Annotated in this window: 35 protein-coding genes, 1 pseudogene and 1 riboswitch; of the genes and pseudogenes, 16 read left to right on the top strand and 20 right to left on the bottom strand. The window is 68.4% G+C overall.

Annotated features, from left to right (window positions below):
- Positions 1–8 precede the first annotated feature (8 nt).
- The 4 genes from A5702_RS14625 to ag85C all read left to right on the top strand — a co-directional run bounded on the left by A5702_RS14625 (position 9) and on the right by ag85C (position 3,297).
- The gene (locus A5702_RS14625) at positions 9–443 is read left to right on the top strand and encodes a MarR family winged helix-turn-helix transcriptional regulator (protein ID WP_068221563.1); all 435 of its coding nucleotides are present in this window, start codon (positions 9–11) and stop codon (positions 441–443) included.
- On the top strand, positions 440–1,270 hold the full coding sequence (locus tag A5702_RS14620; protein ID WP_067822516.1) for an ATP-binding cassette domain-containing protein: 831 nt from the start codon (positions 440–442) through the stop codon (positions 1,268–1,270). The genes A5702_RS14625 and A5702_RS14620 overlap by 4 nt, the downstream gene beginning before the upstream one ends.
- Before the next feature lie 7 nt (positions 1,271–1,277).
- Positions 1,278–2,078: an ABC transporter permease gene (locus A5702_RS14615; protein WP_055405884.1), complete on the top strand. Its 801-nt coding sequence runs from the start codon at positions 1,278–1,280 to the stop codon at positions 2,076–2,078.
- 187 nt (positions 2,079–2,265) lie between these two features.
- Positions 2,266–3,297, top strand: coding sequence for a diacylglycerol acyltransferase/mycolyltransferase Ag85C (gene ag85C, locus A5702_RS14610; RefSeq protein WP_055405650.1), 1,032 nt, complete (start codon positions 2,266–2,268; stop codon positions 3,295–3,297).
- Positions 3,298–3,334: 37 nt separating this feature from the next.
- On the opposite strand, the gene A5702_RS14605 is transcribed toward ag85C, so the two are convergent.
- From A5702_RS14605 to A5702_RS14590, 4 genes are all read right to left on the bottom strand, one after another.
- Positions 3,335–4,045 (bottom strand): YoaK family protein, encoded by a 711-nt coding sequence (locus A5702_RS14605; protein WP_068221562.1) that lies wholly within the window; start codon positions 4,043–4,045, stop codon positions 3,335–3,337.
- A gap of 64 nt (positions 4,046–4,109) precedes the next feature.
- A complete protein-coding gene (locus tag A5702_RS14600; protein WP_068221560.1) occupies positions 4,110–5,459 on the bottom strand; it encodes a maltokinase in 1,350 nt (449 codons plus the stop codon).
- Positions 5,452–7,230, bottom strand: coding sequence for a maltose alpha-D-glucosyltransferase (treS, locus tag A5702_RS14595; RefSeq protein ID WP_055403894.1), 1,779 nt, complete (start codon positions 7,228–7,230; stop codon positions 5,452–5,454). The genes A5702_RS14600 and treS overlap by 8 nt, the downstream gene beginning before the upstream one ends.
- A 121-nt stretch (positions 7,231–7,351) precedes the next feature.
- Positions 7,352–8,401, bottom strand: a complete 1,050-nt coding sequence (locus tag A5702_RS14590) for a S1C family serine protease (RefSeq protein WP_067822510.1) — start codon at positions 8,399–8,401, stop codon at positions 7,352–7,354.
- A gap of 142 nt (positions 8,402–8,543) precedes the next feature.
- Between A5702_RS14590 and A5702_RS14585 the strand changes: the two genes are divergently transcribed.
- Together A5702_RS14585 and A5702_RS14580 are read left to right on the top strand one after the other, a co-directional pair.
- Positions 8,544–8,960 carry a TIGR03668 family PPOX class F420-dependent oxidoreductase gene (locus A5702_RS14585; RefSeq protein ID WP_055403878.1) on the top strand — a complete coding sequence of 139 codons (417 nt, stop codon included), beginning with the start codon at positions 8,544–8,546 and terminating at the stop codon, positions 8,958–8,960.
- A gap of 131 nt (positions 8,961–9,091) precedes the next feature.
- Complete coding sequence (locus A5702_RS14580) at positions 9,092–11,251, top strand: elongation factor G-like protein EF-G2 (RefSeq protein ID WP_067822507.1); 2,160 nt, start codon at positions 9,092–9,094, stop codon at positions 11,249–11,251.
- Positions 11,252–11,255: 4 nt separating this feature from the next.
- On the opposite strand, the gene A5702_RS14575 is transcribed toward A5702_RS14580, so the two are convergent.
- Positions 11,256–12,821, bottom strand: coding sequence for a FadD7 family fatty acid--CoA ligase (locus A5702_RS14575; protein WP_067822504.1), 1,566 nt, complete (start codon positions 12,819–12,821; stop codon positions 11,256–11,258).
- Positions 12,822–13,073: 252 nt separating this feature from the next.
- Between A5702_RS14575 and oxc the strand changes: the two genes are divergently transcribed.
- A complete protein-coding gene (gene oxc, locus A5702_RS14570) occupies positions 13,074–14,798 on the top strand; it encodes an oxalyl-CoA decarboxylase (protein WP_067822501.1) in 1,725 nt (574 codons plus the stop codon).
- Positions 14,799–14,801: 3 nt separating this feature from the next.
- Here the strand turns inward: oxc and A5702_RS14565 are convergent, their stop codons facing one another.
- Positions 14,802–15,734, bottom strand: a complete 933-nt coding sequence (locus A5702_RS14565) for a LysR family transcriptional regulator (protein ID WP_067822660.1) — start codon at positions 15,732–15,734, stop codon at positions 14,802–14,804.
- A gap of 236 nt (positions 15,735–15,970) precedes the next feature.
- Between A5702_RS14565 and A5702_RS14560 the strand changes: the two genes are divergently transcribed.
- The 3 genes from A5702_RS14560 to A5702_RS14550 are packed head-to-tail and all read left to right on the top strand — an operon-like array spanning position 15,971 to position 18,556.
- Positions 15,971–16,726, top strand: coding sequence for a L,D-transpeptidase family protein (locus A5702_RS14560; protein WP_055403882.1), 756 nt, complete (start codon positions 15,971–15,973; stop codon positions 16,724–16,726).
- Between the two features lie 31 nt (positions 16,727–16,757).
- The gene (macS, locus tag A5702_RS14555; protein ID WP_067822499.1) at positions 16,758–17,897 is read left to right on the top strand and encodes a MacS family sensor histidine kinase; all 1,140 of its coding nucleotides are present in this window, start codon (positions 16,758–16,760) and stop codon (positions 17,895–17,897) included.
- Positions 17,894–18,556: a response regulator transcription factor gene (locus A5702_RS14550; RefSeq protein WP_067822496.1), complete on the top strand. Its 663-nt coding sequence runs from the start codon at positions 17,894–17,896 to the stop codon at positions 18,554–18,556. The genes macS and A5702_RS14550 overlap by 4 nt, the downstream gene beginning before the upstream one ends.
- A 48-nt stretch (positions 18,557–18,604) precedes the next feature.
- On the opposite strand, the gene A5702_RS14545 is transcribed toward A5702_RS14550, so the two are convergent.
- The 4 genes from A5702_RS14545 to A5702_RS26375 form a co-directional block, all read right to left on the bottom strand.
- On the bottom strand, positions 18,605–19,921 hold the full coding sequence (locus A5702_RS14545; RefSeq protein ID WP_067822494.1) for an acyltransferase: 1,317 nt from the start codon (positions 19,919–19,921) through the stop codon (positions 18,605–18,607).
- Positions 19,922–20,058: 137 nt separating this feature from the next.
- Positions 20,059–20,349, bottom strand: coding sequence for a YiaA/YiaB family inner membrane protein (locus tag A5702_RS14540; protein WP_055403896.1), 291 nt, complete (start codon positions 20,347–20,349; stop codon positions 20,059–20,061).
- Positions 20,350–20,419: 70 nt separating this feature from the next.
- On the bottom strand, positions 20,420–21,031 hold the full coding sequence (locus A5702_RS14535; RefSeq protein WP_055403886.1) for a hypothetical protein: 612 nt from the start codon (positions 21,029–21,031) through the stop codon (positions 20,420–20,422).
- A 94-nt stretch (positions 21,032–21,125) separates the two neighbouring features.
- Positions 21,126–21,347 carry a hypothetical protein gene (locus A5702_RS26375; RefSeq protein WP_156349594.1) on the bottom strand — a complete coding sequence of 74 codons (222 nt, stop codon included), beginning with the start codon at positions 21,345–21,347 and terminating at the stop codon, positions 21,126–21,128.
- A 268-nt stretch (positions 21,348–21,615) separates the two neighbouring features.
- Positions 21,616–21,793, bottom strand: a riboswitch (M-box (ykoK) riboswitch).
- Between the two features lie 112 nt (positions 21,794–21,905).
- Between A5702_RS26375 and A5702_RS14530 the strand changes: the two genes are divergently transcribed.
- Entirely contained in the window at positions 21,906–22,565 is a 660-nt protein-coding gene (locus A5702_RS14530; RefSeq protein ID WP_067822491.1) for an O-methyltransferase, read from the top strand.
- Here A5702_RS14530 and A5702_RS14525 read toward each other — a convergent pair.
- The 8 genes from A5702_RS14525 to A5702_RS14490 form a co-directional block, all read right to left on the bottom strand.
- A complete protein-coding gene (locus A5702_RS14525; protein ID WP_067822489.1) occupies positions 22,562–24,565 on the bottom strand; it encodes an acyltransferase family protein in 2,004 nt (667 codons plus the stop codon). The genes A5702_RS14530 and A5702_RS14525 overlap by 4 nt on opposite strands.
- A gap of 200 nt (positions 24,566–24,765) precedes the next feature.
- Positions 24,766–26,202: an aldehyde dehydrogenase family protein gene (locus A5702_RS14520; RefSeq protein WP_067822487.1), complete on the bottom strand. Its 1,437-nt coding sequence runs from the start codon at positions 26,200–26,202 to the stop codon at positions 24,766–24,768.
- Positions 26,203–26,216: 14 nt separating this feature from the next.
- Positions 26,217–27,923, bottom strand: coding sequence for a thiamine pyrophosphate-binding protein (locus A5702_RS14515; protein ID WP_067822484.1), 1,707 nt, complete (start codon positions 27,921–27,923; stop codon positions 26,217–26,219).
- A 2-nt stretch (positions 27,924–27,925) separates the two neighbouring features.
- Positions 27,926–29,110, bottom strand: a complete 1,185-nt coding sequence (locus A5702_RS14510; RefSeq protein ID WP_055403897.1) for a CaiB/BaiF CoA-transferase family protein — start codon at positions 29,108–29,110, stop codon at positions 27,926–27,928.
- 13 nt (positions 29,111–29,123) lie between these two features.
- Positions 29,124–30,059, bottom strand: a complete 936-nt coding sequence (locus tag A5702_RS14505) for an SDR family NAD(P)-dependent oxidoreductase (RefSeq protein WP_068221557.1) — start codon at positions 30,057–30,059, stop codon at positions 29,124–29,126.
- Positions 30,056–31,915, bottom strand: coding sequence for an NAD(P)/FAD-dependent oxidoreductase (locus A5702_RS14500; protein ID WP_068221556.1), 1,860 nt, complete (start codon positions 31,913–31,915; stop codon positions 30,056–30,058). The genes A5702_RS14505 and A5702_RS14500 overlap by 4 nt, the downstream gene beginning before the upstream one ends.
- A gap of 5 nt (positions 31,916–31,920) precedes the next feature.
- Positions 31,921–33,297: an SRPBCC family protein gene (locus A5702_RS14495; RefSeq protein WP_068221554.1), complete on the bottom strand. Its 1,377-nt coding sequence runs from the start codon at positions 33,295–33,297 to the stop codon at positions 31,921–31,923.
- On the bottom strand, positions 33,297–34,151 hold the full coding sequence (locus A5702_RS14490) for an SDR family NAD(P)-dependent oxidoreductase (protein WP_068221552.1): 855 nt from the start codon (positions 34,149–34,151) through the stop codon (positions 33,297–33,299). Before A5702_RS14490 ends, A5702_RS14495 begins: the two co-directional genes overlap by 1 nt.
- A gap of 214 nt (positions 34,152–34,365) precedes the next feature.
- On the opposite strand from A5702_RS14490, the gene A5702_RS14485 reads away from it, so the two are divergent.
- From A5702_RS14485 to A5702_RS14470, 4 genes are read left to right on the top strand one after another with little or no spacing between them, the layout of a single operon-like run.
- Positions 34,366–35,985: an SMP-30/gluconolactonase/LRE family protein gene (locus A5702_RS14485; RefSeq protein ID WP_068221550.1), complete on the top strand. Its 1,620-nt coding sequence runs from the start codon at positions 34,366–34,368 to the stop codon at positions 35,983–35,985.
- Positions 35,985–36,734 (top strand): GntR family transcriptional regulator, encoded by a 750-nt coding sequence (locus A5702_RS14480; protein WP_055404703.1) that lies wholly within the window; start codon positions 35,985–35,987, stop codon positions 36,732–36,734. The genes A5702_RS14485 and A5702_RS14480 overlap by 1 nt, the downstream gene beginning before the upstream one ends.
- Position 36,735: 1 nt before the next feature.
- A complete protein-coding gene (locus A5702_RS14475; RefSeq protein WP_068221548.1) occupies positions 36,736–38,352 on the top strand; it encodes an AMP-binding protein in 1,617 nt (538 codons plus the stop codon).
- Complete coding sequence (locus A5702_RS14470) at positions 38,345–39,127, top strand: SDR family NAD(P)-dependent oxidoreductase (protein ID WP_082956071.1); 783 nt, start codon at positions 38,345–38,347, stop codon at positions 39,125–39,127. Before A5702_RS14475 ends, A5702_RS14470 begins: the two co-directional genes overlap by 8 nt.
- A 6-nt stretch (positions 39,128–39,133) precedes the next feature.
- Here A5702_RS14470 and A5702_RS14465 read toward each other — a convergent pair whose 3' ends face one another.
- Both A5702_RS14465 and A5702_RS14460 read right to left on the bottom strand, forming a co-directional pair.
- A complete protein-coding gene (locus A5702_RS14465; protein ID WP_255378673.1) occupies positions 39,134–40,294 on the bottom strand; it encodes an NDMA-dependent alcohol dehydrogenase in 1,161 nt (386 codons plus the stop codon).
- Positions 40,291–40,770, bottom strand: a complete 480-nt coding sequence (locus tag A5702_RS14460; protein WP_068221544.1) for an SRPBCC family protein — start codon at positions 40,768–40,770, stop codon at positions 40,291–40,293. The genes A5702_RS14465 and A5702_RS14460 overlap by 4 nt, the downstream gene beginning before the upstream one ends.
- Before the next feature lie 98 nt (positions 40,771–40,868).
- On the opposite strand from A5702_RS14460, the pseudogene A5702_RS14455 reads away from it, so the two are divergent.
- Positions 40,869–41,042: pseudogene (locus tag A5702_RS14455) on the top strand (rhomboid family intramembrane serine protease); the annotation flags it as partial.

Here is a 41,042-nt window from a genome sequence, read left to right as displayed (position 1 = left end):
GTACTGATGTGGTCACCGACGTGTTTCGCGTCGTCGGCCGATTCCGCCGGCAACTGCGTCGGTCGGCCGGCCGCGGCTTCGACTCGTCACGGCTCACCGAGTCCCAGTCCGAGCTGTTGTGGCTAGTGGGCCGGCAACCGGGGATCTCGGTCAACGCCGCGGCCGCCGAGCTCGGGCTGGCGCCCAACACCGCCTCCACCCTGGTCTCCAAGTTGGTCGCGGGCGGGTTGCTGCTGCGCACAGTCGGCGACCCGGACCGCCGGGTCGGGCGGTTACACCTCGCCGAGCCCGCCCAGCAGATCGTCGACGCGTCGCGAGCCGCGCGCCGCGCCGTGCTGGCGGAGGTGCTCGCCGAGCTCGACGACGAGCAAATCGAGTCTTTGACAAGGGGATTGGAGGTCATCGACACGATGACCAGGACACTGCAGGAGCGGCAATCATGAGCGCACAACTGCCGATGGCGATCGACGCCAGGCACCTGAGCTACCGGTATGGCCAGTTCACCGCCGTCAACGACGTGACGTTGCAGGTGCGGCCCGGCGAGACCATGGGCCTGCTCGGCCCGAACGGAGCCGGGAAAACGACGATGGTCCGCATGCTCACCACGCTGGCACCGGTGCAACAGGGCGAACTGCGCGTCTTCGGGCTGGACGCCCGTCACCAGACCACGGACATTCGCAGCAACATCGGCTATGTGCCGCAACAACTCTCGATCGAGCCCGCGCTGACGGGCCGGCAGAACGTCGAGTGGTTCGCGCGGCTCTACGGCGTGCCGCGGGCCGCGCGGTCCGATCGCGTCGAGCAGGCGCTGGCGGCCATGGACCTGCTCGACGTGGCCGACCGGGTGGCCGCCGCCTACTCCGGTGGCATGGTCCGCCGCCTCGAGGTGGCGCAGGCGCTGGTGAACCGCCCGTCGCTGCTCGTCCTGGACGAACCCACCGTTGGACTCGACCCGATCGCGCGTGACGGCGTCTGGACGCAGGTGCAAAAGATGCAGGCGCAGTTCGGCATGACCGTGCTGCTGACCACCCACTACATGGAAGAGGCCGACGCGTTGTGCGATCGCGTGGCTCTGATGCACCGGGGCGAGTTGCGGGCGGTGGGCACACCGGCCAAGTTGAAGTCGACGGTGTCGCCGCGCGCGACCCTCGAGGACGTCTTCCGCCACTACGCGGCCTCCGGCTTGGCGGATGAGCAGGCGTCGTCGGACTCGGCGGGTTCGTTCGGCGAAATCCGTTCCGCGAGAAAGGTTGCGCGTCGTGTCGGTTGATAGCGTGATGCCCACACCGCTGGTCCGCGCACCCCATGGGTGGCAACGGGTCGGCGCCTTGTTCAGCCGGATCGGTGCGTTCGCCATCGTCGAGATGCAGAAGCTGCAGCACGACCGGACCGAACTGGTCACCCGGATGGTGCAGCCGGCGCTGTGGCTGCTGATCTTCGGGACCACGTTCAGCCACCTGCACGTCATCCAGACCGGATCGGTGTCGTACCTGGCCTTCCTGGCGCCGGGCATCATCGCCCAGTCGGCGCTGTTCATCTCCATTTTCTATGGCATACAGATCATTTGGGACCGCGACGCCGGGGTCCTGGCCAAGCTGATGGTGACGCCGGCGCCCGCGTCGGCGCTGATCACCGGCAAGGCGTTCGCGGCCGGCGTGCGCTCGGTCGCCCAGGTGGTCGGTGTGATGGCGCTGGCGTACCTGATGAACGTCGGCCTGACCGTCAACCCGCTGCGGATCGTGGCGGCGATGGCCGTGGTCATGCTTGGCGCCGCGTTCTTCGCCTGCCTGTCGATGACCCTGGCGGGCCTGGTGCGCAACCGCGACCGCCTGATGGGAATCGGGCAGGCGATCACGATGCCGTTGTTCTTCGCCTCCAACGCGCTGTATCCCGTGGACGTGATGCCGGCCTGGCTGCACGTGCTGAGCAGGGTGAACCCGCTCAGCTACGAGGTCAACGCGCTGCGGGGACTGCTCATCGGCACGCCCTTCGATCCGGTGGACATCGTGGTGCTGCTGGTCGCCGCCGTGCTCGGAATCGCCTCGGCCTCAACGCTATTGCGCCGGCTCGTCGCCTAGTTATCGCCTCGATAGCCGATCGTGACCGATCGGCAACGATTTCCGGCCGACGCCCAATCGTTAGCCAACCGCGATGTGAAGCTGCGGCCCTGACAAGCGATTTGCGCCCTCTCCCCGTGTTTGACTGCCCTGCGAACGGATTCGACCGCGGCACGCGGCAGATGAAAGTTGGGATGGGTAGAGAGCTATGAAGTTCTTCGGAAAGTTGCGTGGCGCCGCGGCATCCATGCCGCGCCAACTGGCGGTCGCGGCTATGGGGGCTGCCCTGATGTCCGGCCTCGTCACCGCCGCCGGCGTATCGGCCACCGCGGGGGCGTTCTCGAAGCCGGGTCTGCCGGTGGAGTACCTGGACGTGCCGTCGCCGTCGATGGGCCGCAACATCAAGGTCCAGTTCGAAGGCGGCGGACCGCACGCGGTGTACCTGCTCGACGGGCTGCGGGCCCAGGACGACTACAACGGCTGGGACATCAACACCCCCGCCTTCGAGGAGTTCTACCAGTCCGGCCTGTCGGTGGTGATGCCGGTCGGCGGCCAGTCCAGCTTCTACAGCAACTGGTACCAGCCGTCGTCGGGTAACGGGCAGAACTACACCTACAAGTGGGAGACGTTCCTGACCCAGGAGATGCCGCTGTGGCTGCAGGCCAACAAGCAGATCTCACCGACCGGCAACGCCGCGGTGGGCCTGTCGATGTCCGGCGGCTCCGCCCTGATCCTGGCCGCCTACTACCCGCAGCAATTCCCTTACGCCGCTTCGCTTTCGGGCTTCCTCAACCCGTCCGAGGGCTGGTGGCCGACGCTGATCGGGCTGGCGATGAACGACTCGGGTGGCTACAACGCCAACAGCATGTGGGGACCGTCCACCGACCCGGCGTGGAAGCGCAACGACCCGATGCTGCAGATTCCGCGGCTGGTCGCCAACAACACCCGGATCTGGGTGTACTGCGGCAACGGGACACCCAGTGACCTGGGCGGCGACAACATGCCGGCCAAGTTCCTGGAAGGTCTCACGCTGCGCACCAACCAGCAGTTCCAGAACAGCTACGCGGCCGCCGGCGGGCGCAACGGGACGTTCAACTTCCCGGCCAACGGCACGCACTCGTGGCCGTACTGGAACCAGCAGTTGGTCGCGATGAAGCCCGACATCCAGCAGGTGCTGCTGGCCAGCAACACCACGGCGCAACCGGCGCAACCGGCGCAACCGGCTCAGCCGGCCGCCTGACCCCCGAGCAGCATCGGCAGTAGCGCACCGGTCAGCGCTACTGCCGATGCTTTTTCTCGGACCGTTCCATCAACAGAGCGCGCCGGTCCTGGTGGAAGTACGTGTACCCGGTCGTCACCGCGCATAGGGACGTGGCCATCACCAGCATCCAGGTCCCGTTGACGACGACGCTGATTAAGCCGCCGACGGTCGCGCCCACGACGAAGCTGGCGAACAGCAGAAAGTAACCGAGCCAGTCCGAGACGCTTCCACCACCAGCGATGTGGCGCTCGATGCCCTGGCCCATCTTGACGGTCGTGCCGGTCACATAGCTCAACGGCACCGAAACCTCGCCATCTTTGACAAAAGAGGTGTTCAACGCCCCGGTACCAAACGCCAGCAGCATCATCGGCAAGAAATCGACGAGATTCTCCTCCCATCCCTCGTCGAGCACGTCGACCACGGTGGCGGCCGCCAAACTGAAGGTGGTCAGCACCGTCGGGCCGTGCGGATGGTCCACCCAGAAAAATCGCCGGCACAGCGACGCAACGACCACGCCGGCGACGAACACCGCGATGAGGAGCCCGGCACTTACGGCCAGCCACCCATCACCGGTGAAATAACCGAGGACGGCCCGTTGGGCGTTGCCGGTGATGAAAACCACGAAGTAGCCCGCGGAGTGGGTGAACGAGATCGCGCCCACCACACCGGCCAGGCCCGCCAGCACCCACGACAGTCGCGCCTCGCTATTGAAGGTTTCGCTTGCCACGCTGACATGCTTTCAGACGCTCGCCGACCGCGCAGGGGACGCATAGGGAATTCCTATGCTGCGCCTATGTGCTGGTGAGCCGGGCGATGGAGCGCAGCGGAATCGGCAACCAGCCGGGCCGGTGGCGCGCCTCGTAACCGGCTTCGTACACCGCCTTGTCGAGTTCGTAGGCGGCCAGCAGCTCCGCCGAATCCCGCGGGTCCGTCCCGGAGGCGGCGGCGTAGCCCTCGCAGAACGCGGTCCGGTTGCGCTCGACCCACTCCCGGGCGCGGGCGGCCAGTTGCTTGTCGGCCGCCTGGTCCACCAGCGGCCCGTACGCGGCGTACTCGAAGGACCGCAGCACGCCGGCCACGTCGCGCAGCGGCGAATCCGGCGCCCGGCGCTCGTCGAGCGGCGACCCCGGTTCGCCCTCGAAGTCGATCAGCAGCCAGCTCTCGGGGGTGCGCAGCACCTGACCGAGGTGCAAGTCGCCGTGCACCCGCTGGACGGTGATCGCCTCGCCCGCGAGCTTGGCGAACCGCTCCTCGATGGTGGTCGCGTACTCCTGCAGCTCGGGAACCTTCGCCACCGTCGCCGACAGCCGCGCCAGCACGGTGTCGACCGGGAAGGCCGACTGCGCCGTTCCCAGGGATTCGGCCAGGGTGGCGTGCACCGACGCCACGGCCTCGCCCAGCCGGTAGGACTCGCCCGCGAAGTCACCCCCGACTTCGTACGCGTAGAGGTCGGCCTCGGCGAACAGGTCGCGGACGCTGGCGGTGGCCATCGCCCAGCCCTCCGCGGCGTTGGCCGCGAACTCGGTCACCATGCCCAGCGGCCACGCCGCGTCGGGGGTCCCCGCCGAGCCGGGCATCTCGTAGGTGCCCAGCAGCCGGGCCACATGCGGGTTGCCGGCCCGGCCCAACACCCGATTCAGTTCGATGTCGGGGTTGATGCCGCTGCTGACCCGGCGAAACGCCTTGAAGATCGCGTCCCGGTCGAAGATGACGCTGGTGTTGCTCTGCTCGGCGTCGGAGACGTGCGGCATGGCCTCCAGTGGCAGGCCGACGTCGGGTTCCTTGACGAACCGCACCTCGGCGCCCGACGAACCGCGGACGGCCGATTCGTCGATCAACGACAGCAGGAATTTCGGCGCATCGGTGTCGTACAGGGCGTCGAAGCCGGTGCGGTCGCCGGCTGCGCCGATGGTGGCCACGGTGCTGTACTCGGATACCGGCGCGGCATCCCAACGCACGATCACCTGGTAGCGCTCGGACGAACCGTCGGCGTACTGGACGTCGACCAGAACCAGGTCGAGGTCGTCCCGGAGCGGGACGATCACGGCGGCTTCGGCTGAGGTCAGCTCCCGGTTGCGTCCGGCGTACCACCGTTGCTGTGGGAGCCAGTCCGACCACGGCAGTTTGGCTGGGTCAGTCACGCGAGTCCTCCTCACATGCGGTCAGCTGGAACCAATAGAACCCGTGCCCCGGCAAGGTCAGCAGGTAGGGCAGGTGCCCGATCCGCGGAAACTCGACGTGGCCGGTCAGTTCCACCGGCGTGCAACCGCTCCAGTGCTGCAGATTGAGTTCGATCGGCTGCGGGAAGCGCGACAGGTTGTTGACGCACAGCACCGTGTCGCCGCCGTCGCGCACCTGCCGCACGAACGCCAGCACCGACGGGTTGGAGCCGCCCAACTCCTCGAATGAGCCGATCGCGAAGGCCTCGTGGCGGCGCCGCACGGCCAGCATCATGCGGGTGAAGTTCAGCAGCGACGTGGAGGTGTCCCGCTGGGCCTCCACGTTGACCGCCTGGTAGCCGTAGACCGAGTCCTGGCTGGCGGGCAGGTAGAGCCGGCCCGGGTTGGCCTTCGAGAACCCGGCGTTACGGTCCGGCGTCCACTGCATCGGGGTGCGCACACCGTCGCGATCCCCCAGCCAGATCACGTCGCCCATGCCGATCTCGTCGCCGTAGTACAGCACCGGCGAGCCGGGCAGCGACAGCAGCAGCGCGGTGAACAGCTCGATCTGGTTGCGGTCGTTGTCCAGCAGCGGCGCCAGCCGGCGCCGGATTCCGACGTTCGCCTTCATCCGCGGATCCTTGGCGTACTCGGAGTACATGTAGTCGCGCTCTTCGTCGGTGACCATCTCGAGCGTCAGCTCGTCGTGGTTGCGCAGGAAGATTCCCCATTGCGCCATGTCGGGGATCTCCGGCGTCTGCGCCAGGATCTCCGAGATCGGAATGCGCGATTCCCGGCGAACCGCCATGAAGATGCGCGGCATCAGCGGGAAGTGAAACGCCATGTGGCATTCGTCGCCGCCGGTGCTGGTGTCGCCGAAGTACTCGACGACGTCGGCCGGCCACTGATTGGCCTCGGCAAGCAGCACCCGGCCCGGGAATTCGTCGTCGATCACCTTGCGGACGCGCTTGAGGAAGGCGTGCGTCTCGGGCAGGTTCTCGCAGTTGGTGCCTTCGCGCTCGAACAGGTAGGGCACGGCGTCCAGCCGGAACCCGTCGATGCCCAGGCCCAGCCAGAAGCGAAGCACGTCGATCATGGCTTCCTGCACGGCCGGGTTGTCGTAGTTCAGATCCGGCTGATGCGAGAAGAACCGGTGCCAGTAGAACTGGCGGCGCACCGGATCGAAGGTCCAGTTGGACTCCTCGGTGTCGACGAAGATGATCCGGGCGTCGGTGTAGCGCTCGCTGGTGTCGCTCCAGACGTAGAAGTCGCCGTACGGGCCGTCCGGGTCGTGCCGCGACTCCTGAAACCAGGGGTGCGACTCCGACGTGTGATTCATCACCAAATCGGTGATGACGCGGATGCCCCGCTCGTGCGCGGCGTTGAGCAGCGCGACGAAATCCTCGACCGTGCCGAACTCGGGCAGCACCTTGTAGAAGTCCCGGATGTCGTAACCGCCGTCGCGCAGCGGCGAGTCATAGAACGGCGGCAGCCAGATGCAGTCGATGCCCAGCCACTGCAGGTAGTCCAGGCGCGAGAGCAACCCCCGCAGGTCACCCGAGCCGTCGGCGTTGGCGTCGAAGAACGCCCGGACCAACACCTCGTAGAACACGGCGTGCTTGAACCACGTCGGGTCGGTGGGCAGGGCGGCGGCGTTGTCGAAGTCATCGGAGTCGGGGTGCTCGACCACGCCGTCCTGAACGTGACTGCCCCCCGCGGGATGGTGCTCGACAGCTTCTCTTGCGTCGTTCATCAAATCCACGATGCCACGGGTACCCGAGGCGCGACATTCGAAATCACGCCAACGAACATGTCGCGAAAAACGCCCGCTGGCAAGCCATTTGGCCGCCAGCCGGGGGTTATCGGCGCGGGTGTCAGGCCGGAGGTCCGTCCGCCAGCGTCACATTCGTGGTGCGGTCGCCGCCACCGGCGGAGCGGTAGTGGACCGCGATGTTGTCCCCGGGGTGGTGCGGGACCAGCACGTCCGTCATCGACGTGGCCCCGGTGATCGCGACGTTGTCGACGCCGGTGATGACGTCACCGGGTGAGATCCCGGCCGACGCGGCGGGGCCGCCGGTGACCACCCGCTCGACGCGCGCGCCGCTGCCGTTGCTGTCGGTCACGCCCAGGCCGAGGAAGGCGGTGGGGCCGATGTGCACGGTGTTCGAGCCGGCGCCCGACCGGATCTGGCCGGCCACGCCCATCGCCCGGCCGATCGGGATGGCGAAGCCCTGCCCGCCGCCCGACATCTTGTAGTTGTCGGTGGCGGCGGTGTTCACGCCGACGACCTGGCCGGCGTTGTTCACCAGCGGGCCGCCCGAGTCCCCGGGCCGGATCGGCGTGTCGGCCTGGATCAGCCCGCCCAACGACTCGTTCGCGCCGGTCAGGGTGTCGGTCGCCGAGACGGACTGGTTGAGCGCGATGACCTTGCCGGACACGGCGCTGGGCGTTCCGCCCTGGCCGCCGGCGTTGCCCATCGCGACCACCGGCTCGCCCACCGAGACCCCGCCACCGATCGCGGCGGTAGGCAGCCCGGCGGCCCCGCGAAGCTGCAGCACCGCGATGTCCTGACTGCGGTCGTAGCCGACCACGTCGACGGCGTACGTCTGCCCGTTGCCGACGTCGAACGCGCTGATGTCCGTCGCCCCGGAGATGACGTGGTTGTTGGTCAGCACGACGCCGTTGGGGTCGATGACGATGCCGGTGCCGGCGCCCACCGCGTTGTTGTAGCCGAACTTGGTGTTGATGTTGACCACCTGCGGCCCCACCTGGCCGGCCAATGCCGCCGGGTCGAGGGGCGCCTGCGGCGCGGTGAACGGCGACGCGGCCGCCGGTACGGTGGCCAAACCGAGGCCCAGTCCGACCGCCGCCAACACGCTGACCAACCATGACCACCGGACCGAGCGGTGGTGCGATTTGCTCATCCCGTCACCCTTCCTGCGTCGCGGTAACACCAAGCTGCCCCGGCCGTGCGATTCTGGGCGGCACAATTGTCTGTATATAACCGTAATGCAGGTAGCTATTCATGGCAGTGGGTAGGTTGCGTTCTGCGCCTAGGCTGACACGGTGGGCGAATTCGACCCCCAGGCCAGGTTCAGCCAATCCCCGGTGGCCCGGCTGGGCACGATCACGCCCGACGGTCTCCCCCACCTGGTGCCGGTGGTATTCGCGGTAGCCGGGGATCACCCCGAGGTGGTGTACACCGCCGTCGACGCCAAACCCAAGACGACGCGGCGGCTGCGCCGGCTGGCCAACATCGAAGAGAACCCGCACGTGAGCCTCCTGGTCGACCACTACGCCGATGACTGGACGCGGTTGTGGTGGGTTCGGGCCGACGGTGCGGCCACCATCCACACCGGCGGGGCGGCGGTGGCGGCCGCATATCGGCTGCTGCGCGCCAAATACCCGCAGTACCAAACTGTTCCGCTGGACGGGCCGGTGATCGCGATCGCGGTGCGCCGCTGGTCGAGCTGGCACGCCTGACAGCCGGCGCAATTGTGGCCGTCCCGTGGCCTTGTGTTGGGCCGCGGTTGGGGGAAAAGTTGCTTGTGGCCATGTGAGCTAGCGCACACCGCGCCGGCGCACGGGCGATGGCGGAGAACTGGAGGAACGGCATGGCGGACAAGGCGAATGCTTCCCAGGGCGCAGCGGCCGCTCCCACCGCGAACGGTCCCGGCGATGTGCGCAACATCGTCCTGGTCGGGCCCTCGGGCGGCGGCAAGACCACCCTGGTCGAGGCGCTGTTGGTCGCCGGCGGGGTGCTCACCAGGGCGGGCTCCGTCACCGACGGCAGCACGGTGTGCGACTACGACGACGCCGAGATCCGCCAACAGCGATCCGTCGGGCTGGCCGTCGCCTCGCTGGCGCACGACGGCATCAAGATCAACCTGGTGGACACCCCCGGGTACGCGGATTTCGTCGGCGAGCTGCGGGCCGGCCTGCGCGCCGCGGATTGCGCGCTGTTCGTGATCGCCGCCAACGAGGGCGTCGACGAGCCCACCAAATCGCTGTGGCAGGAATGCGATCAGGTCGGCATGCCGCGCGCCGTGGTGATCACCAAGCTCGACCACACCCGCGCCAACTATTCCGAGGCGCTGGCCGCCGCGCAGAATGCGTTCGGCGACAAGGTGTTACCGCTGTACCTGCCGACTCACCTACCGTCCTGTGAAGGCCTGATCGGGTTGCTGTCGCAGACCCGCTACCAATACGCCGGCGGCAAGCGGACCATGCAACCGCCCGAGGTGTCCGACGCCGATCGGATCGAGGAGGCCCGCGGCACCCTGATCGAGGGCATCATCGAGGAATCGGAGGACGAGTCGCTGATGGATCGCTACCTCGGCGGTGAATCCATCGACGAGGCGGTGCTCATCGAGGACCTGGAGCGGGCTGTCGCCCGCGGGTCGTTCTTCCCGGTGATCCCGGTCTGCAGCAGCACCGGCGTCGGCACCCTGGAATTGCTGGAGGTCGCCACCCGCGGATTCCCGTCGCCGATGGAACACCCGCTGCCGGAGGTGTTTACGCCGCAGGGCGCCACCCACGCGACCCTGACCTGTGACCCCGACGCGCCGCTGCTGGCCGAGGTGGTGAAGACGACGTCGGACCCCTACGTCGGACGGCTCAGCCTGGTCCGGATCTTCTCCGGGACCATCAGGCCCGACACGACGGTTCATGTGTCGGGCCATTTCGCGTCGTTCTTCGGCGCGGTCAACGGGAACGGCCACACGCATCCCGACCACGACGAAGACGAACGCGTCGGAGTGCTGTCCTTCCCGCTCGGCAAGCAGCAACGCCCCGCCCAGGCCGTGGTCGCGGGCGACATCTGCGCGATCGGCAAGCTCAGCCGGGCCGAGACCGGGGACACCCTTTCCGACAAGGCCGAGCCGCTCGTGCTGAGACCGTGGACGATGCCCGAGCCCCTGCTCCCGGTGGCCATCCAGGCGCACGCCAAGACCGACGAGGACAAGCTGTCGGTGGGGCTGGGCCGGCTGGCCGCCGAGGACCCGACGCTGCGGATCGAGCAGAATCAGGAAACCCACCAGATCGTGTTGTGGTGCATGGGCGAGGCCCACGCCGGCGTGGTCCTCGACGCGCTGGCCAACCGGTACGGCGTCACCGTCGACACCGTGGAACTTCGGGTGCCGCTGCGAGAGACGTTCGGCGGCAAGGCAAAGGGGCACGGCCGCCATGTCAAGCAATCCGGCGGGCATGGTCAATACGCGGTGTGCGACATCGAAGTTGAGCCGCTGCCGGAGGGCTCGGGATTCGAGTTCCTCGACAAGGTGGTCGGCGGCGCGGTGCCCCGGCAATTCATCCCAAGCGTGGAGAAGGGTGTGCGCGCGCAGATGGAAAAGGGCGTGCACGCCGGCTATCCCGTCGTCGACATCCGGGTGACCCTGCTCGACGGCAAGGCGCACAGCGTGGATTCGTCGGACTTCGCGTTCCAGGCGGCGGGCGCGCTGGCGCTGCGGGAGGCCGCCGCGGCGACGAAGGTGAGCCTGCTCGAGCCCATCGACGAGATCTCGGTGCTGGTGCCCGACGACTTCGTCGGCGCGGTTATGGGCGACCTGTCGGGTCGCCGCGGTCGCGTGCTGGGCACCGAGACCGCGGGCAACGAACGCACGCTGGTCAAAGCCGAGGTGCCCCAGGTGGAGTTGACGCGCTACGCGATCGACTTGCGGTCACTGGCCCACGGGGCCGCGTCGTTCACTCGTGGCTTCGCCCGCTACGAACCCATGCCGGAGGCCGCGGCCACCCGCGTGAAGGCCGGTGTCTGAGGCGTTACGCCCCGCCGCCGAATCGCTGCGCGACGGCGCGACGGTCCAGCGAGCCCTTCGCGGTGTGCGGTAGCTCCGTAGCCTGCTGGAAGCTGGCCGGCACCTCGAAGGGGGCCAGCCGGTCGCCGGCGAACGCCGCGAGTTCCTCCGCGGTCGGCGCGGCGGAACCCCGCGGCACGATCACCGCCGCCACCGCCTCGCCGTACAGCTTGTCCGGCACGCCGAAGACGGCCACCTCCAGCACGTCGGGGTGGCTGCCCAGCGCGCCCTCCACGCGTTCCGGGGAAATCTTCTCCCCGCCCCGGTTGATGAGTTCCTTGATCCGGCCGCGGATGACGAGTTCGCCCGCCGCCGAGAGCGTTCCGAGGTCGCCGGTGCGCAGCCAGCCGTCGGTGAAGTTGGCCGCGGTGATCGCCGGGTCGCCGAGGTAGCCGCGGACCACGCTCGGTCCGTGCAGCCAGACCTCCCCGACCTCGCCCGCCGGCACCGGGCGGCCGTCGGGACCGACGATCCGAATCTCCGGTCCGGTCGAGCGGCCGACGAGACCCGGTGTGGCAGCCGGGTTTTCGGTGTGGCCGACCTCGGTCGTCGCGACCTGGTGGGTGGCTTCGGTCATGCCGAAGGCGCACACCACCGGGGCCGAGAAGGTGCCCTGCAGCGCCTGCGCCGTCTCGGCCGTCAGGGGCGCGCTGCAACTGCGGATGAACCGCAATGCCGCGTTGCCGGGTCGGTCGGTTTCGGCCCGCTCCAACAAGATCTGGTGGATGGTCGGGACGGCCGTGTACCAGGTGGCGCCGACCGCGCCGATGTCGTCCCAGAAGGTGTGCGCGGAGAACCGTCCGCGCACCGGCAGCAGCACCGCGCCCCCGGAGGCCAGGGTCGCGAGCAGCGCGGCCAGCAGCCCGTGGCCGTGGTAGAGCGGCATCACGGCAACGGTGGCGTCCGCGGGCCCGAGCCCGTATCCGGCGATGATGGCCCGCACCGAGGCCGCGAGGTTGCCGCGGGTCCAGGGCACCATCTTCGGCACCCCGGTGGTGCCGCCGGTGAACATGATCATCGCGTCGTCGTCACGCAGGCCCTCGGGTGTCGAAAAATCTTGCGCGGGAGCGGCGTTCACGTCCACCCGCACCGTCGGGCCACCGACCGTCACCGCGAGCGGCCACCACGGCAGGGCCCCTTCGTCGTCGGGCGCGTCACCGTCGATCAGCACCGCCCGGGCACCCACCGCCTCGCTGCGGGCGAGCTGCTCCCCGACCGGCAGGGCCGGATCCAGCGGGACCGCGACCAGGTCGGCCCGCGAAGCCGCCAGCAGCCCAACGACGAATTCGGCGTTGCTTGCGAAGCGCAGCGCGACGCGGTCACCCGGCAGTAGGCCGCCCCGCATCAGCTGCCCGGCCAGGTCCTCCACCAATCGGAGTAGCTCGCGATAGCTGACCGGGATCCGATCGGCGCTGACGATAAGCGCGGGCGCCTCCGGGTATCGGCGTGCCGCGTCCTGGACAAGGTCGGCGATGCGGGGTCCCGCGATCTGCCTCGCCCCGTCGCCGCCGGTGATCGTCTCAGTCCCCATCGCCGCGCTCCTTCTCCGTCGTCACCATCATCTGCTCGAACCATGCCGGGCGGCGTGGCGGCGCGTCCAATATCGATTCACTCACGACCGATAACCGCCGGCTATCGACGGCCCGTAACCGCACTGAACAGCGCCGATAGATGGGATGAATCGCTGCATAGCGGCGCGGTCTTGGACACCGGCCGGGCGGGCGCGTCAGAGTAAGGGCCGACGCTCACTTCACCTGAAGACCACACGCGAGGAGCCGCCACCATGACCGCAGTTTCGGCATCTCCCGACCAGGCGCCCGAGTCCGCGCGTTTGATCGACGGCTTCCACCTGGTGGTGGAGGCGCTCAAGGCCAACGACGTGGACACCATCTACGGGATCGTCGGCATCCCGATCACCGACCTCGCCCGCGTCGCGCAGGCGTCCGGGATCCGCTACATCGGCTTCCGGCAGGAGACCTCGGCCGGTAACGCCGCGGCCGCGGCCGGATTCCTGACCCGCCGGCCGGGGGTCTGCCTCACCACGTCCGGGCCCGGTTTCCTCAACGGGTTGCCGGCGCTCGCCAACGCCACCGCGAACTGCTTTCCGATGATTCAGCTCTCGGGCTCCAGCAATCGCGCGCTGGTCGACTTGCAGCGCGGTGACTACCAGGACCTCGACCAGCTCAACGCCGCGCGGCCGTTCGCGAAGGCGGCCTATCGCATCAGCCGGATCGAGGACATCGGGCGCGGCGTGGCGCGCGCCGTCCGCACCGCGATCTCCGGCCGGCCCGGCGGGGTGTACCTCGACATTCCCGGTGAGGTGTTGGGGCAGGCCATGGACGCGGCAGCCGGGGCGCACACGGTGTGGCGGATCGTCGACCCGGCGCCCCGGCAGCCACCGGCACCCGAGGCGGTCGAGCGCGCCCTGCAGGTGCTGGCGCAAGCCCACCGGCCGCTGATCGTGCTCGGCAAGGGCGCGGCATACGCCCAGGCCGACAACGTGATTCGCGATTTCGTCGAGGTGAGCGGAATTCCGTTCCTGCCGATGTCGATGGCCAAGGGGCTGCTGCCGGATTCCCACCCGCAGTCCGCGGCGGCGGCGCGCTCGCTGGCGGTCGCACGCGCGGACGTGGTGTTGCTGGTCGGCGCGCGGTTGAACTGGCTACTCGGCCACGGGGATTCGCCGCAATGGTCCGCCGACGCCAAATTCCTGCAAGTCGATATCGCCCCGTCCGAATTCGACAGCAATCAGCCGATCGCGGCTCCCCTGGTCGGCGACATCGGCTCGGTGATGTCGGCGCTGCGCGACGGCCTGGCCACCCATCGCATCGCGGTGCCGGCGGATTGGACCGAAGAGCTGACCGAGCGCACCTCCCGCAACGACGCGAAGATGCGCGAGCGGTTGGCCGAAGATCCCCATCCCATGCGCTTTTACAACGCGCTGGGCGCCATTCGCGCGGTGCTGCAGGAGAACCCGGACGTTTATGTCGTCAACGAGGGCGCCAACGCGCTGGACCTGGCCCGCAACGTCATCGGCATGGAGCTGCCGCGGCACCGGCTGGACACGGGGACCTGGGGCGTGATGGGCATCGGCATGGGGTACGCCATCGCCGCCGCCGTGGAGACCGGTGAACCCGTGGTCGCGATCGAGGGTGACAGCGCATTCGGTTTCAGCGGCATGGAAATCGAGACCATCTGCCGCTACCGGCTGCCGGTGACCGTCGTCATTCTCAACAACGGCGGCGTCTATCGCGGCGATGAAGCCCCCAACGGAGCCGACCCGGCGCCCACCGTGCTGAACGCGCGGGCGCGTCACGAGCTGATCGCGGAGGCCTTCGGCGGCAAGGGTTATCACGTCAGGACCCCGGCGGAGTTGCGGTCGGCGTTGTCCGAGGCGATCGCGGCGCGCGCGCCGTCGATCATCGACTGCGAGCTCGACCCGGCGGCCGGGGTGGAAAGCGGCCACCTGGCGAGCCTGAACCCCACCAGCAAGGCGTCGGCCGGGTGACGGTCAAAGTCGATGGGTGATGCGCGATAGCTGCGCGTCGAAGAACTCGTCCAGCGATAGCCCCGCGGCGCATGCGGCGAGCGCGCGGGCGACCGGCGATCCGGGTCCGGCGGCGTTGGTGGCCAGGGCGACGTCGGCGGTGAGCACCGGATCCACCATCCGCACCGCGCGGACCTCCGGGCCCAGCGGCGAGCTCCACAACCAGGTATGCGGAACGATGCATGCCCAGTTCCCCGCGGCGACCTGAGCGAAAAGCGAAGCGACGGAATCGGTTTCGACCTGCGGAGCAACTTCGATGGCGTGGTCGGCGAAGGCCTTGTCGATGATCTGGCGGTCCCGCATCTCGGGCGCGAGCAACGCCAGCGGTAACTGTGCGGCCTCGGGCCAGGTCATCGTAGGGGCGGCGGACCCCAACATGTCCGCCGGCGACAACAGCACATAGTGCTCCGTGTACAGCGGCACGAAATTAACGTCGTGAGCCTCGTCGGGCGCGGCGTGCACGATCGCGGCGTCCAGTTCGAATTCCCGCAGCCGCCGGTACAGTTCGCTGCCCGCCAGTCGGGAAAGGATGTGCACCTTCGCCAATGGGTGCGTCGAGCAGAACGCCGACAGCACCAACGAGGCCGTCGTCGACGCGGTGGGGACCGTGCCCAGCCGCAACATGCCGGTGATGCCCGACCGCACCGCGTGCACCTCGGCCTTGAAGGCGTCGTGCTCGGCGAGAATCCGCCTGGCCCACACCACCAACCGCTCGCCTTCGGGCGTCAGGCCCTCGAAGCTGTGCCCACGATTGATCAGCGTGACGTTCAGTTCCCGTTCCAGCTTCGCGATCGCGGCGGACAGCGCGGGTTGCGACACGAAGCACTTCTCGGCGGCCCGCGCGAAGTGGCGCTCCTGGGCGACCGCGACGAAGTACTCCAGCTGACGGAAGAGCACCCGCACCTCCTCGGGCTCCGGGATTTTGCTGAGGCTAGCGGGTCGGCGGCGCGCCAGCCAGTCCGGCGGCCCGCTCGGTTGCCAAAGCGCCCGTGCTGCACGGAACCCCCGGGAGGCCACGGTGATCGCGCCGAACTTGACCTGGCGAAGCCAAAAAAGTTTGCTGAAAGCGGTAACGGGGGAACAACCGGTAGAATACAGTCGTGTCAATCGCACCATCTCGAAGGGCGGGCGCTATGCGTCGAGGTGTTCGTTATCTATTTGTTATGGTCGCGATCACAGCAATGGGTCTGGTCGCATCGCCCGGCCGCAGCCACGCGTCGATGCCGGTACCGCAGCCCGCGCCCGTCGTTGCCTCGGTTTTGCCGGCTAACGGCGCGACCGTGGGTGTGGCGCACCCGGTCGTCGTGCGGTTCAGTGCGCCGGTCAGCGATCGTGCCGCCGCGGAGCGGTCGATCCACGTCACTTCGCCCAGCAACACGCCCGGACACTTCGAGTGGGTCGAGAACAACGTGGTGCAGTGGGTGCCGAACCAGTACTGGCCCACCCACACCCACGTCTCGGTCGGCATCCAGGCCCTGACGACGGGTTTTGACACCGGAGATGCGCTACTCGGAGTCGCCAGCCTGTCCGGGCACACCTTCACCGTCAGCCGCAACGGCGAAGTACTGCGCACCATGCCCGCCTCGATGGGCAAGCCGAGCCGGCCCACCCCGATCGGCAACTTCACCGCCCTGGAGAAGGAGCGCTCGGTGGTGATGGATTCGCGGACCATCGGCATCCCGCTGAGTTCGCCCGAGGGATACAAGATCACCGCCCAATACGCCGTCCGGGTCACCTGGAGCGGTGTCTACGTGCATTCGGCGCCCTGGTCGGTTGACTCCCAGGGCTACGCCAACGTGAGCCACGGCTGTATCAATCTCAGCCCGGACAACGCCGCCTGGTACTTCAACCAGGTGAACGTCGGCGATCCGATCCAAGTCGTCGCCTGACACCGGCCCGGCGGACTCCCGGCCTTCCGTGATGGCGAGAAACGGCCTGGATCCCACTACCCCGCTTTGGCGTGCGGCACAGGTGTTTCGGCTGCTGAGCTGTATCTACGCGACCGGATTTCAGATAGCCGTCAATCCCGATCTGCGCCGGCCCGCGCTGGGGTGGGTGCTGTTCGCGGTGCTGATCGGATGGAGCGCGGCCTGCGCGGTGGCCTACTTGCGCGGGTTCGGGCGCAGGCCCTCCTGGGTGCTCGCCGAGATCGTGATCGTCGTGCTGCTCATGTCGTCGAACACCATTGTCGCCGACCCGCACTGGGCGGCCGAGAACCAAACGTGGCCGACGACGTTGTGGGCCAGCAACCCCACGATTTCCGCCGCCATCCAGTTCGGCCCCGCGGGAGGGATGTTGACGGGATTGGTGGTGATGGCCACCAACTTCGCGGTCAAGAACTACCTCGCCCTCAACCTGGGTCATAACGCCACCGCCATAATCGAACTCGCCATCGGGATGGCGATCGGTATGGCCGCTCAGACCGCGCGGCGCGCCCACGACGAGCTGCAACGGGCGGCCCGATTGACCGCCGCCGTGCAGGAACGGGACCGCTTGTCCCGCGAAGTCCACGACGGTGCTATCCAGGTGCTGGCCCTGGTGGCCAAGAGGGGTCACGAAATCGGCGGCGCCACAGCCGAACTGGCCGACCTTGCCAGCGAGCAGGAACGCGCCCTGCGGCGCTGGCTCGCCTGCACGGACATCGACCCGGACGCCGACGACGCCACGATCGACCTGAGCAGCCTGCTGCGCCGCCGGGAGTCCGACCGGGTGTCGTTGAGCCTGCCCCCGACGCCGGTGCCCTTGCCGCGCTTCGTGGGTACCGAGCTCGACGCGGCCGTGGGCAACGCGCTGGACAACGTGCGCGCCCACGCCGGCCCCGGCGCCCGCGCGTTCGTGCTCGTCGAAGACCTCGGCGATTCGGTGCTGGTGAGCGTCCGCGACGACGGGGTGGGAATCGCCCCTGGCCGACTCGCGGAGGCGGCCGACCAAGGGCGCCTTGGCATTTCCCAATCCATCGTGGGCCGGCTGGACTCGCTGGGCGGCACCGCCCAACTGCACAGCGAACCCGGGGAGGGCGCCGAGTGGGAGCTGTGCGTGCCGCGCAGAGGGACCCGATGACCGGTGCGGTGACCACGACGGTGATGGTCGTCGACGACCATCCGATCTGGCGCGACGCGGTCGCCCGCGACCTGGCCGACGAGGGTTTCACCGTGGTCGCCACCGCCGACGGTGTGGCCGCCGCCCAGCGGCGGGCGAGCGTGGTCAAGCCCGACGTGGTCGTGATGGATATGCAACTGCCCGACGGCGACGGCGCACAGGCGACCGCCGCGGTGTTGGCGGTCTCCCCGTCGTCCAGGGTGCTGGTGCTGTCGGCATCCGACGAGCGCGAGGATGTCTTGGAGGCCGTCAAAGCCGGCGCGACCGGATACCTCGTCAAGAGCGCATCCAAAGCCGAACTGACACAGGCGGTGACGGCCACGGCCGAGGGCCGCGCCGTGTTCACCCCCAGCCTGGCCGGGCTGGTGCTGGGTGAGTACCGCCGGATCGCCCAGAGTAAGGATGACGGTCCCGCTCGGCCCGCCCTCACCGCACGCGAGACCGAGGTGTTGCGTTTCGTCGCAAAGGGGTTGTCCGCCAAGCAGATCGCCCAGCGGCTCTCGCTCAGCCACCGCACGGTGGAAAACCACGTCCAGGCGACCTTTCGCAAGCTGCAGGTTGCCAACCGGGTGGAGCTGGCCCGGTACGCCATCGAGCATGGCCTCGACGAGGAGCCGTGACCCGCGCGGCGGCCGCCCGACTGCCCCGCGGGTCATCGGATCCCTCGCCTATCCACCAATTGTGCTGCGGCGCTGCGCCGGTGCCGCGGTAACCGCGCGGGCGGCAACCAGCGCGGTCACCATCACCGCCATGCAGACCAGGCCGTCGTCTTTGAGACCCCACCTGATGGCGGCCAGGATCGCGACGCCCGCCACGCACAACAGCACACCGATGACCGTCCCCCGCCCGCGGGCGGTGACCGTGGGGGCGCCGTCCCAACCGGACAGCGGGTTGTTCTCCAGCGGCCGCAGCGCGACGAACAGCACCGCCACCACCCCGACCACGATGAGCACCTGAGCCAGGCTCACGGCGAGGAAATCGTGCGCCCCCGGGTAACGAGGCCAACCGAGGTAGTCGAAGGCCAGGTGCACGCCCAGCAGCACGGGCATGTGCCACAAGTACAGCGTCATCGCGCCGGAGTTGCCGATCGCGGTCCACCACCACACCCGCGGTCGCTGGGCCCAGCGAGAGATCGCCGGCGCGGCGGCGATCGCCAAGGCGCTCAGGATGATTGCGTGCCCGGCCAGCAGCAGCGAAGGCGGGCTGGTGTTGGACAGCTGGTGATCACCGGTGCCCACCATGCTGATCTGGTACGGCCCGCACTGCACGAGGGCGACGTCGACGGCGAAGAAGGTGGCTGCCACGGCCAGTGCGGCGCGGCCGGTGAGCAGGCCACGGCGGTAGGCGATGCCGAACATGGCCGGGATCAGCCACACGGCCAGGTTGAGGTAGCCCAGGGGCATCAGCGCCGGCCAGTGCAACCGGCAGGCATCGATGACCGCGATCGTCACGTAGACGGCGGCCGCCCCCGCGGCCAGGCGCCCGGCGGTGGTGATGCGGTACAACAGCGGCATCGCGGCCAGCACCAGCACGTAGGCGCCCAGGAACCACAACAGCTGGGTGCTCACACCCGCGACCGGCTGGTAAACATGCTGCGGCACAAGGTGGTAAAGCACCGTCAACACCACGGCCCAGAAGGCCAGGTAGTAGAACACGGGCCGAAACAGGCGCGTGCAGCGTTTCAGCAGCCAGTCACCCCAATTGGTCCCGGGTGACCACGACGATGCGCAGGCCGCGGCGCCGGCGAAGAAGAACAGCGGCATGATCTGCAGGATCCAGGTCGCCGCCTGAAACCAAGCCGACGTGGTCAGCAGGTTGTCCCAGATCAACACGTGATTGCGAATGATGCTGATGGCCATCACGGTGTGGCCGAGGACCACACCGATCAGCGAGGTGATGCGAATGACGTCCAGGACGCGATCGCGGTCGGCCGGGGTGGCGGCCGCAACCTCGGCGACGTCGGGGAATCTTGCCAGCGCGGGCATGGAGCACAGACCTACCTTTCTCAAATATTGTTGGCGCCAAACGGTGTTCGTCGGTGCGCGGGAGCATGAACTAAGCATCACGGCTCGGGTGCGCCCGCGCCCGAGCGGTTCTACGCGTAGTGCGTGAGTAGTACTACTCAGGTCGCGGTGTTGAGGGGGTCGTAGTCGGCCAGCAGTTTCTCGATGCGCGCTTCGTCGAGACGCACCCGAACTGTCGCGGCTTCGTGCTGGTCGCGGATCACCTTGGCCAGGGTGAACGCGCTCGACACCAGGAACAGGAAGGTGATGCCGAGAAACAGCCGTTGCCAAGCATCAAGGGGAAGGAAGTAGATGCCGGCCAGGGCCGCGATGAAGCTGATACCGAAGGCGGCCGCGGCTTGCACGAAGAAGGCGGCGGTTGTCTTGGACATGCTGTTTGGAATGGTCATGCCACCCAGCATGCGCGGCGTACCGGCGGACCGAATCCGCAAAACTACTCAAATCCGTCCCGGCGTTCGGCTAGCCGGGCAGGCCCTTCCTGATGGCGGCGTCCTGCTTACGCCCGATATCGGTGGCAACCGCGGGATCGATCGGATCGCCTGCCGCGCTGTCGAATTCGAGGTTGACCAGCGCCCTGCCCTCGCTGAACAGCAGCACCGTCACCGCTTGGGCGTTGTCGGGCGATGTACCCGAGATCATCGTCCCGTTGGAGCCGACGTCGACCGGTTGCCACGTGCCGCTGACCTTGCCGCCGTAATTGGTCTTGGTGTTGTCGATTCCGGCGGCCGCCGTCGCGGGGTCGGCGACGATCAGGATGGTGTCACCGATCCGCCGGCTGTTGTCGGCGCTCGCGAACAACTGCGCCACCCCCGGTGCGTTGTTGGGGTTCAGCACCGGGGGCTGCGGGGTGGTCAGGTCCCCGCCGATATCGGTCACCTTGATCAGCAAAGCGCTGTAATCGGTGGGTTGTCCCGGTGCCGGGCTGGCCACGCTGGAACTGGTCAAGGGGGCGGCCGAACGCGAGGACGACGTCGGCGATGCGTTGTTGCTGCCGCCGCACCCGGCGAGGGCCGCGCCGGCCAGGACGGTCGCGAGTGCAACGCGGGCGACACCGATGCTGGCGACCTCCATGGGCTTTCCTTCCGCGTCCGCCGGACAGACCCATTCGAAGATACGCCTCACAGCGAGGCGGCCGGGCCCACGACGACCGCCTCGGGCGAGACCGTCATCGTGTTCTCGTGGAACCCGTGCCGGTCGACGGGTGCCCACCCAGCGACGCGGTCACCACCGCGATGGGCATCCGCGACACGTACAGGTTGGCCCGCTCCTGCGGAGTCAGGGCGCTGCGCGCGTGCAGCTTGGTGGCCAGCAGCCGCGCCGACCGGAGCAACGCCCGCCCACGCCCGCGGGTGCGACCGGTAACGCGTTGTGTGACAACAAAAGCCATGATCTTCTCCTTTTGAGGAGGCCCGATCGGCCCGGCCAAAAGCGCTCGCGCATGAGCGACAGCCCGCAAACTCCTGGTGAGTCGCCGGCGACGCCGAGGCTCAGGCGGCGGAAGGACGGCCGGAACCGGTTCGGGACAAAACGGATTTCGGATGTGGACTATCGCCCGGACTCATCTCGCCCTCACCTCCTCACGGCCACGACACACGCGGGTGTCCTCACATGTCACCTGAAACGGGAGGGCAGCGAATGCCGGCGGCGCGCCGCCGGTCGCACCCCTCTCGTCGGAGCTTCGGCACTGCACGGCGTATCCGGAGCCGATGGGCCCGGAAGCCACTTGGGCTCAACCCTTGGGTCCGGGAAGAGCTGTCCTGACCCGGGGCGTCTCTCGACGTTCGGGGTCAGTGGCCTGTGTCCATGCAGACGCCTCACCTACCGAGGTGCTTGCGAAACCTTTGTACACCGCGTCCCGTTGCCCGTCAAACCCATTCGCGAGGTCGTTGGGGCGGGTCGGGCCGCTCCTACCTGCGCGCGGACGCCGACGCCTACCCTCGAGGACATGCCCAATACTTTGCAGGATTCGAAGGTCGCGACCGTGCTCGACCGCATGTACACCGAGGCGAAGGAGCAGATGTCGCTGCTGCGGGAGAGGCGTGGTGACTTCGACCGGCCGATGACCGCGCGGGAGCGCGCCGACGCGATGAGCGAGTTCTACATCCCGGTCACGCCCGAAGCCGGCCGGCTGCTGTACGCCCTGGTGCGCGCGACCCGGCCGGCGACGGTCGTCGAATTCGGGATGTCGTTCGGCATCTCCGCGGTCCACCTGGCGTCCGCGGTGCGCGACAACGGTGCCGGCCGGGTAGTGACGACCGAGCTCAATGACACCAAGATCGCCGCCGCGCGACAGACATTCGAGCAAACCGGTCTGGACGACGTGATCACCATCCTCGAAGGGGACGCGTTGGCCACGCTGGCCGGCCTGGATCAACCGGTCGACTTCGTGTTGCTGGACGGTTGGAAGGACCTGTATTTGCCGGTGATCGAGCTGCTCGAGCCGCGGTTGTCGACCGGCGCACTGGTGGTCGCCGACAACACCAGCGCCGCGGACACCCAGCCGTATCTCGACCGCGTGCGCGATCCCGCAAACGGTTACGTGAGTTTCAACTTCGCGGTGCGGGACAGCGACAGCATGGAAATCAGCTGCCGCACCGGGGCTTAGCGCAGGGATTCCTCGAGCCACGGCGTCAACCACTTCACCCCTTCGGGCGTGAGGTGGACGCCGTCGCTGCGCACTTTGATGCCGTCGACCTTGGCGGTGTAAACGCCATCCGGGCAGAGCTTTTTGTTCAGATCCAGGATCTGCACGTTCGGATGGTGGCTGACTGTCTTGCGCAGCATGGTGTTCCACAGGTTGACCCGGTCGGGCTGGTCCTCCGGATACAGCCGGCCGTCCGGCTTTTCGCCGCCCCTGCTGTACGGCACGGTGGCCACCACCACGCGAACGCCGGTGGAGCTCACGATGTTCAGCGCTCGCTCCAGCTCGCCGTTGAGGTACGCGTCGAAGGTGGGATCACCGATGTGGGTCCATTGGCCCTCGTTGACGCGGTCCACCGTTTCCCAACGGCCGATGATCAGCAGCGCGACGTCCGGCTGGTCCTGACCGACCTGCGTCGACCACCGGATCGGCCAGCCGTCGCATTCCGGTCGCTGCTCCAGGGTTTGACCGATGTAGCGGTACGGTGTGCCGCGCACCAGGCTGCAGCCGATGACCGTGTGGTCGAGGAACGCGAATCCCGGTGTGGGCGGCAGGTAATGCATCCACGTCCACCCGATGGAATCTCCGAACACCGAGACGGTGAACGGCCGGTTGGGATCGCGCGGACCGGCCGGGTGGCCAGCACCCGGCGGAGACGGGGACACCGCGGCGACCGCCGAGACGCCGGGCGGCAGCCCGACCTCGCGCAAGCCGGGCCCGGTCCCCACCGGTACCACCAGCAGTGTCACCGCCGCCGCGCTGGCCACCGTCGCCGCCGCCAGCGGCAACAGCGGCACGCGCGCGGGCCGCCAGCGCCGGATGGGTTGTTCGATCAGCCAGTAGGACAACGCGGCCAGCGCCACCGTCGCGCCGCACCGGGCGGCGAACAGTGGCAGCCCGGTCCATCCGGTGCGTTCGCCGTTGAGCACCAAGAAGATTGGCCAGTGCCAGAGGTAGACCCCGTAGGAGATGGTGCCCAGCCACACCAGCGGCGGCGCGGCCAGGAGGCGGGCGACCGCCCCGCGCTGCTCCAACGCCACCGGCGCCACCACGAAGACGGACGCGATGGCGACCCCGATGAGCAGGCCGTGGCGGAACTCGCCGCTGCTGCCGGTGGCGTAATGGGTCGCCGCCGCGAGTCCCGCCAGGCCGGCGAGCGGCAGGATGCGGGCGACGCGCCGGGCCCACCGGGTCCGGATCAGGCACCAGCCGCGGTTGAGTGAGGGCCAGTCGCGCACCAGCAGGGCCGCCGCCGCAGCGCCGGTGAGCAACGCCTGCGCTCGGGTGTCGGTGCCGAAATAGACGCGGTCGCGGGCGTTGTCGGACACCATCACCATGGCGACCGCCGCCGAAGCCAGCGCGCCGACGGTGGCGATGAGGAACGCGGTGAAGCGGACGCCGCCGACGGTGGCCCGGGTGAAGCGGCGCCTGGCCCGCGCGGCCAACGCCAGCGTCACCGCGATCAGCAGCACCGGCCAGACGAAGTAGTACTGCTCCTCCACCCCGAGCGACCAGGTGTGCTGCAGCGGTGACGGCGGGGCGCCCTGCGTGAAGTAGTCGGTCTTCTGGGCGACGAACCGCCAGTTCGCCATCCACAGGAACGCCGCGATCGCGTCGTCGCGCAGGCCGGTGAGGGACCGGTCGGGAAGCAGCTGGCGGGCCGCGGCGACCGTGAGCACCATCAACACCAGGGCGGGCAGCAGCCGGCGCGCGCGGCGAATCCAGAAGCCGGTCAGCTCGATACGGCCGGTGCGCCCGAGTTCGTCCAGGAGCAGCGAGGTGATCAGGAAGCCGCTGAGCACGAAGAAGACGTCGACGCCGATGAATCCGCCGCTCACCCCGGGGATGCCGCCGTGCCCGACCAGCACCAGCGCGACGGCTATCGCGCGTAATCCGTCGAGTGCGGGAATTCCGCTGCGCCGCTCGGGTTTATCCCAGATCGCCAGGCGACCGACTCTGCGCACGGGCGCGACCCACCGGGGCCGCGGAGCACGACGCGCCGGCGCGGGATGAGTCCCGCCCGGCTCAGCGCTCGCGGTTAGCGCGCCCTGACCTTCGTGTCGCCCGGCGCCATAGTTGATGCCGATACGTCGCTGCCCCTCCTCTTGATCGGAGCCAGCTTAAGGGCGGGGGCGCCGGATTCAGTGGAGGACACGCAACGGCGTCAGTGGGCGGCCTTGTCCGGCGCGTAGCCAAGCGTGCTCTTGACTTCCAGGTACTCGTGGAAGCCGAATTCGCTCCATTCGCGCCCGTTGCCGCTGTGCTTGTAGCCGCCGAAGGCCGCGTTCATGTCGAAGGCGTGATTGATCGTCACCCATCCGGCGCGGATCCGGTGGGCCACCTCGCGCGCCCGGTCGACGTCGGCGCCCGAGACATAGCCCGCCAGGCCGTAGTCGGTGTCGTTGGCGATTTCGACGGCCTGATCTATGTCGTCATAGCCCAGGATGCAGAGCACCGGCCCGAAGATTTCCTCGCGGGCGATCGTCATGTCGTTGGTGACGTTCGCGAAGACCGTCGGCTTGACGTAGTAGCCCGTCTGCAGCCCCTCGGGCCGTCCCGGACCGCCGGCGACGACGGTCGCGCCCTCGTCGATGCCCTGCTGGATCAGCCGCTGGACCTTCTCGAACTGCGCCTGCGACGCCACCGGACCGATCGCGGTCTTGTCGGCGGGGTCGCCCACCTTCACCTGTTCGGCAACTTCCCGCGCGATGGTGCTGGCCTCGGCCATCCGCGAGTTCGGGACCAGCATGCGCGACGGCGCGTTACAGCTCTGCCCGGAATTGGGCATCATGTTGAGCACGCCGGCACGGACGCTGTCGGCGAAGCCCGCGTCGTCGAGGACGATGTTGGGGCTCTTGCCGCCGAGTTCCTGGGTCACCCGCTTGACCGTCGTTGCGGCGTTGCGTGCCACCTCGACGCCGGCGCGCGTGGAGCCGGTGAACGACACCATGTCGACTCCCTCGTGGCTCGACAGGGCCACGCCGACCCCGGGACCGTCGCCATTGACCAGGTTGTAGACACCGGCCGGCACGCCCGCCGCGTCGAGAATCTCGGTGAAGATGTAGGCCGAATACGGCGCGACCTCAGACGGTTTCAGGATCATCGTGCAGCCCGTCGCGAGCGCCGGATACACCTTCACCGCGATCTGGTTGAGCGGCCAGTTCCACGGCGTGATCAACCCGCAGACGCCGATCGGCTCCTTGGAGATCAGCGTGGCGCCGTGCTGCTCGGAGAACTCGAAGTTTTTCAGCACGTCGATCGCGGTCACCAGGTGCCCGAGCCCGAGTTGCACCTGGGGGCCCGCGGCCAGTGAGGGTGGGGCGCCCATTTCCTCGGTGACCGCGTCGGCGAGATCGCCCGCGCGTTTGCCGTATTCGGCGAGAATGGCCTCCAGCAGATCGAGGCGCTGGTCGCGACTGGTTTGTGACCAGCCGGCGAACGCGCGCCGCGCGGCGGTGACCGCCACGTCGACGTCGGCGGCCGAACCGAGCGAGATCCTCCCCGAGACCTGCTCGGTGGCCGGGTTCTCGACATCGAATGTGTTGGGGCGCACCGGATCGACCCACCGGCCGTCGATGTAGAACTTGAGGTATTCGCGCATGACTGCTCCTTGTCTTATTGGGTGCCCTCGGCGTACCAGGTGCGGAACTCGTCGTACTTGGGCATCTCCTCGGAATTGGCCTTCGGATCGATGCAGACGTGGACGACGGCCGTCTTGCCGCTCGCGTAGGCCCGCGCGATCGCCGGGCCGATCTCCTCCTCCTTCTCGACGTACTCGCCGTGGCAGCCGAAGCCCTCGGCCACCTTGTCGAGGCGCACGTCTTTGCTCCAGTGCACGCCGGGTTGCGGCGACGGTTGCGGGAAGGTGCGCTTGTAGACGCCCACCTCGAGGCCCCACTGGTGGTCGACACCCACCACGCACACCAGCGGAAGTTGCTGGCGCGCGGCCGTTTCCAGCTCGGCGATGTGAAAGAGGAAGGCCGAGTCGCTGGTCAGCAGCATCACCGGGCGCTTCCCACCCTCGGCGACCGAGGCGCCGATAGCGTAGGGCAAGCCGGTGCCGAGGTGGCCGAAGTTCTGGTTCCAGATGACGTCGTGCGGCTTGGCCTGCGAATAGGTCCACTGGAAGATGACGGTGGCTCCCCCATCGCGGACCAGGATGCCGTCCTTCGGGAACGCCTTGGTCGCCTCGACGACGAAGCGCGCCGGGTGGACGGGCGTCCGGCCGGTCGGGGCGTTCTCGGCGAGCTGCGCCAGCTCGGCCGCGTCCTCGGAGATCCACCGGTCCAGATCGACCGATGCCTTCCGCGGGCTGCCCCGCAGCGCGTCCACCAGCTGGGGCACCACCCCGCGCAGGTCGCCGACCAGGGGCACGTCGATGGGCCGGTTGACGCCAACGGCGACCGGATCCTGCTCGACCAGAACCCATTTGCGCGTTGCGTCGTTCGGTGCCCAGTGCCGGGTCCTGCCGTAGTGGCTCGGTTCACCGAGCTCGGTGCCCAGCGCGACGCACAGGTCGGACTTCACCACCGCCTCGACGGCCGCCGGCGAGAAGCCGTAGGCGAAGGTGCGGTCCTCGAGGCCCTCGATGAACGAGGTGCCGCCGGAGGTTTGGATCACCGGGCAGGCCATCAGATCGGCCAGCTGCCTGACCGCCGCACCGGTGCGCGAGGTGTGCACCGCGTGCCCGACCAACAGGATCGGACTCTGGGCGGCACGGATCAGCTTCGCCGCCTCGGCCACCTCGCGCTCACCGGCGGTCTGGTTGACGAGCCGGTAGCGGTGCGGCGGCAGCGGATCCGGCACATCCAGTTCGGAGAGGATGACGTGCGACGGGTACTCGATGTAGGCCGGGCCGGGCGTGCCGGACATGGCCCGGCGGAGCGCCTCGCGGACGATCTCGTCGGTCTGGTCGGCGTATTCGATGGACGCGCTGTACTTGACGGACGCCGCGAAAAGTGGCTCCTGGCGGACGAATTGGATGCGCCCGCGCCGCACCCGGCGTTCGGTGACGCGGGCGCGCTGGCCGCCGAGGAAGATCACCGGCGAGTTCTCCACCAGCGCGCACTGGATCGCCCCGGCCATGTTGGCCATGCCCGGCCCCAGCGTGCCGATGCAGAGGCCGGGTCTGCCCGTCATCCGCGACGCCGCCTCGGCCATGAATCCCGCGCTCAGTTCGTGATGCGGAGCGACCACCGACCAACCGCGGGCGTCGGCCTCGGCGAACATGTGCACGAAGTTCGGGTCCGGGATTCCGAAGAGCGTGTTCACCCCCTCGGCCTCGAACAGGTCGAGCACGCGCTTGTAGACGGGCACGCCCATGGCTAGAGTTCCTTTCCGTCGCGGGCCGCGGCGAATTCGCCCTCCGGCACGGCTTTTCGGCGTTGTCTCGACCCGAGCTCGGCGAGCACTTCTTCGGTGTGGGCGCCGAGCTCCGGCGCCGGCCCCGCGACGCGGCCCGGCGTCTGGGAGAACCAGGTGGGTACGCCGGGGAAGCGCACCGGCCCGTGGGGGGTGTCCACCGTCTCGAACATGCCGACCGCGTTGAGGTGCGGATCGTCGAACAGTGCGCCGGGCGTGTTCAGCGGCGCGGCCGGTATCTCCAATTCGCGCAGGAGCGCCAACCACTGTTCGGTGGACCGTTCTTTCATCGTCTCGGCCACCAGTCCGTACACGGTGTCGATCTCGCGGGCGCGCTGTTCCAGCGTCGAGTACAGCTCGCTGGCCCACGGTGGCTGCACGGCCTTCATGAAGGCGTCCCAGTGTTTGTCGTTGTAGATCAACGCGGCGAGGTAGCCGTCGCTGGTGCGGTACGGGCGGCGGTTGGGCGCCACGGTGCGCGGATACACCGCCGGCCCCAGCGGGGGGTCGAACAGGGCGCCGTTGGCATGTTCGACGAGCATGAAGGAGGCCATGGTTTCGAACATGGCGACCTCGACCTCTTGTCCCTGTCCGGTGCGCTCGCGGTGAAACAGCGCCATCATCGTCGCGTACAGCGCCGTCAGCCCGGCGATCTTGTCGGCCATGATGGTGCCGACGTAATCGGCCTCGCCGGTCAACTGCTGCTGCACCGCGGGCAGCCCGCACTCGGCCTGGATCGTGTCGTCGTACGCGGGGCGGTCGCGATCGGGTCCGCGGCGGGAGTACCCGTAGCAATTGGTGTAGATGATCGCGGGATTCAGCGCGGCGACGTCGTCGTAGCCGAAGCCGAGCTTGGCGATCGCCTTGGCGCGCATCGAGTGGATGAACACATCGGCGGTTTCGACGAGACCGCGCAACGCGCGCGTTCCGGCGTCGGTCCGCAGGTCCAGCACGACGCTGCGCTTGCCGCGGTTGACGTTGACGAACACCCCGCTCATGCCCGGCGCCGGGCCGACGGAGATGTAGCGGGTGTTATCCCCCTGCGGGGGTTCGACTTTGATCACGTCCGCGCCCAGGTCGGCCATGATCTGCGTGCAGTACGGTCCCATCACCATCGCGGTGAGGTCGATCACGCGCACCCCGGCCAACGGGCCCGCCGGGCTACCCATGCAGCGCTCCGTGATCCGTTGAGCGGCCAGCCAGCTCGAAGCTGTAACGGATGTGCCGGTCGTGCCCGTCCGGGACGACGGGGAAGATCAATGGCGCGTCGGCGTATCGGATCGCATCCAGATGGCCGCCGACATCCTCGATCGTCCACGCCGGCCGGCAAACCCCGGGGGTCTCCGCGACGACCGCCCGCGCGACGCGGCCCGCCAGCGCGATGAACACCTCACCGGTCACCGAGCAGGATTCGTGCGCGAGCCAACCCACCACGGGCGCAACCAGTTCCGGGCCCATCGGTGGGTAGGACGAGGTGTCGATGCCATCCGCCATGCGCGTCACCGCGGCCGGCACGATCACGTTGCACCGCACCCCCTCGGCGGCGCCTTCGAGCGCCGCGACGTTGGACAGACCGACCACGCCCGCCTTGGCGGCCGCGTAGTTGGCCACGTTGTGGTTTCCGTACAGGCCGCCGATCGACGACGTCAGCACGATGCGGCCGTAGCCCGCCGCGCACATGACCGGAAACGCCGGCCGGACCACGTTGAACGCGCCGCGCAGATGAACGTCGAGCACCGCGTCGAAGTCCTCGTAGGTCATCTGCTTCAGCGAGTCGCGCCGGACGTTGCCGGCGTTGTGGATCAGGATGTCGATACGGCCGTAGCGCTCGAGCGCGGTCGCGATGACGGCCTCGCCGCCTTCGCGGGTCGCCACCGATGCCGTTGATGCGACGGCGTGACCGCCGGCCCCGGCGATCTCCTCGACCACCCGCTCCGCCGGGCCCGCGTCGAGCCCCTCGCCGTCTACCCGGCCGCCGATGTCGTTGACGACCACCCTGGCCCCGCGGGAGGCGAGGAGTAGCGCGTACTCGCGGCCCAGCCCACGCCCGGCGCCGGTCACCACGGCGACGCGATTGTCAAACCTTGCGACCGTCATGCGCCCAAGACCAGACCTGCCAAGTCGCCCCGGGTACGCCACTCGGCGATCAGGTCGCCGAAAGCGTAGAAGCCCGGCGCGTAGAAGTCACCGAGGAACGCACCATTGTCTTTGGCGCCGCCCTGCCCCTCGTTGTTGTAATAGCCGGGGGTACAAGACATCTCGAATGCCGAGTTGTCGATCGCGAGTTCTGCGACCGTCCTGACCCAGCCATCCTGGCCCTCCTGGCTGGGCTCGACGGTCCTCGCGCCGCGTCTGCGCGCTTCGGCGATGATGTAGGCAATGTGCTCGGCCTGCTGCTCGAACATCGCGGTGGTGTTGGCCGAGACGCCGCCCTGGATGAAGCCCGTAAAGAACTGATTGGGGAATCCGCGGGCGGTCATCCCGTGCAGCGTCCGGTACTTGTCATGCCAGTAGTCGAACAGCGACAGCCCGTCTCGACCCTCGATGACGTCGACCGCGAAGCGTCGGCTGATCTCCGTGGAGATCTCGAATCCGCTGGCGAACACGACGCAATCGACTTCGTACTCAACGCCGTTGGCGACAATGCCCTTCTCCGTCAGGCGTTGCACGCCCTTGGCTTCCGACACGTCCACCAGCGTCACGTTGGGCAGGTTGAACGCCGGCAGGTATGTCTCGCTCGAGCACGGCCGCTTGCACATGAAGCGGTAGTACGGCTTGAGCGCCTCGGCGGTGTCGGGGTCGTCGACCAGTGCGGCCACGCGGCGCCGCAGCCGCTCCATGATCTTGTAGTCCTCTTCCTCCCGGATCGCCATGATCTCCTCGATCCCCAGCGAGGCGGGATCCGGGCTGGCGGCAATCCGGGCGCTCATGTTGCGGCCCAATTCCGTCCAGAAGTCGCACACCAGATCCGGTTCGCCGAAGACCACCCCTACAAACGGTGACCAGTTGTGGAAGTTGCGCTTGCGCTCCTCCTGCCAACCGGGCTGCAGGGCCGCGGCCCAGGCCGGGTCGGTGGGCGTGTTTGCGCGCATGTCCACCGACGACGGGGTGCGCTGGAACACGAAGAGCTGTTTGGCGTCCCGACCGAGATGCGGTACCAGCTGCACGCCGGTGGCCCCGGTGCCGACGAGTGCGACCCGCTTGTCGGCCAGCTTGTGTAGGCCGCCGTTGGCATCGCCGCCGGTGTAGTCGTAGTCCCAGCGCGCGGAATGGAATGCGTGGCCGCCGGCTGCCAAATATTCTTTGATGCCGGGGATGCCGGGCAGCTTGGGCTTGTTGTAGGAGCCCTGCGCCATCACCACGAACCGCGCGCGAATGTCGTCACCACGGTTCGTGGTCAGCCGCCAGCGCTTAGTGTTGTCGTCCCAGCGCATGGCCTCGACCTGGGTCGAGAAGATCGCGCCGTCGTAGAGGTCGAAGTGTTTACCCATGGCCTGGCAGTGCGCGAAGATCTCGGCTCCGTCGGCGAACTTCTTGCTCGGCATGAAGCCGAGTTCCTCGAGCATCGGGATGTAACAGTAGGCGTCGTTGTCGCACTGGATGCCCGGGAAGCGGTTCCAGTACCACACTCCCCCGAAGTCCCCGGCCATGTCGATGACCCGAACATCCTGCACACCAGCCTTTTTCAGGTAGGCGCCCGACAACAATCCGGCGAAGCCGCCGCCGAGGACTACCACCTCGATGTCGTCGCGGATCGGGGGGCGGTCGGCCACCGGCGTGTATGGGTCTACCTCGTAGAGGTCGGCCAGGTCACCTTCCAGTTCGAGGTACTGCGCGCCGCCATCCTTGCGCAGGCGCTTCTCGCGCTCCTGAGCGTACTTCGCCCGCATCGCGTCGATGTCGACGTCCTGCGGTACGTCGGTGGGTCCGCACGGCGTGTAGGCGGTGGTCATCTATCTCAAAGCTCCTGGGGTTCGCCGGTGCCCATGTACTTAGCCAGTTGGTAGTGCAGGTTGACGGTGCTGCGTTCGCGGTAGGGGTTCGGTTTGGTGCCGCCGAAGCCGAGCGACTTCATGCCCCGCTGCACGGCGGCCATGTTGGAGAAGTCCTGTGGCAGCACGGACCGCCATCTAGGGTCACCGACGGGCGTGTACTCCCACTGCGTTTGCGGCTCTTCGCCTTTCGGGAACAGCTCGAACACCGAGACCTCGAAAATGCATTTGTCGGGGTTGTAGCTGGGGTGCGGGCGGGCGCCGTAGCACAGCGCGCTGGTCACACCCTGCCCGATCTGGAAGTTCGGGAAGATCTGCCAGGCGGTGCCGGCCTGCCCGAGGATGTCCGGCGGGATCGTCGGCCAGATCACCCCGCGGGCCTCGTCGTCGCGGCGGGCCGAGGCCAGCCAGTGCTCGAGAACCTTGTCGGCCGGTGTGCCTTCGGGCAATTCGTCGACCAGCCGCTTGGCGGCGTTCACCAGCGTCCGGGTGGTGGTGGCGTTGGTCTCCTCCATGGTGTACACCTGCATCTCGGCGGTCGACACCCGCGGGTCGGCGCCGGTGCCCAGGCGGATCTTGGACTTGGTGGCCTCGAGATCCTTAGGCGCGTCGTAGCCGATATTGCTGTGCCGCCCTTGCGCTTTGGCCCACCCCTTGAATTCGCCGAACTTATTGAACTCGGGATGGGTGGTGTAGACGTGGTAGGTCTCGTTGAAGGCCTCCAGCGCCACTTTCCAGTTGCAGTCGAACGACAGCCACTTGCGCCATTTGTAGCGCATGTTTTCCAGGCCGAACGGGTCGAGAATCTTGGCGGCGGGAAACAGATAGTCGGCCAGCGGTTCACAGTCGGGGTCCATGTTGATCCACAGCCAGCCGCCCCAGGTATCGACCCGGACCGGTCGAAGGTGCGTGTCGCCGGGCGTGAGCGCGCCCTGCCAGTCCTGTTGTTCGCGAATGTGAGTGCACGCGCCGTCCAGCCCGTAGGTCCAGCCGTGGAAGCCGCACACGAACGATTTCCGCGTTCTGCCACAGGCGTTCTTGGCGCCCTCGGGGGTGTCGATCAGCCGGCGGCCCCGGTGCATGCAGACGTTGTGGTGGGCACGAAATTCTCGTTCGCCGGTGCGCACCACGATGATCGAGTCGTCGAGAATGTCGTAGGTCAGGTAGCTGCCCACCTCGGGCAGCTCCTCGACGCGGCCGACCTGTTGCCAGACCCTGCGCCAGAGCTTGTCGCGTTCGGCGCGCGCGTAGTCCTGACAGATGTACGCCTCGACCCCGATGGTCATCGGCCTCGACAGTTCCTCGGCCGCCGCGGAATTCGCGCCGTTGGCGGGGTCGGTCATCACATCCTCCTGATCGCCGCGCGGAAGGACTCGTCGTGCAAGAACAGCGACGTGTTGTCGGCGTCGAGATGGCTCCACTTGAGGCCCAGCCCGCCGTCGACGAGCAGCGTCTGGCCGGTGATGTAGGTCGCCATCTGTGAGAGCAGGAAGAGGATGGCGCCGGCCTGCTCCTCGGGTCGCCCACGCCGGCCCATCGCGATCGCCCGCCGGTCCCGCTCGGGGTCCTCGTCGACGTACGTGCGCGAGGCCGCGGTCTCGGTGACGCCGGGCGCCACGGCGTTCACCCGGATTCCCGCCGCCGCCAGTTCGAGGGCCATCGTGCGGGTCATCGCCGCGATCGCGGCCTTGGCGGTGCCGTAGGCGATATGAAACGGCGCGGTGTTCATGCCGCTGATCGAGGAGATCGACACGATCGAGCCCGGCTGCCCGTGCGCGACGAGTTCTTTCGCCACGGCCTGGCTCATGAAGAACGCGGTTTCGAGATTGTCGGCGAAGATCTTGCGCCAGTCGCCGCGCGTCACCCGGGTCGAGGACATCCACGTCGACGGCTCGGCGCCGCCGGCGACATTGACCAATCCGTACAGGGTGCCGTCGGCGCGGCGGGCCTGATCGATCACGGTGGCGATGCCGTCGTCGGTCGACGCGTCGGCCGCGACCGGCACCACGGCCAGCCCCTGTTGCGCGAGCGGGGCGACGTGCTCGTCGAGATTTTCCTTCGACCGGCTCACCGCGATCACGGTGGCCCCGGCCCGGGCGGTCATGGCGGTGACGGTCGTGCCGATGCCGCCCCCGCCGGCGCCGGAGACCACCACGATGCGACCGTCGAGCCCCAGACCGCGCCCGTGATCGTCCATGACCTGCTTTCGCCTCCCGCCAAGCGTGCGGAGCGGGTTTCCCGTGCCCATTTTTGTCCGGACAAAATATGGCATTCTGCCCGATGGAGAACACTATTCCGATCGGCGGACTTTGCTGTCAAGGCCGCGCCGGCGCCGTTTCGCGGCTATTGTCTGGACTAAGCGGAGTTGATAACGTCCAGCCCAAACGGCGGACGGAAGGACCTCGGCGAGCATGACCATTTCGCGGGCCATCTCCTCGCGGCCCTCGCGGTATGCGGCGCCGCATCCGGTCGAAGTCGCCGAGGGCTGGGGCGTCGAGCGGGTCACCGCCCCTAGCCGGCTGTACGGTGCCAACGGCTTGCGCACGGGGCCCGACGGGCGCATCTACATCGCCCAGGTGACCGGCAGTCAGATCAGCGCGCTGGATCACCGCACCGGCGAGCTGACGACCGCCAGCCCCAAGGGCGGCGACATCGTGGCGCCCGACGATGTCGCGTTCGACGCGAGCGGCAACCTGTACGCGACCGAGGTGATGGACGGCCGGGTCAGCGTGCGGGACACCAGCGGGCGAACGCGGGTGCTGCGCGACGACGTTCCGTCGGCCAATGGCATCACCTTCCACCGCGGCCGCCTGTTCGTCGGTGAGTGCCGTGCGGGCGGGCGGCTGCTGGAGTTCGATTTGGCGGGCGGGCCGCCGCGGGTGCTTCTCGAGAACGTGCCCTCGCCGAACGCCATGGAGGTGGGCCCGGACGGCCTGCTGTACTTCCCGGTGATGGGCGCCAACGAGATCTGGCGCGTCGACCCCGACGGCGGCGAGCCGCAGCGCGTCGCGGGCGATCTCGGCGTGCCGGACTCGGTCAAGTTCGACGGGCAGGGCCACCTCGTCTCGACCCAGGTGGCCAGCGGGCAGGTGTTGCGCATCGATCCCCGCACCGGCGAGCGGCGGCTGCTCGCCCAGCTGAATCCGGGGCTGGACAACTGCACCTTCGTCGGCGACCGGCTGTTCGTCTCCAACTTCACCGGCGAGATCACCGAGATATCGCCCGACGGCACAACGCAGTCCGTGTTGGCGGGTGGGCTGAACTGGCCGATGGACCTGGCGGTGGGTGACGACGGCTTGCTCTACGTCGCCGACGGCACGTACTTCTACGTCGCCCGGCCCGACGGCTCGTTGCGCACCGCGGGCATGTTGTTCAGCCCCGGGTATCCGGGGTTTCTGCGCGGCGTGGCGGCGAGCGGACCCGGCGAGTTCGTCGTCACCACGTCCGGTGGCCAGGTCAGCCGCTACCGCCCGCAGGCCGGCGAAACCGAGGTCCTGGCAGACGGTTTCGACCAGCTTTACGGCGTGGCCACGGCTCCCGCCGGGGTGGTGTTCGCGGAGTTGGGCACCGGGCGTTTGCTGTCGCTGCGGTCGGGCGGGATCGAGGTGCTGGCGAGCGATTTGCGCGAGCCCGTCGGTGTCGCGGTCGACGCCGACGGGGCGTGCCTGGTGGCGGAGGCCGGGGCCGGGCGGGTGGTCCGTGTCACCGGGTCGAGCGTCGACACCGTCGTCGCCGATCTAGAACGGCCGCAAGGCATCCTGGTGCGTGACGGCCTGCTCTACGTCGTCGACGCCGGTGCCAAGGCGGTGATCCGGTTCGACTTGACCAGCCACGCGCGCCATACCATCGCCTCGGGCCTGCCGGTCGGTCCCCCGCCGGGTGTCACGCCCAAGCCGCTGCGCGGGATGCCGCCGTTCTCCGGGCCGCAGGGGCCGTTCGCCGGCATCGCGGCCGCGGCCGACGGGACGCTTTACATCTCGGCCGACGGCGACGGCAGCGTGCTGGCGTTGCGCCCGACGGGCGGCCGCTGATGCCCCAGGCCGTCGCCGGTGATCACCGCTACCTGCAGATCGCGCGGACGCTGCGCAAGGAGATCGTCGACGGGGTTTATCCGGTGGGCTCGCAGCTGCCGACCGAGCAGCAACTGTGCGAGCGCTTCGCGGTGAGCCGCTACACCGTGCGCGAAGCGCTTCGCCGGCTGCGGGAGGACAACCTGGTCGCGTCCCGGCCGCGCGCGGGCACCCGAGTGGTGCCGCGCCCGGCGTCCAGTTCCTACGCCCAGGACGCGATGTCGATCAACGATCTCCTCGCCTTCGCGGCCGGCGCGCAGCTGACGATCGAATCCAACGCGATGGTCACGATCGACGAGGAACTGGCCGCTCGGACCGGGCTCGAGGTGGGCACCCAGTGGCTGTCGGTGCGCGGCTACCGGCGGGCCGACGGTGCGTCGGTGCCGGTCTGCCGCACGGAGTACTACATCAACCGGAGCTTCGCCGCGGTCGGCAGGCTGCTGCAACGCCATGCCGGCCCGATCTTTCCGTTGATCGAGGACCTGTTCGGGGTGAGCGTCGCCCAGTTGCACCAAGAGATCGCGGCCGTACTGCTGTCGCCCGAACTCGCCGACGGCCTCGGCGTCGAAGCGGGAACGGCCGCGCTGCAGATGCGGCGCACCTACACCACCTCCGACGGCGAGGTGGCCCAGGTGACGATCAACACCCACCTGTCGTCGAGGTTTCGCTACGCGATGACCATGCGCCGCGTCAGCGGCCAGGGCGGTTGACGTGCTCCCCTCGACCTCGTGGGACGCCGCGCACGCGTCGGCGGCATATCGGCGCGGCTTGTGGGTGCACACCACGCTGGCCGATTCGCTGCGGACCGCCGCGATCGAATCGCCCCGGCGAACGGCGCTGGTGGACAAGGATGTTCGACTCGACTGCGCCATGCTATATGCGCAGGCCGGCGCGCTGGCCACCGCGCTGTCGGCGCGCATACCGGCGGGCAGCGTGGTGTCGTTCATGCTGCCGAACTGGCACGAGGCCGCCGTCATCTATCTGGCCGCCACACTGGCCGGCATGGTGGTGAACCCGATCCTGCCCTCGCTGCGCGAACACGACCTGCGCTTCATCCTCGAAGACGCCGGCGCAGCCTTGATTTTCGTGCCACACCGATACGGCGGCCACGACTACGCGACGATGCTCGAACGCGTGGCCGCCGAGCTGGTCCCGGCGCCGGAGGTGGTGGTGGTGCGCGGCCCCGAAACCGGGCCCGCGGGCCCGCACACCCCGTACCGGGCCCTGCTGGAGCAGCCCCTCGATGACGCCGCGCTTCCGGCGCTGAATCCCGACGACGTGCGGATGATCCTCTACACCTCCGGCACTAGCGGCCGGCCCAAAGGGGTTTTGCACAGCCACAATTCGATGCACGCCCTGATCTGCCAGATCCGCGACCATTGGATGATCGATCCGGGCGACACGTTCCTGGTCCCGTCACCGGTGGCGCACATCGGCGGCTCGATATACGCGTTCGAATGCCCGCTACTGCTGGGCACCAGCGCGGTGCTGATGGACCGATGGGATCCGGCCGAGGCGGTGGCGCTGATGAAGTCCGAACGCTGCACGCACATGGCGGGCGCCACGCCGTTCCTGCAGCAACTGTTGTCCGCGGCCGAGCGCGCCGAGACCCGGCTGCCCGATCTGAAGGTGTTCATCTGCGGCGGCGCCTCCGTGCCCCCGTCGCTGATCCGCCGCGCCGCCGCCTATTTCGAGCGGGCGGTGGTCACCCGGGTGTACGGCTGCACCGAAGTTCCCGTCGCGACGGTCGGCGCGCCCCTGCCGGACGAAAGCGGACCCGCGGCCGACACCGACGGCAGGCCCGGCATCGCCGAGATCAAGCTCGTCGCGCACGAAGCCGCCCCCGCCGGGGACGGAGAGATCTGCGTGCGCGGCCCGCAGATGATGGCGGGTTACCGCCATTCCGACGACGAATCGTTCGACGCCGCCGGCTTTTTCCGCACCGGGGATCTCGGGCGCTGGGTCGACGAGACGTACCTCGTGGTGACCGGCCGGGCCAAGGACGTCATCATCCGCAGCGGCGAGAACATCTCGGCCAAGGAGGTCGAGGACCTGCTCGCCGACCATCCCGGCATCGCGGAAATCGCGGTCGTCGGCCTGCCCGATGCGCGCACCGGGGAGCGGGCTTGCGCGGTGATCGTGCCCGCGGACGGGGCGCAGCCGGACGTCGCGAGCCTGCTGGAGCTGTTGGTGAGCAAGGGAGTCGCCAAATTCAAGGCCCCGGAACAGGTCGTGATCACCGATGCCCTGCCGAAGAATGACGCGGGGAAGATACTCAAACATCGGATCCGAGCCGCGCTGATGCGCGCGGAGACTGAGGATGGCTGAGATGCAGGTCGCGATCGTCACGGGAGCAAGCAGCGGCATCGGCCTGGGTTGTGCGATCAAGCTCGCCGAGATGGGCATGGCCGTGGTCGGGACGGGTCGCGACTCCGATCGCCTGGCCGAGCTCGAGGGGGCGATCGGCGATCCGGATCGCGTCGCGACGGTGGCCGTCGACCTGACCGCCGACGACGCGCCGCGGCGCATCGTGGACACCGCGGTCAGCCGCTGGGGTCACATCGACTTCCTGATCAACAACGCCGGGGTGGGCGGGCCCAAGCCGCTGCACGAAACCGACGACGAAACCCTGGACTATTTCCTGGGTTTGATGCTGCGGGCGCCGTTTCGGCTCGCTCGCGAGGTGTTGCCGCACATGGCGCCCGGATCGGCGATCATCAACGTGACGTCGACCTTCGCGGTCGTCGGCGGCCTGCGCGGCGGTGCCTACTCCGCGGCCAAGGGCGGGCTGACCGCGCTCACCACCCACATCGCCTGCCAGTACGGCGCGGCCGGCATCCGCTGCAACGCCGTCGCGCCGGGCGTGACGGTGACGCCGATGGTCGAAAAACGGTTGGAGGACGAGCGATTCCGCCGGATCAACACCGAGATGACGCCGCATCAGCGGTTGGGCCGCGTCGACGACATCGCCAGCACCGTCGCCTTCTTGTGTTCGCCGGGCGGAAGCTTCATCAACGGCCAGACGATCGTCGTCGACGGCGGCTGGAGCTCGACGAAGTACCTGTCGGAGTTCGCGTTGACGTCGCAGTGGATCGAGCGATGAGTTGACTCACCCGCCCGCGAAATCGATGATGCCCCGAATGTTGCGGCCCTCGCGCAGATCGGCGAACGCCTCGTTGATCTGATCGAGCCGGTAATGCCGGGTCACCAATTCGTCGAGCTTCAGTGCGCCCGCCTGATACATCGACAACAGCAGCGGCACGCTGGTGCGCGGATTCATCCCGCCGTAGAGCGCACCCTTGAGTTGTTTGGACGACAGCACCATCTCCTGCAGGATGAGCGGGACCACCGGCTCGGTGTAGGGGGTGATGCCGGTGACCACGCACGTCCCGCCCTTGCGCAGCAGCCGCATTCCCAACGGGATCAACTCCACGTGCAAAACGCCGGGCGTCAGGATGACGCGGTCGGCCATCACGCCCGCGGTGATGTCGGTGACCAGCGGGATCGCCTCCTGCGCGGACGCGGCGGTGTGCGTGGCCCCGAAGATTTTGGCCGAATCCCGCTTGGATTCAACGGGATCCACCCCGACGACGTAGGTCGCGCCGGCCGCGCGCGCGCCTTGCACGGCGTTCATGCCGACCCCGCCGGTGCCGATGACGACGACGGTGTCGCCGGGCTCGGTGCCCGCCGTAACCGTCGCGGAGCCCCAGCCGGTGCTGACACCGCACGACACCAGCGAGGCGGCATGGAAGGGGATCGCGTCGTCGATCTTGATGACGGACTTCTCCGTCAGCACCGCGTATTCGGCGAAGGTGCCGAGTTGGCCGTAGGCCATGAGGTTTTCGTCGCCGAGGTGCCGCCGGCAGGTTCCGTCGGTGGGCATCTCCCTGGAAAACAAGCTGGCGCCGGCGTCGCAGATGTAGCTCTGGCCGTTCACGCAAAACCGGCAGCTGCCGCATGCGGGGATGAAGGACATCGCCACGTGGTCCCCCGGCCGCAGGGTCGTCACGCCCGGCCCGACCTCTTCGACAACGCCGGCGCCCTCGTGCCCGCCGAGCATCGGGTACCAATCCGGCTCGGGTATGCCGGTTGAGGCGCGGACCTCCGGGGTGGGCAACACGTCGCCGGTGACGAGGTGGTCGTCGGAGTGGCAGATGCCGGCGACGGCCATTCGCACCAGGACCTCACCGGCGTGGGGCGGGTCGAGCCGCACCTCGCGAATCTCCCAGTCGTGTCCGACCCCGCGGATCACAGCGCCACGACATTTCATAGCGACCTCCTCGGTGTTCCCGATTCGAAGTGACTCCGGATGCCGGCCAGCATCTTGATGTGCGCCTTGACGCCCTCGCGGACGGTCACGCCGGCCAGCGGCCGCGGCGCGGCTATCCGGATTCGCTCGGTGACCCGGGTGCCGCCGTCGACCGGCTCGAAACTCACCACGCCCCGCAGGTGAACCCCCGGCGGCTGATCCGCCTCGGTCAGCACGTCGCCCGCCGCGGGCACCCGCAGCCGCGCCCGGTAGGCGGTCCGCAAGGTGAACGGCCCCAAGGGGATTCGGTCGACGACCCGATACGTCTGCTGATAGCCGTCCGCGGTTTCGCTGCGCGACAACGTCTGCACGGACACGATCAACGGGTGGACCAGCTTGATGTTGTCCAGGTCCACGTAGAAGTCGCGAACCCGATGCGGCGGCGCGGGCACGTCCTCGGTCAGCGTGCGTTCCGCGTGGGTGATCCACCAGCTCATGCGGAGAACTCCGCGAGCAGTTGCGCCGTGCGCCACCAGATCAGCACCGCGAAAACCGCGAGCACGACGACGGTGACGGCGGCTTGAATCACGTTGCGCCGCTGATCAGCTCGCAGCGCATCAGCTGGCAGGCGCACGTGGGCGGGCTGGTCACGGGCGCGCTCGTGGCCGCGGCCTACGTCTACCCGCCGAAGGAGCGGCGCAACGTGATTCAAGCCGCCGTCACCGTCGTCGTGCTCGCGGTTTTCGCGGTGCTGATCTGGTGGCGCACG

It is taken from the genome of Mycobacterium sp. E3339, assembly GCF_001666915.1.
Classification (GTDB): Bacteria; Actinomycetota; Actinomycetes; order Mycobacteriales; family Mycobacteriaceae; genus Mycobacterium.
The sequence above is the reverse complement of the archived record's forward strand: the minus strand, read 5'-3'. Positions and strand labels throughout refer to the sequence as shown.

Coding starts and splice junctions, on each gene's coding strand:
- A5702_RS14620 (WP_067822516.1), top strand. CDS start 440: ATGAGCGCACAACTGCCGATGGCGATCGACGCCAGGCACCTGAGCTAC.
- A5702_RS14615 (WP_055405884.1), top strand. CDS start 1,278: ATGCCCACACCGCTGGTCCGCGCACCCCATGGGTGGCAACGGGTCGGC.
- ag85C (WP_055405650.1), top strand. CDS start 2,266: ATGAAGTTCTTCGGAAAGTTGCGTGGCGCCGCGGCATCCATGCCGCGC.
- treS (WP_055403894.1), bottom strand. CDS start 7,230: ATGAACGACGCAAGAGAAGCTGTCGAGCACCATCCCGCGGGGGGCAGT.
- A5702_RS14590 (WP_067822510.1), bottom strand. CDS start 8,401: ATGAGCAAATCGCACCACCGCTCGGTCCGGTGGTCATGGTTGGTCAGC.
- A5702_RS14580 (WP_067822507.1), top strand. CDS start 9,092: ATGGCGGACAAGGCGAATGCTTCCCAGGGCGCAGCGGCCGCTCCCACC.
- A5702_RS14575 (WP_067822504.1), bottom strand. CDS start 12,821: ATGGGGACTGAGACGATCACCGGCGGCGACGGGGCGAGGCAGATCGCG.
- oxc (WP_067822501.1), top strand. CDS start 13,074: ATGACCGCAGTTTCGGCATCTCCCGACCAGGCGCCCGAGTCCGCGCGT.
- A5702_RS14560 (WP_055403882.1), top strand. CDS start 15,971: ATGCGTCGAGGTGTTCGTTATCTATTTGTTATGGTCGCGATCACAGCA.
- macS (WP_067822499.1), top strand. CDS start 16,758: ATGGCGAGAAACGGCCTGGATCCCACTACCCCGCTTTGGCGTGCGGCA.
- A5702_RS14550 (WP_067822496.1), top strand. CDS start 17,894: ATGACCGGTGCGGTGACCACGACGGTGATGGTCGTCGACGACCATCCG.
- A5702_RS14545 (WP_067822494.1), bottom strand. CDS start 19,921: ATGCCCGCGCTGGCAAGATTCCCCGACGTCGCCGAGGTTGCGGCCGCC.
- A5702_RS14540 (WP_055403896.1), bottom strand. CDS start 20,349: ATGACCATTCCAAACAGCATGTCCAAGACAACCGCCGCCTTCTTCGTG.
- A5702_RS14535 (WP_055403886.1), bottom strand. CDS start 21,031: ATGGAGGTCGCCAGCATCGGTGTCGCCCGCGTTGCACTCGCGACCGTC.
- A5702_RS26375 (WP_156349594.1), bottom strand. CDS start 21,347: ATGGCTTTTGTTGTCACACAACGCGTTACCGGTCGCACCCGCGGGCGT.
- A5702_RS14530 (WP_067822491.1), top strand. CDS start 21,906: ATGCCCAATACTTTGCAGGATTCGAAGGTCGCGACCGTGCTCGACCGC.
- A5702_RS14520 (WP_067822487.1), bottom strand. CDS start 26,202: ATGCGCGAATACCTCAAGTTCTACATCGACGGCCGGTGGGTCGATCCG.
- A5702_RS14515 (WP_067822484.1), bottom strand. CDS start 27,923: ATGGGCGTGCCCGTCTACAAGCGCGTGCTCGACCTGTTCGAGGCCGAG.
- A5702_RS14505 (WP_068221557.1), bottom strand. CDS start 30,059: ATGACGGTCGCAAGGTTTGACAATCGCGTCGCCGTGGTGACCGGCGCC.
- A5702_RS14500 (WP_068221556.1), bottom strand. CDS start 31,915: ATGACCACCGCCTACACGCCGTGCGGACCCACCGACGTACCGCAGGAC.
- A5702_RS14495 (WP_068221554.1), bottom strand. CDS start 33,297: ATGACCGACCCCGCCAACGGCGCGAATTCCGCGGCGGCCGAGGAACTG.
- A5702_RS14490 (WP_068221552.1), bottom strand. CDS start 34,151: ATGGACGATCACGGGCGCGGTCTGGGGCTCGACGGTCGCATCGTGGTG.
- A5702_RS14485 (WP_068221550.1), top strand. CDS start 34,366: ATGACCATTTCGCGGGCCATCTCCTCGCGGCCCTCGCGGTATGCGGCG.
- A5702_RS14480 (WP_055404703.1), top strand. CDS start 35,985: ATGCCCCAGGCCGTCGCCGGTGATCACCGCTACCTGCAGATCGCGCGG.
- A5702_RS14470 (WP_082956071.1), top strand. CDS start 38,345: ATGGCTGAGATGCAGGTCGCGATCGTCACGGGAGCAAGCAGCGGCATC.
- A5702_RS14465 (WP_255378673.1), bottom strand. CDS start 40,294: ATGAAATGTCGTGGCGCTGTGATCCGCGGGGTCGGACACGACTGGGAG.
- A5702_RS14460 (WP_068221544.1), bottom strand. CDS start 40,770: ATGAGCTGGTGGATCACCCACGCGGAACGCACGCTGACCGAGGACGTG.